The 57,671-nt window shown below is 31.7% G+C and carries 57 protein-coding genes, 7 tRNA genes and 2 riboswitches (1 of these 66 only partly in view); of the genes, 31 read left to right on the forward strand and 33 right to left on the reverse strand.

Annotated elements, in window-relative coordinates; translation table 11 throughout:
- The 6 genes from HX088_RS00360 to HX088_RS00385 form a co-directional block, all read right to left on the reverse strand.
- A partial coding sequence (locus HX088_RS00360; RefSeq protein WP_286482934.1) for a hypothetical protein occupies nt 1-989 on the reverse strand: 989 nt, incomplete at its 3' end.
- Between the two features lie 2 nt (nt 990-991).
- The gene (locus tag HX088_RS00365) at nt 992-2,230 is read right to left on the reverse strand and encodes a site-specific integrase (protein WP_286482936.1); all 1,239 of its coding nucleotides are present in this window, start codon (nt 2,228-2,230) and stop codon (nt 992-994) included.
- Nucleotides 2,231-3,084: 854 nt separating this feature from the next.
- Nucleotides 3,085-3,477: an acyl-CoA thioesterase gene (locus tag HX088_RS00370; protein ID WP_171623017.1), complete on the reverse strand. Its 393-nt coding sequence runs from the start codon at nt 3,475-3,477 to the stop codon at nt 3,085-3,087.
- Nucleotides 3,458-4,462 (reverse strand): Gfo/Idh/MocA family protein, encoded by a 1,005-nt coding sequence (locus HX088_RS00375; protein WP_171623018.1) that lies wholly within the window; start codon nt 4,460-4,462, stop codon nt 3,458-3,460. The genes HX088_RS00370 and HX088_RS00375 overlap by 20 nt, the downstream gene beginning before the upstream one ends.
- Nucleotides 4,463-4,467: 5 nt before the next feature.
- A complete protein-coding gene (locus HX088_RS00380; protein WP_225541406.1) occupies nt 4,468-6,129 on the reverse strand; it encodes a DUF6909 family protein in 1,662 nt (553 codons plus the stop codon).
- Between the two features lie 7 nt (nt 6,130-6,136).
- Entirely contained in the window at nt 6,137-6,715 is a 579-nt protein-coding gene (locus HX088_RS00385) for a DUF3109 family protein (protein WP_171623020.1), read from the reverse strand.
- Nucleotides 6,716-6,788: 73 nt separating this feature from the next.
- Between HX088_RS00385 and HX088_RS00390 the strand changes: the two genes are divergently transcribed.
- Both HX088_RS00390 and HX088_RS00395 read left to right on the forward strand, forming a co-directional pair.
- Nucleotides 6,789-8,525 (forward strand): 1-deoxy-D-xylulose-5-phosphate synthase, encoded by a 1,737-nt coding sequence (locus HX088_RS00390; protein WP_286482937.1) that lies wholly within the window; start codon nt 6,789-6,791, stop codon nt 8,523-8,525.
- Between the two features lie 50 nt (nt 8,526-8,575).
- On the forward strand, nt 8,576-9,070 hold the full coding sequence (locus HX088_RS00395) for a DUF4252 domain-containing protein (RefSeq protein ID WP_286482938.1): 495 nt from the start codon (nt 8,576-8,578) through the stop codon (nt 9,068-9,070).
- A 13-nt stretch (nt 9,071-9,083) separates the two neighbouring features.
- On the opposite strand, the gene HX088_RS00400 is transcribed toward HX088_RS00395, so the two are convergent.
- On the reverse strand, nt 9,084-9,455 hold the full coding sequence (locus HX088_RS00400) for a hypothetical protein (RefSeq protein ID WP_286482939.1): 372 nt from the start codon (nt 9,453-9,455) through the stop codon (nt 9,084-9,086).
- Nucleotides 9,456-9,532: 77 nt separating this feature from the next.
- Between HX088_RS00400 and rsmI the strand changes: the two genes are divergently transcribed.
- Nucleotides 9,533-10,207, forward strand: a complete 675-nt coding sequence (rsmI, locus tag HX088_RS00405) for a 16S rRNA (cytidine(1402)-2'-O)-methyltransferase (protein ID WP_286482940.1) — start codon at nt 9,533-9,535, stop codon at nt 10,205-10,207.
- Here rsmI and recJ read toward each other — a convergent pair.
- From recJ to HX088_RS13900, 3 genes are read right to left on the reverse strand one after another with little or no spacing between them, the layout of a single operon-like run.
- Nucleotides 10,204-11,904, reverse strand: a complete 1,701-nt coding sequence (gene recJ / locus HX088_RS00410; protein WP_171623025.1) for a single-stranded-DNA-specific exonuclease RecJ — start codon at nt 11,902-11,904, stop codon at nt 10,204-10,206. The genes rsmI and recJ overlap by 4 nt on opposite strands.
- A 47-nt stretch (nt 11,905-11,951) precedes the next feature.
- Nucleotides 11,952-12,701 (reverse strand): uroporphyrinogen-III synthase, encoded by a 750-nt coding sequence (locus HX088_RS00415; protein ID WP_171623026.1) that lies wholly within the window; start codon nt 12,699-12,701, stop codon nt 11,952-11,954.
- Nucleotides 12,702-12,708: 7 nt separating this feature from the next.
- The gene (locus HX088_RS13900; RefSeq protein ID WP_260541764.1) at nt 12,709-13,383 is read right to left on the reverse strand and encodes a DUF4271 domain-containing protein; all 675 of its coding nucleotides are present in this window, start codon (nt 13,381-13,383) and stop codon (nt 12,709-12,711) included.
- 66 nt (nt 13,384-13,449) lie between these two features.
- On the opposite strand from HX088_RS13900, the gene HX088_RS00420 reads away from it, so the two are divergent.
- Entirely contained in the window at nt 13,450-14,172 is a 723-nt protein-coding gene (locus HX088_RS00420) for a polyprenol monophosphomannose synthase (RefSeq protein ID WP_171623028.1), read from the forward strand.
- The gene (locus HX088_RS00425; protein WP_171623029.1) at nt 14,169-14,561 is read left to right on the forward strand and encodes a DUF4296 domain-containing protein; all 393 of its coding nucleotides are present in this window, start codon (nt 14,169-14,171) and stop codon (nt 14,559-14,561) included. The genes HX088_RS00420 and HX088_RS00425 overlap by 4 nt, the downstream gene beginning before the upstream one ends.
- Nucleotides 14,562-14,606: 45 nt before the next feature.
- On the opposite strand, the gene HX088_RS00430 is transcribed toward HX088_RS00425, so the two are convergent.
- Both HX088_RS00430 and HX088_RS00435 read right to left on the reverse strand, forming a co-directional pair.
- Nucleotides 14,607-15,128 carry an acyl-CoA thioesterase gene (locus HX088_RS00430; RefSeq protein ID WP_171623030.1) on the reverse strand — a complete coding sequence of 174 codons (522 nt, stop codon included), beginning with the start codon at nt 15,126-15,128 and terminating at the stop codon, nt 14,607-14,609.
- 117 nt (nt 15,129-15,245) lie between these two features.
- Nucleotides 15,246-16,400, reverse strand: a complete 1,155-nt coding sequence (locus HX088_RS00435) for an HU domain-containing protein (RefSeq protein ID WP_286482941.1) — start codon at nt 16,398-16,400, stop codon at nt 15,246-15,248.
- Between the two features lie 89 nt (nt 16,401-16,489).
- Here HX088_RS00435 and dprA point away from each other — a divergent pair, with 89 nt between their 5' ends.
- The 6 genes from dprA to HX088_RS00465 all read left to right on the forward strand — a co-directional run bounded on the left by dprA (nt 16,490) and on the right by HX088_RS00465 (nt 23,139).
- Nucleotides 16,490-17,587 (forward strand): DNA-processing protein DprA, encoded by a 1,098-nt coding sequence (dprA, locus tag HX088_RS00440; protein WP_286482942.1) that lies wholly within the window; start codon nt 16,490-16,492, stop codon nt 17,585-17,587.
- Nucleotides 17,588-17,645: 58 nt separating this feature from the next.
- Nucleotides 17,646-19,934, forward strand: a complete 2,289-nt coding sequence (porZ, locus tag HX088_RS00445) for a type IX secretion system anionic LPS delivery protein PorZ (protein WP_286482943.1) — start codon at nt 17,646-17,648, stop codon at nt 19,932-19,934.
- Nucleotides 19,934-20,653: a DNA repair protein RecO gene (recO, locus tag HX088_RS00450; RefSeq protein WP_286482944.1), complete on the forward strand. Its 720-nt coding sequence runs from the start codon at nt 19,934-19,936 to the stop codon at nt 20,651-20,653. Before porZ ends, recO begins: the two co-directional genes overlap by 1 nt.
- Nucleotides 20,654-20,961: 308 nt before the next feature.
- Nucleotides 20,962-21,264, forward strand: a complete 303-nt coding sequence (locus HX088_RS00455) for a hypothetical protein (protein WP_286482945.1) — start codon at nt 20,962-20,964, stop codon at nt 21,262-21,264.
- Between the two features lie 70 nt (nt 21,265-21,334).
- Nucleotides 21,335-22,486, forward strand: a complete 1,152-nt coding sequence (locus HX088_RS00460) for a cystathionine gamma-synthase (RefSeq protein WP_286482946.1) — start codon at nt 21,335-21,337, stop codon at nt 22,484-22,486.
- A gap of 59 nt (nt 22,487-22,545) precedes the next feature.
- Nucleotides 22,546-23,139: a hypothetical protein gene (locus HX088_RS00465; protein ID WP_188319334.1), complete on the forward strand. Its 594-nt coding sequence runs from the start codon at nt 22,546-22,548 to the stop codon at nt 23,137-23,139.
- A gap of 47 nt (nt 23,140-23,186) precedes the next feature.
- Here HX088_RS00465 and HX088_RS00470 read toward each other — a convergent pair whose 3' ends face one another.
- The 5 genes from HX088_RS00470 to HX088_RS00490 all read right to left on the reverse strand — a co-directional run bounded on the left by HX088_RS00470 (nt 23,187) and on the right by HX088_RS00490 (nt 29,298).
- Nucleotides 23,187-24,644 carry a T9SS type A sorting domain-containing protein gene (locus tag HX088_RS00470; RefSeq protein WP_286482947.1) on the reverse strand — a complete coding sequence of 486 codons (1,458 nt, stop codon included), beginning with the start codon at nt 24,642-24,644 and terminating at the stop codon, nt 23,187-23,189.
- Nucleotides 24,645-24,780: 136 nt separating this feature from the next.
- Complete coding sequence (locus tag HX088_RS00475; RefSeq protein WP_171623038.1) at nt 24,781-25,263, reverse strand: inorganic diphosphatase; 483 nt, start codon at nt 25,261-25,263, stop codon at nt 24,781-24,783.
- A 29-nt stretch (nt 25,264-25,292) separates the two neighbouring features.
- Entirely contained in the window at nt 25,293-27,833 is a 2,541-nt protein-coding gene (locus tag HX088_RS00480) for a DUF5686 family protein (protein WP_286482948.1), read from the reverse strand.
- Nucleotides 27,834-27,910: 77 nt separating this feature from the next.
- The gene (locus HX088_RS00485) at nt 27,911-28,933 is read right to left on the reverse strand and encodes a pyruvate dehydrogenase complex E1 component subunit beta (RefSeq protein WP_286482965.1); all 1,023 of its coding nucleotides are present in this window, start codon (nt 28,931-28,933) and stop codon (nt 27,911-27,913) included.
- A gap of 113 nt (nt 28,934-29,046) precedes the next feature.
- Complete coding sequence (locus HX088_RS00490; protein WP_286482949.1) at nt 29,047-29,298, reverse strand: TM2 domain-containing protein; 252 nt, start codon at nt 29,296-29,298, stop codon at nt 29,047-29,049.
- Between the two features lie 167 nt (nt 29,299-29,465).
- Nucleotides 29,466-29,644: riboswitch (cobalamin riboswitch) on the forward strand.
- 35 nt (nt 29,645-29,679) lie between these two features.
- Between HX088_RS00490 and HX088_RS00495 the strand changes: the two genes are divergently transcribed.
- On the forward strand, nt 29,680-31,488 hold the full coding sequence (locus HX088_RS00495) for a TonB-dependent receptor (protein ID WP_286482950.1): 1,809 nt from the start codon (nt 29,680-29,682) through the stop codon (nt 31,486-31,488).
- Nucleotides 31,489-31,492: 4 nt separating this feature from the next.
- Nucleotides 31,493-32,569, forward strand: coding sequence for a DUF5074 domain-containing protein (locus tag HX088_RS00500; protein WP_286482951.1), 1,077 nt, complete (start codon nt 31,493-31,495; stop codon nt 32,567-32,569).
- Nucleotides 32,570-32,601: 32 nt separating this feature from the next.
- Here the strand turns inward: HX088_RS00500 and HX088_RS00505 are convergent, their stop codons facing one another.
- Nucleotides 32,602-33,507, reverse strand: a complete 906-nt coding sequence (locus HX088_RS00505; RefSeq protein WP_286482952.1) for an EamA family transporter — start codon at nt 33,505-33,507, stop codon at nt 32,602-32,604.
- Nucleotides 33,508-33,585: 78 nt separating this feature from the next.
- Here HX088_RS00505 and HX088_RS00510 point away from each other — a divergent pair, with 78 nt between their 5' ends.
- Nucleotides 33,586-34,026: a nucleoside deaminase gene (locus HX088_RS00510; RefSeq protein WP_171623044.1), complete on the forward strand. Its 441-nt coding sequence runs from the start codon at nt 33,586-33,588 to the stop codon at nt 34,024-34,026.
- On the opposite strand, the gene HX088_RS00515 is transcribed toward HX088_RS00510, so the two are convergent.
- Nucleotides 34,023-34,769 (reverse strand): alpha/beta fold hydrolase, encoded by a 747-nt coding sequence (locus tag HX088_RS00515; protein WP_260541781.1) that lies wholly within the window; start codon nt 34,767-34,769, stop codon nt 34,023-34,025. The genes HX088_RS00510 and HX088_RS00515 overlap by 4 nt on opposite strands.
- Nucleotides 34,770-34,816: 47 nt before the next feature.
- Between HX088_RS00515 and HX088_RS00520 the strand changes: the two genes are divergently transcribed.
- The 3 genes from HX088_RS00520 (at nt 34,817) to HX088_RS00530 (ending at nt 37,429) form a co-directional block, all read left to right on the forward strand.
- Entirely contained in the window at nt 34,817-35,296 is a 480-nt protein-coding gene (locus HX088_RS00520; RefSeq protein WP_260541783.1) for a hypothetical protein, read from the forward strand.
- Between the two features lie 27 nt (nt 35,297-35,323).
- Entirely contained in the window at nt 35,324-35,905 is a 582-nt protein-coding gene (locus tag HX088_RS00525; RefSeq protein ID WP_284583092.1) for a hypothetical protein, read from the forward strand.
- A gap of 90 nt (nt 35,906-35,995) precedes the next feature.
- Nucleotides 35,996-37,429: a M28 family peptidase gene (locus HX088_RS00530; protein ID WP_225532418.1), complete on the forward strand. Its 1,434-nt coding sequence runs from the start codon at nt 35,996-35,998 to the stop codon at nt 37,427-37,429.
- Between the two features lie 40 nt (nt 37,430-37,469).
- Here the strand turns inward: HX088_RS00530 and tnaA are convergent, their stop codons facing one another.
- Both tnaA and HX088_RS00540 read right to left on the reverse strand, forming a co-directional pair.
- Nucleotides 37,470-38,846 carry a tryptophanase TnaA gene (tnaA, locus tag HX088_RS00535; RefSeq protein ID WP_286482953.1) on the reverse strand — a complete coding sequence of 459 codons (1,377 nt, stop codon included), beginning with the start codon at nt 38,844-38,846 and terminating at the stop codon, nt 37,470-37,472.
- Nucleotides 38,847-38,964: 118 nt separating this feature from the next.
- The gene (locus tag HX088_RS00540) at nt 38,965-39,378 is read right to left on the reverse strand and encodes an acyl-CoA thioesterase (protein WP_171623049.1); all 414 of its coding nucleotides are present in this window, start codon (nt 39,376-39,378) and stop codon (nt 38,965-38,967) included.
- An 83-nt stretch (nt 39,379-39,461) separates the two neighbouring features.
- A riboswitch (adenosylcobalamin (AdoCbl) riboswitch) is annotated at nt 39,462-39,608 on the reverse strand.
- Nucleotides 39,609-39,720: 112 nt separating this feature from the next.
- On the opposite strand from HX088_RS00540, the gene HX088_RS00545 reads away from it, so the two are divergent.
- The 5 genes from HX088_RS00545 to trxA all read left to right on the forward strand — a co-directional run bounded on the left by HX088_RS00545 (nt 39,721) and on the right by trxA (nt 42,493).
- Nucleotides 39,721-40,884 (forward strand): LOG family protein, encoded by a 1,164-nt coding sequence (locus HX088_RS00545; protein WP_286482954.1) that lies wholly within the window; start codon nt 39,721-39,723, stop codon nt 40,882-40,884.
- Between the two features lie 146 nt (nt 40,885-41,030).
- Nucleotides 41,031-41,103, forward strand: a tRNA-Met gene (locus HX088_RS00550).
- Between the two features lie 6 nt (nt 41,104-41,109).
- Nucleotides 41,110-41,182, forward strand: a tRNA-Met gene (locus HX088_RS00555).
- 83 nt (nt 41,183-41,265) lie between these two features.
- Nucleotides 41,266-41,901 carry a suppressor of fused domain protein gene (locus HX088_RS00560; protein WP_286482955.1) on the forward strand — a complete coding sequence of 212 codons (636 nt, stop codon included), beginning with the start codon at nt 41,266-41,268 and terminating at the stop codon, nt 41,899-41,901.
- 178 nt (nt 41,902-42,079) lie between these two features.
- Complete coding sequence (gene trxA / locus HX088_RS00565) at nt 42,080-42,493, forward strand: thioredoxin (RefSeq protein ID WP_171623888.1); 414 nt, start codon at nt 42,080-42,082, stop codon at nt 42,491-42,493.
- Between the two features lie 74 nt (nt 42,494-42,567).
- On the opposite strand, the gene HX088_RS00570 is transcribed toward trxA, so the two are convergent.
- Nucleotides 42,568-43,995 carry an amino acid permease gene (locus tag HX088_RS00570; RefSeq protein ID WP_498789314.1) on the reverse strand — a complete coding sequence of 476 codons (1,428 nt, stop codon included), beginning with the start codon at nt 43,993-43,995 and terminating at the stop codon, nt 42,568-42,570.
- A gap of 147 nt (nt 43,996-44,142) precedes the next feature.
- Between HX088_RS00570 and HX088_RS00575 the strand changes: the two genes are divergently transcribed.
- Together HX088_RS00575 and HX088_RS00580 are read left to right on the forward strand one after the other, a co-directional pair.
- Complete coding sequence (locus HX088_RS00575) at nt 44,143-44,676, forward strand: ketopantoate reductase family protein (RefSeq protein WP_286482956.1); 534 nt, start codon at nt 44,143-44,145, stop codon at nt 44,674-44,676.
- A 12-nt stretch (nt 44,677-44,688) separates the two neighbouring features.
- On the forward strand, nt 44,689-45,045 hold the full coding sequence (locus HX088_RS00580; RefSeq protein ID WP_286482957.1) for a ketopantoate reductase family protein: 357 nt from the start codon (nt 44,689-44,691) through the stop codon (nt 45,043-45,045).
- A 36-nt stretch (nt 45,046-45,081) separates the two neighbouring features.
- Here HX088_RS00580 and HX088_RS00585 read toward each other — a convergent pair.
- The 11 genes from HX088_RS00585 to HX088_RS00635 all read right to left on the reverse strand — a co-directional run bounded on the left by HX088_RS00585 (nt 45,082) and on the right by HX088_RS00635 (nt 51,237).
- Nucleotides 45,082-45,156 (reverse strand) — tRNA-Pro (locus tag HX088_RS00585).
- A gap of 24 nt (nt 45,157-45,180) precedes the next feature.
- Nucleotides 45,181-45,264 (reverse strand) — tRNA-Ser (locus tag HX088_RS00590).
- A gap of 22 nt (nt 45,265-45,286) precedes the next feature.
- Nucleotides 45,287-45,360, reverse strand: a tRNA-Arg gene (locus HX088_RS00595).
- 24 nt (nt 45,361-45,384) lie between these two features.
- Nucleotides 45,385-45,459, reverse strand: a tRNA-Pro gene (locus HX088_RS00600).
- Nucleotides 45,460-45,506: 47 nt separating this feature from the next.
- Nucleotides 45,507-45,581, reverse strand: a tRNA-Pro gene (locus tag HX088_RS00605).
- A 60-nt stretch (nt 45,582-45,641) separates the two neighbouring features.
- Nucleotides 45,642-46,826: a tryptophan synthase subunit beta gene (trpB, locus tag HX088_RS00610; protein ID WP_286482958.1), complete on the reverse strand. Its 1,185-nt coding sequence runs from the start codon at nt 46,824-46,826 to the stop codon at nt 45,642-45,644.
- Between the two features lie 10 nt (nt 46,827-46,836).
- A complete protein-coding gene (locus HX088_RS00615) occupies nt 46,837-47,508 on the reverse strand; it encodes a phosphoribosylanthranilate isomerase (protein ID WP_286482959.1) in 672 nt (223 codons plus the stop codon).
- Nucleotides 47,505-48,290: an indole-3-glycerol phosphate synthase TrpC gene (gene trpC, locus HX088_RS00620; RefSeq protein WP_171623884.1), complete on the reverse strand. Its 786-nt coding sequence runs from the start codon at nt 48,288-48,290 to the stop codon at nt 47,505-47,507. The genes HX088_RS00615 and trpC overlap by 4 nt, the downstream gene beginning before the upstream one ends.
- Complete coding sequence (gene trpD, locus HX088_RS00625; RefSeq protein ID WP_225541434.1) at nt 48,287-49,273, reverse strand: anthranilate phosphoribosyltransferase; 987 nt, start codon at nt 49,271-49,273, stop codon at nt 48,287-48,289. Before trpD ends, trpC begins: the two co-directional genes overlap by 4 nt.
- Before the next feature lie 2 nt (nt 49,274-49,275).
- The gene (locus HX088_RS00630; protein ID WP_225539152.1) at nt 49,276-49,839 is read right to left on the reverse strand and encodes an anthranilate synthase component II; all 564 of its coding nucleotides are present in this window, start codon (nt 49,837-49,839) and stop codon (nt 49,276-49,278) included.
- Between the two features lie 3 nt (nt 49,840-49,842).
- Nucleotides 49,843-51,237 (reverse strand): anthranilate synthase component I family protein, encoded by a 1,395-nt coding sequence (locus tag HX088_RS00635; RefSeq protein WP_286482960.1) that lies wholly within the window; start codon nt 51,235-51,237, stop codon nt 49,843-49,845.
- A gap of 253 nt (nt 51,238-51,490) precedes the next feature.
- Between HX088_RS00635 and HX088_RS00640 the strand changes: the two genes are divergently transcribed.
- The 7 genes from HX088_RS00640 to HX088_RS00670 form a co-directional block, all read left to right on the forward strand.
- Nucleotides 51,491-52,267 carry an enoyl-CoA hydratase/isomerase family protein gene (locus HX088_RS00640; protein WP_171623880.1) on the forward strand — a complete coding sequence of 259 codons (777 nt, stop codon included), beginning with the start codon at nt 51,491-51,493 and terminating at the stop codon, nt 52,265-52,267.
- A gap of 63 nt (nt 52,268-52,330) precedes the next feature.
- Nucleotides 52,331-53,107, forward strand: coding sequence for an SH3 domain-containing protein (locus HX088_RS00645; protein ID WP_188319322.1), 777 nt, complete (start codon nt 52,331-52,333; stop codon nt 53,105-53,107).
- Nucleotides 53,108-53,112: 5 nt separating this feature from the next.
- On the forward strand, nt 53,113-53,817 hold the full coding sequence (locus tag HX088_RS00650; protein ID WP_286482961.1) for an SDR family oxidoreductase: 705 nt from the start codon (nt 53,113-53,115) through the stop codon (nt 53,815-53,817).
- Nucleotides 53,818-53,942: 125 nt separating this feature from the next.
- Nucleotides 53,943-55,001 carry a glycosyltransferase family 9 protein gene (locus HX088_RS00655; protein ID WP_286482962.1) on the forward strand — a complete coding sequence of 353 codons (1,059 nt, stop codon included), beginning with the start codon at nt 53,943-53,945 and terminating at the stop codon, nt 54,999-55,001.
- A 105-nt stretch (nt 55,002-55,106) separates the two neighbouring features.
- On the forward strand, nt 55,107-55,820 hold the full coding sequence (locus HX088_RS00660; protein WP_188319320.1) for a glycosyltransferase family 2 protein: 714 nt from the start codon (nt 55,107-55,109) through the stop codon (nt 55,818-55,820).
- The gene (locus HX088_RS00665) at nt 55,820-56,455 is read left to right on the forward strand and encodes a lipid-A-disaccharide synthase N-terminal domain-containing protein (protein WP_188319319.1); all 636 of its coding nucleotides are present in this window, start codon (nt 55,820-55,822) and stop codon (nt 56,453-56,455) included. Before HX088_RS00660 ends, HX088_RS00665 begins: the two co-directional genes overlap by 1 nt.
- Nucleotides 56,439-57,671: the 5' portion of an ArnT family glycosyltransferase gene (locus tag HX088_RS00670; RefSeq protein ID WP_286482963.1), read on the forward strand. Its footprint extends 399 nt past the window's final position; 1,233 of the gene's 1,632 nt are visible here — the first part of the coding sequence; it begins with the start codon at nt 56,439-56,441; the stop codon falls past the right edge of the window. The genes HX088_RS00665 and HX088_RS00670 overlap by 17 nt, the downstream gene beginning before the upstream one ends.

Below are 57,671 nucleotides of genomic sequence, written 5' to 3' on the forward strand. Positions count from 1 at the left end.
TGAATTTTTGAATTTTCTTTAATGAACAATTCTTTAGTGACGTTATTTTTTAGATAATCTATAACTTCCTTTATATTGTTTATTAATAGGTTACTTGACTGAGAAATTTGATTCTGAATTTTTGAATTTTCTTTAATGAACAATTCTTTAGTGACGTTATTTTTTAGATAATCTATAACTTCCTTTATATTATTTATTAATAAGTTATTTGACTGAGAAATTTGATTCTGAATTTTTAATATTCCTTCACGGAATAAATCTTTAGTAATATTATTTTGATTTATATCGGAATATTTTTTTCTTCTTATTAATGATAATTTTTCTTTTTCTAGGAACTCAAAAGCAAATTTATCGTGATAATGTAATCCTAAATCTTTTTCAAAATGTAAATTTTTATAATTTGTTAATTCGAATATAAATCTTGATATGATTTCATTTGAAATATCTTCAAGTTCATTTGTGTTGACGATAAAGTCTTTTATTATTTTAATTAAACTTTTCTTGTATTGGAAATAGAAAAGTCTGCTTGTAGTTTTATCTTTCTTTGATCTAGTAAAATAATCATCGAACCTTTCAAAAGTGATTAGTTTTCTTAAATTTTTATTTAACTCGTTTTGAACGTTTGATAAAAATTCATCGATTTTCTTTGATGTATTAGAATTAATATTTTTTAATTCCTCTGATAATAACTTATTGTAAACTTCATTATATGACTTTTCTTTATCCTTTTTAGAGCTTAATCTATATTCATCTATATTAAATGAATACTTATGAAATTCATAATTTTTTTCTTTGATTAGCCAATATAAACTAATTGATATACCGAAATATAGTGTTGAAATTAAAAAAAAATTCCCTCTACTTATTTCAAAACCTTTGTCAAAAAATGTCACAAATACAAGTAAAGATAAACTGATGAAAAATAGTATAGCAATTTTTTTATTATAAAAAATTGACTTATTTAAAAGTATTGATAATGGTGCATTCATAATTATTTTATTTTATCCCAAGTGTTATTCATTTCGTTTTTCTTTAATTCTTCAGAAATATTTACATATTTTCTAAAGCTTTCTTCTTTTTTATGTCCTGTTATTTTCTTCAATACAGAAATATTCATTCCCATAATTACAGAGTTCGTAACAAAGGTTTTTCTTGCAGTATGACTAGTAATTAATTTATGTTTTGGGACAACATCATCAATCCTTTTTTGACCAGAATATCTTGTAATAGAAATAGGTGTGTTAATTTCTGCTATTTCGCAAGCTTGTTTAATGTATTCATTAAATTTCTGAGATGATATTACAGGTAACGGATAATAAATGGTGTTTTCGTAACGCTCTAAAATTTGTTTTGCAAATTGATTCAAAGGAATAATATGATCGATTGTTTTGGTTTTTAGAATGTTCATTTTGATATAATCTTCATATATATTCGCTTTATTAAGATTGTAAGCATCAGAAAATCTCAGACCTGTAAAACAAGAAAAACAATAAACATCTCTTACATGCGAATGTTTTGTTTTTTTGAATTCGAAATTCAATAAATGAAATAGTTCGTCTTTCGTTAAGTAGATTACTTCAATTTCATTTTCTGTTGTTTTGAATTTTTTGAAAGAGGTGTTTTTATGATAATCTCTTTCTTCTGCCCAACGCATAAAGGTTTTGAAAATATCAATATGCTTACTGAAAGTATTGTTTAGAATTTTCTTTATTTCAAAAGCATAATCCCTAATTCGTTCGAAAAAATGAATATCAATAGTGTCAAAAGTGATTTTTTCTCCAGAATACTCTTGGTAATCGTTTAAAAACTTTTTTGCAGAATTGTAGTTCTTAATAGTATTGGGAACTTTAGTTGATTTATTTGTATCAATAAATTCCTCAAAGCAATCGAAAAAATTATGACTAGCAATTAAATTCGATTTGCTTTTTAGTTTGTCATCGAAGAATTTCTTTGAAGGCTCAATTTCATTCAAGTATAGGTATCGAATAATCTCATTTGCTCTGTTTTCATGATTATCAATGATTTTATTGAATTCAATATGATTGTTATACTCCTCTTTCTTTAGGTTTTGTTTGATTCTTTGGGTTTTAGAATTCCAATTATTCTCAGATGATTTTACATCAGGAATTTGAAATCTAAATCGTTCAGAATTGAAAGTTATTGTCATTAAAACAGGACATCGACCTGATTTATCCTTTTTATCTTTCCTTAAATTGATTGAAACTTGCATAGTTGTTTAAATGAATTTAGAGTTACTAAATAGGTGGCTATTTTGGGGGCAAAATTTGCTTTTAAATAGATTTAAACAAATGTAAATTAATATTTGTAAATAATTGATATTGAATTTCAGTGAATTAAAATATGATTAGAATGAATTAGAAAAGTAAGGACTCCCACTCCGAGTACTGAAATTAAGACTTATTTAATTGCAAATCAATTATTTAAGTCTTTTTTTTATCCCCTAAATATTCCCTAAAGTTTCAAAACTCATATTTTAAACTGGTTTTAAACCTCTTTTAAAAACATTAAAAAAACCTCATCTTTCAAATCGAAATGATGAGGTTTTTTGTTTTTATGTAATTTGATTAACGTTATATTATTAAATAATCTTACCCGTTTGGCTCATTGTTTTTACAAAGTCGACACCGTTGGGGTAAAGGTTGAAGTAAAACCCGTAAGGCTCACTGTTTGTATAGTCTTACACCGTTGGGGTTTGGCTTTTTTATGCTCATAATCCCACTCATCAGAACCGTCGCTAAATTGTGTTACATAGTTTGCAAATCTTGTAAAATTGTTTTGTTCCGTTTCAAATTTAAATTAATGCCTAATCATATAAATTGTTGTTTAATAACAATACTACAGTAATAAATGTCCTTTGTTTATCATTTAATTTTCATTTAACAAACAGATAATATTTAATTAAGCTAATAAGAAAATAGAAGAGTTACTTTTGTATCAACATAATCCTCATGTGTTAATTTATATCATTTCTCAAAATCACTTCTCGTATCGGGAAGTTTTTTTGTTTTTAGTAGAAAAATAGAGACCAAAAAAAAGTCGAAATTTTAATTTCGACTTTTATATTTATCTTTTGTTTAAACGATCAATGACGTACTCGACTTGAGTTTTTCCATGAGGTTTTGGAGAACCGTTTTCGTCCAAATTAACCATTGTTATTCGGTCAACTGTAATAATGGTTTCGTGGGTCATTTTATTTCGAACCTCACATTTTAAAACCAAAGAAGTTCTTCCAAATTTTACGACTTCTATTCCAATCTCGACAATATCACCTTCTCGAGCAGATGACATAAAATTAATTTCGGACATGTGTTTAGTAACGACATGCGAATTTTCGAGTTGAACAATGCTATATAATGCAGCTTCTTCATCAATCCAAGCCAAAAGTTTTCCTCCAAAAAGCGTTTTGTTTGGATTGAGATCTTCTGGTTTTACCCATTTACGAGTGTGAAATTTCATAGTCTTCTGTTTTAATTTCTTGTTTATTTTGAGTTGCTAACTGATTTGCATCCGTAATAAACTGTACTAAATTTACGGCATATTTTCCATCTAACAACGAGTCATGATGACGCATCAATGCATCTGAAATTTCTGCAATTGCATTGGGATGAAAATTCTTTTGATCGGTTGAAATTGTATTGGAACAGCATACATTTTTGAGATCGGAATAAATCATTTGATTAAGGTATTGATCTCCAATTTTAATTGTTCCTTTTTCTGCAATAATTGTAATATTACTTTCGAAATTTTTATTAAAAACAGAAGTTGTATAAATCATGTGTCCAATTGCATCATCAGCTATAAAATCAACACAGCCAGAATCATCAAATTCCGTAATTTCTTGATGCGTAAAATTGAAACTTTTTGCATTGGTACATACCACTTCGTTGAACCAAAAATTCATGATATCTACAAAATGAGAAAATTGGGTAAATAATACTCCACCGTCCATTTCTTGATTTCCGTGCCATTCACGCAATTTGTAATAATTCTTGTTACGGTTCCAATAGCAATTAATATTCACCATGAAAACTTTCCCTAAAGAATTGTTATCAAGTAAATTTTTTATGTATTGTACAACTGGAGAAAAACGAAGTTGCATTGAGGTAAAAACACGAAGTTTTTTTTCCTCAGCAACTTTCAAGATTTCATTTGTATCTTCTACTGTTAAAGCGATAGGCTTTTCAATCAAGACATTTTTTCCTGCTTTTAGGCAACGAATAGCGTGTTCGCGATGCATACCATTTGGTGTTGCAATCACCACTACATCTGTTTCTTGATCTTCGTTCAGAAAACTTTCAAGGGTAGAATAACCTTTAATTGATAAATCTTCGGGTAAATTAAAATCGATAACCGAGATTAATTGTGCATTTTCAGCTTCTTCTATCGCTTGTTGATGTACACGTCCAATATGACCGTAGCCTAAAATGGAAAAATTTTTCATTGAAATTATTTAATAATTTTTTCTAATATCTTTTGCGTGATTAGATAAGTTGGTTTTACACCTGTTAATCCTAAGCCGCCTGAAGCCAATGTACTTCCTGTTTCTAACGGATTATCCGAAGCGTAATAAGCATACATCACTTTAACATCTTTATCGATATGATGTCTAATTTTAGATGCTACCTGAATTGCTTTTTGGTAATGAGCTCCCTCCATTTCTAATCCAATTGCTTGGAAAGACGAATTTTTAAAATATTCTAAAACGTCTTTGTTCTGCAATGATGTTCCTAAAACCGAAATCATAGGTCCTTCGTACACTCCTAAACCTTGGCCTTCGAAATCTGCAGCTGATAATTCGTTATCAAAAACATAGTTATCTGTTGTACCTTCGAAAACGTGTGCTGTTGCAATCATGATATCACCTTTTATTCCTTCAAGAATTCCAGCTTTACCCATAATAGCAACTGATTTTACATTCATTTTGAATTTTGCTTCATCAACTTTATACGGTTTTAATAACTCGTCCATCGCTTCGAATGCTTGTTCTCCAAATGCATAATCCATTACAATAATCACTTCATTGTTCTTGTCTTTTGCATAAGAAAATGCTGAGTTTGCTATGTTTACTTTCGATAAATCAATAATTTGAACATCGATATTTGTTCCTGATTGATCTTTGATGTAAACTAAGCCATTTTGTTGTGTGTATTCATTTAACGAATCGCGAAGCATTTTGTTATTTGCAGCACTTAAATCTTCGTAAATTTCTACACCATCGTTTTTGTATTTTCTTTTCAATCCATCATATGCGTACAACATATTCGATACACTGTGCATATTTGCAGAGATGATATGAATGTTTTTATCTTGAAGATTATTTTCGAATAATACACGTTTGATGGCATTTGCCCATTTTTCTCCAATCATATGGTGACCAATCGATTCACGCAAAGTTGAAGTGAATGTAATTTCGCGTTTTTTTGTACCGATACGATCTTGTTGACTTGTGTAACCCATCCAATAAACAATACGGAAAAAACGATCTTTATCATTAGAAGTTCCAAAATATTCGTGAATATCTTGCGTTTCTTCAAATGTTCTTCCTAAAATCGTCGATAAATGCATCAAGGCAACTTCACGCTCTTTACGAGAAATTTCAGCCTCATTAAAAACTACATTTTCGATGAATTCCCATGCTCTACTTTTAGAAAGTGTTTCGTTACTAAACGCTCTATTTCTAATTTTATCCGCTTCGTTATACAAAAATGTTAAGTGCGTCAACACATCATAAATATCAGAACGACCGCGTGAAATTTCAATATTCATTTGATCATCATCAATTCTGTAGCAAAAACGACGGCGTTTGGCAGGGATAATAGGTGTAAAAATTGATCGATCGTAACCTTCGTCCGATGTAAAAGACACATAAGGAGTTTCTACAATGCCTTCTGGTAAGCGATCCAAAACATACATCAACCCGCTTAATTCTACCTTGTTTGGATCTGTCATCGATCCGTAGATTTCAGGATTAATTTCGAATAATAAGTTTCTTAATATTTTTCCAGGTGCACCAGATGGACGGTACACTCCTCTATGAAATAAATGACGCATAGAGATGTATAATCTTTCAATAGCGTCAGTAGATCTTCTTGCTCTTGTTATAGACATAATTTTTTTACTTTTTTTGGTTGTTTAATTCTTCTTGAATGGCCATTAATTCATCATACCATTCTTGCCCAAATTTTCGGACCAATGAATCTTTAGCAAACGTTGCGACATTCACTTTCAATTCTTTTCCTAAGGTACAAGCATCTGCACAAATATCCCACACATGATAGTTGACAGAAGTGAAATTTGAATATTCCTTAATACGAACTGGATATAAATGACACGAAATGGGCTTTTTGTAATCCACTTTTCCGTCTTCGTAGGCTTTTTCTATTCCACATTTCGAAAAACCATTTTCTTCGAATACCAAATAGGCACATTCGCGATTATTAACCAAAGGCGTTACCCAATCGCCATCGGTATCCATTGTGTACTTACCTTCTTGCTCAATCACCGCAATTCCTTCGGGACGCAAATAAGGTTTTACATCTTCATAAATATCGTCTAATATTGTTAATTCGTCTTCATCTAAAGGTGCACCAGCGTCACCTTCTACACAACAAATCCCTTTACATTTGTTTAGATTACAAACAAAATCTTCATTTAGTAGTTCTTCAGATACAAGGGTCTTTCCTATTTGGAACATATGTTACATTAAATTTTGTAACATGCAAAGATACGGATTATTCCTCAGAAAAATGTAATTTTGTAAAAGAATAATGGATAATTTACTTTCAAAAATCAATCATCCTAAGGAACTTAGGGCTATTGAAACGTCTCAATTAAATCAGTTAGCTTATGAGATGCGAGAATTTATTTTGGATACTTTAAGCGTAAAACCGGGGCATTTAGGCGCGAGTTTAGGTGTGATCGAATTGACAATAGCTTTGCATTATCATTACAATACACCAAATGATTTGTTGATTTGGGATGTTGGACATCAATGTTATCCACATAAAATTTTGACTGGTCGAAAAGAAGTTTTTGATTCGCTTCGTCAAAAAGATGGCGTTTCTGGTTTTCCAACTCGTTTAGAAAGTGAATTTGATACGTTTGGAACTGGGCATTCTTCTACTTCAATTTCTGCAACTGTTGGTATGGCAACTGCGGATAAAATCAATCAAATCAATAGAAAACATATCGCCATTATTGGTGATGCTTCGATAACATCTGGAATGAGTTTGGAAGCGTTGAACCATCTTGGTTCAACCAATTTAGATGTTTTAGTGATTTTGAATGACAATGATATCGGAATTGATCCTTCGGTTGGTGGTTTGAAAAAACATTTTAAATCATTAGAAAATCAATCCGAAAATATTTTCACCAATTTTGGTTTAAATTTTATTGGAACAATCGATGGGCACAACTTTGAGGAATTATTTGATGCTTTTGAAAAAGCAGATTCAATCAAAGGTCCAAAAGTTTTACATATCAAAACAACCAAAGGAAAAGGGTACGAACAAGCCGAAATTGATCAAGTAAAATGGCATGCACCAGGTTTATTTAATAAGGAAACAGGTGAAATAAAATCAAAGAAAAGGGAAAAATCGTATCAAGATGTTTTTGGTGAAACGATGTATCAATTACTTGCAAATAATCCTCAAATTGTAGCGATAACACCTGCAATGTTAACAGGAAGTAATTTGGTAAAATGTCATCAAGATTTCCCTAATCGTGTTTTTGATGTTGGAATTGCGGAGCAACACGCAGTGACATTTGCAGCTGGTTTGGCAACGCAAAATACCGTTCCGTATTGCGTGATTTATTCCACATTTTTACAGCGTGCATACGATCAAGTGATACATGATGTTGCTTTGCAGAATTTACCTGTTGTTTTTTGTATCGATCGTGCAGGATTCGTTGGTACAGACGGTGCGACGCATCATGGTTATCTTGATATTGCGTATTTACGCGAAATTCCGAACATGATTGTTTCTTCTCCTCGAAACGAAAAAGATTTCAAAAATCTCTTGTATACAGCACAATTCACGAAACATCCTTTTGCAATTCGCTATCCAAAAAATAATATCCAAACCTATAATTCTAAAGTCGAAAAAATAGAAATCGGTCAATCTGAAATCATTTTTGAAGGGAATCAAATAGCAATTCTTTCAACTGGTTTAATTAGTTCTCGAATAGAAGAAATTATCATTCAACATCATCTTCAAGACAAAGTAGCTTTGATTGATTTCCCGTTTATTAAACCTTTAGACGAATCTCGCTTAAAAGCTATTTCATTGAAATATTCGACTATTTTAACCTTTGAAGATGGAATCAAAAAAGGTGGTTTTGGGAGTGGAGTTTTAGAGTTTCTGAATTCAATTCATTACAAAGGAAATATCACCATTAATGGCTATCCAGACGAATTTATCGAACATGCCTCAATTGTTGAATTAGAACAAATGGTTGGATTAGATGATTCATTTATTTTCGAAATGATTTTATCTTATTCATAATTTTCGGTACGAGAGTTGTAGTTGCAAACGCATCTAATAAATAGGACACAATGAAAAAAATAATTGGTTTATCTTTTATAGCAGTTTTGCTAACGTTGCAATCTTGTGGAACAACAAGTAATATGCAAGAATTCTACACAAAATATAACAATCAGTCTACCGTAATTCCTTTACCATCTTTTGCGCTAAAATTAGCTGGAAAAGCAGGCGGAACAGATTTATTTAATTATTTGAAATCAGCTAAAGTTTTTGTAGTTAGCGATGCAGGACAAGGAAAGCAAAAACGAATCATGAATGATTTGCAATCGTCAATGCGTGGTGAAAAATACGAAAACTTAGTAAAGTTTAAAGCAAAAGATAGTCGTTTGAATATTTCGTTACAAGAAGATGGTGATCGTGTAAAGAAAATGATTTTTGGGATTAATGGCTTGCGTAATGTATTGGTAATTGATTCGAAATTAGATATTCCACGAACAGATTTAGATAAAATTTTAGACAAGGTTTCGGCTGAAGATATTGCAGATTTAGCAGATATTTTGAAATAATATAGGAAGCCAGCTAATTTGCCGGCTTTATTTCATATACAAGTTTAATAGATTCATCTTTAAAATTATATTCTCTATAATAAATGATCACCTGATGATCTATAAATAATTTTGTATTCTCATAAAACTTCTTAATATTTAATTTACTATCATCTAAAATGTATAAATCTTTGCATCCATTTTCATTATAAAGAGAAGTCGTGAAATTCTTTTTAGACTTTCGAGCTTTTTCAGCTAAATAATCTTCTTCAACATAACCTAAACAGCTTTTTCCTATATCGGATAAGCGAATTATCTGAGTCTTTGCTTCAGGCAATTTCACCATCAAACAACTATTTGACATAAAAAGGAGAATCATAAATCCTAGAAATCGGTAATTTTTCATCATAATGAAATTAATGTTGTACATTAATTAAAAATAGATAAATTTTATCTCAAAACAATTCTTCTTAACTTTGTCGCATGAGTGGAAAATTATATTTGGTTCCAACACCAATCGGAAATTTAGGAGATATGACATTTCGAGCTGTTGATGTATTAAAAGAATCGGATGTGATTCTTGCTGAAGACACGCGAAATAGTGGTATTTTACTAAAACATTTCGAAATTTCTACTCCAATGCGTAGTTATCATATGCACAACGAACATCAAGCAACAGAAGATATTGTTCGTCAGTTAAAAGATGGTCAAATTATCTCTATTATTACAGATGCTGGAACTCCAGGTATTTCTGATCCAGGTTATTTGTTAGCGAAAGAGTGTGTTGCAAATGATATTGTTATCGAATGTTTGCCTGGCGCAACTGCTTTTGTTCCTGCTTTGGTTGTTTCGGGATTACCAAATAACGAATTTACTTTTGTTGGATTTTTACCTGTAAAAAAAGGACGAAAATCTAAATTAGACTCATTAGTAGATGAAAAGAAAACAATGATTTTCTACGAATCTCCCCATAAAATAGGACGAACTTTAAAAGATTTAGCTGAAAATTTTGGCGCTGAACGTAAAGCGAGTTTATCACGAGAAATTTCTAAAAAGTTTGAAGAAACATTACGTGGAACTTTAACAGAATTGGCTGAAATTGCCGAAAAAAGAAATTTAAAAGGTGAAATGGTTTTGGTTGTTGAAGGAAATCACTAATCGTTGAAACGAATGTCTTTGATGTTTAATTGCCAAGTTCCTTTTCCTTGCCAATAATTCATCCCGATAGTATAAACCATATCAAACGATTGACCTTTCTCTAATTTTGGACCAAATTTACCTAATTTGAAACCTATTGCAGGAAATGTAATACGCGTATCTCGTTGATGTACATACAAACGTGCATGTTCTTTACCAACTAATCTAAAATCTGTTGCCAATAGATCTTTTGACAGAAAAACAGGGTTCATATTTTCTGGACCAAAAGGAGCCATACGCATCACAGATTCTAAAAAAGTACGTGTCATATCGTTGAACGATATCTCTTTATCAATCAAAATAGAAGGTGTAAAGTGTTTGCCGTTCGACATTTCTTTTACCGTTTCATCAAATTTTATTTTAAACTTCTCGAAGTTTTCTTCTTTCATTGCTAAACCGGCCGCCGCCATATGTCCACCAAATTGAGTTAGCAAATCTTTGTTGGTTGCAATAGCAGAATGAATATCAAATTCTTGAATAGAACGTGCCGAACCTACTATTTCTCCTTCATTGTTTTTCGTAAATACAATCGTCGGTTTGTAGTACAAGTCAACTAAACGCGAAGCAACAATTCCTATGACTCCCTTATTCCAAGAAGAATCGTAAACAATTGTCGAATATTTTTCATCTGTATTGATTTGATTTAGTTGTAATAGCGCATCATGTGTCATGTCAAGGTCCAACGTTTTGCGTTCGTTATTCAAAGAATTTATGTCATTCAGGTATTTACGACAATCTTCTTCGTCTGTACTCAACATAAAACGAACAGCTTCAGAACCGTGTTTTATTCGTCCAGCGGCATTAATTTTTGGCGCAATTGAAAAAACAACATTCGAAATGTTGACATTATTTTTAATATTGGTCGGAATTAATTGTTGAAATGCTAAACGAGGTTCAGAGTTTAATCGTTGTAAACCTGCATAAGCTAAGATGCGATTTTCACCCGTAATGGGTACAATATCAGCCGCAATACTTACAGCAACTAAATCTAAAAGTGGTAAAAGATTCTCTTTCGGAAGGTTAAACTTTTCGGTATATGCTTGTGCTAATTTAAATCCAACTCCACAGCCGCTCAACTCTTTGTACGGGTAACGGCAACCTTTTTGTTTTGGATCCAAAACAGCATAGGCTTTTGGCACAGAACGATCTGGTAAATGGTGATCGCAAATAATATAATCTATTTTTTTTGATTGTGCATAGTTAATTTCTTCATGAGCTTTTATGCCACAATCTAACACAATAACCAGTGAAATGTTATGATCTACAGCAAATTGTATGCTTTGTTGAGAGATGCCATAACCTTCGTTGTTTCGATCTGGAATATAAAAAAAGACTTTCGAGTAGATAGAAGTCAGAAATTCGTAAAATAATGTTACAGCTGTCGTTCCATCTACATCGTAGTCTCCAAATATTAAGATATTTTCTTCGTCATCTATAGCGTTTTTGATACGCGAAACTGCATCAGACATTCCTTTCATCAAAAAAGGATCATGCAATTCCTTTAAAGAGGGGTTGAAATACGATTTAGCTTGGCTAAAATTCGTTATTCCACGTTGAGCTAATAAAATAGCAAGAACCTCTGAAATGTTAAGTGATTCTCTTAAATCCTTAATTACCTCAGTTGTGGCTTGTTCTTTTATTTCCCATGTTTTTTCCATCTCTTTAATGTACGTATTTTTTATTAGAGAGAAGGGTAAAAGCAATCTTATTTAGATTTATTTGCTTCTTTAACGTATTTGTCTAATGCCATTGTCATTGACGGTGTCTGTGGTGTTGGCACCTCAATATCTACACGTAATCCCATCTCTTTTGCTTGATCTGCTGTCGATTTCCCAAAAACTGCTATTCTCGTATCGTCTTGTACAAATTCTGGAAAATTTTCAAATAAAGATTTAATACCAGAAGGTGTAAAGAAAACAAGAATGTCATATTTTACATCAGACAAATCTGATAAATCACTTGATACAGTTCTGAACAAAGTTGCTTTTTGCCATGTTAAACCTAAGCTATCTAATAAAGTAGGAACGTTTGGTTTCAAAACATCAGATGCGGGTAATAAAAAGTTTTCTTCTTTGTGCTTTTTAAACAAAGGCACCATGTCAGCAAATACTTTTTCTCCAATATAAATTTTACGTTTTCTATAGACTATGTATTTTTGTAAATAGAAGGCAATCGCTTCAGATTCACAAAAATATTTCATAGAATCAGGAACGGTAAAACGCATTTCTTCTGCAAGGCGGAAGAAGTGATCAATTGCATTTCTACTCGTAAAAATAACTGCAGTAACTTTGCTAAAATCAATCTTTTGTTGTCTAACTTCTTTTGCGTCTATTCCGACAACTTGGATAAATGGTCTAAAATCAATTTTGATTTTATTACTTTTTTCAATCTCGTAGTATGGCGAGTTCTCCGCCTGAGGCGTTGGTTGTGATACTAATATTGATTTAACTTTCATAGTAATTTTAGATTACTTTACCAACAATTAACAGCTTTGCTAAAACCATAATAGGTAAAATTTCTAGGGTGCAAAGGTACAAAATATTATAATACCAAATTGATTTATTCTTATGAATTTGTTTGGCGTAAATGCTATAAATCTCAAATATTCTATTCAAAAACAACAAAATAAAACCGATGATGATTAAATAATCTTTGTTAATTTGGGTATAAAAAAATAAAAAGCAAATAACTAATAAAAGCAAAACATTTTTAGCGTTTACATAACTCGAACTTTTCATAAAATAGAGAATAGAACTAGATTCATAAAATACTTTATAAAAAACGACCTCTATCAATAGTCTGAAAAGCATGATGATACTAATAATTCCAAAGGTTATTCCTAGACGAGATAAATAATAAAAGTTGAAATTCGGGAGGTGGTTGTAATTAATGTCAAAATAAGAAACCAATAGTAGACTGATCAATAAAACTGTTACAGCATTTACAATAAAACTAAACAGAGTCGTATTATCGTCCGTAAAATTCATGTATTCGTTTTTATTTGTTAGCGTCTTAAAATTTTTCGCAAACAAATATTTTGTCGCACAAACCAATAATAAACACATTATCAAAGTAATAAGAATAGTGTCATTGCCAACTGTGTTTTTTCCTATTGAGATTAAATCGTTTGTTTTCATAATTTTTTCAAAAATACAAAACCCTAACAATCTTATAACTATCTTTATGCCCACAAAATTATATTTATGTCGGACAAATTAGTTATTATCCCGACCTATAACGAAAAAGAAAACATAGAAGCTATAATCCGCGCTGCTTTAGCGGCTGACGGAGCATTTGATGTATTAATTGTTGATGATAGTTCTCCTGATGGAACAAACGAAATTGTAAAACGTTTAATTCCTGAGTTTAATGGGCGTTTGCATTTAGAAATTCGAACAACAAAAGATGGTTTGGGGCGTGCTTATGTACATGGTTTTAAATGGGCTTTAGCCAATAATTACGAATTTATTTTCGAAATGGATGCCGATTTTTCTCATAATCCAAATGATTTGCCACGTTTGTATCAAGCTTTGGCTGATGGTGCTGATTTAGCAATTGGTTCTCGCTATTCTAATGGCGTTAATGTTGTTAATTGGCCTATGAACAGAGTTTTGTTATCTTATTTTGCTTCAAAATATGTTCGTGTTATTACGCGTTTACCTGTTCATGATGCAACAGCAGGATTCGTAGGTTATCGTGCAAATGTTTTAAAAACATTAGATTTAGATAAAATTAAATTTAAAGGTTATGGATTTCAGATTGAAATGAAATACAAAACATGGATCAAGAAATTTAAACTAAAAGAAGTCCCTATTATATTTACGGACAGAACGTTGGGAGAGTCAAAAATTAGTTCTGATATTATTGGGGAAGCTGTTTTTGGCGTAATTTCGTTGCGAATAAGACATATATTTGGACAATTATGAAGTATTTGTATGTAGCAATTATTTTATTTTTAGGAGTATTTAGTTGTGCTCCAAAAAATTATGAAAAACCAAAAGATCTTATCGGAAAGTCTGATATGATAGATATTTTGACAGATTTATACATTAGCCAACAAGGTTTGCAAATGTATCCAATTCAAAATGAAGATCAAAGCCTTGTTTTAGCGAAAGACGCAGTAGACATTTTGAATGCTTATGATGTTTCAATAAATACTTTCCAAGAAAGTTACAAGTATTATATGATGCAACCAGAAAAAATGAAAAAGATGTTGGATGAGGTTAAAAATAATCTTGAGGATAAATTATCCAAAGAAGAAAAAGAACGTCAAAACACTCAAAAAAATAATTTAGAAGAGTTCAAACCTCAATAAAAAAAAAGCCTCAAGTTTAGATGATTTGAGGCTTTTTTTATGTAATTATTCTGTTATAAATAGTGATTTCAATTCAAGCGCATCCGCAGGTTGCATACGCCCTGCTAAAATTAAACTTAATTGTTTACGACGCAAAGCTGCTTCGTAACGTTCAATTTCTTGTTCAGTTTCAGGAATTAATTCAGGTACTTTTACAGGTTTATTGTCGTTATCAACTGCGACAAAAGTGTAAATTCCACTATTTGTTTGGTTGTAAATACAGTTTTCGTAATCGTATACATAAACATCGACATACACTTCCATCGAAGAATTGAATGCTCGTGTAACTTTAGATTCTAATTTTATTGTACTTCCCATAGGTATAGGAATATTGAATGCAACATGGTTCACACTTGCAGTTACAACTAAGAAACTTCCACCATGCATTTTTGCAGAGATTGATGAAATTCGGTCCATAGAAGCTAACAATTCACCTCCGAACATATTTCCTAAATTGTTGGTTTCATTTGGTAAAACCAAATTTGTCATTACAGCTAATGATTCTTTTGCTGTTTTTGCTTTCGCCATAAACTTTTATTTGTTGTTTGCAAATTTCAATAAAATAAACGAGTTTCTTTATACCATCAATAAAATAAGCTATCCACAGGATAGCTTATTTTATTGATGGTATTTTAAAAAGGTAAATTAATTTTCAGTTCTAACCCATGTTCCGGGCGACTTTTTATTTACATCATTCATATATTTTTGTGCATCATCTATATTATTAAAGCTATTGTATGTAACATAGTAATAGCGACCTTTTACATAGTTGATTTCAGCATTTTTGTAACCTTGTTTTTTTAATTCGCCCAACAATCTATCTGCATCTTCTTGTCTTTTCAAAGAAGCAGCGATAACTTGGTATTTTTTATTTGAAGTTTTTACAGTTGATTTTGTTGTACTATCTTTTTTATCAACATTTTTTACATCTTCTTTTTCTGGTGATTCAATCTTCGTTATTTTTTTTGTTTCAGTTTTAACGATTTCTTTTGATGAAGGTTTTTCTTTTACAATTGCAGTTATTTCCTTATCCGTTTCATTCAGTTTAGTTTCTTTTACAACTGTAATTTCAACTTTTTTTGGTGTTTCAATTGTATCTGTTTTTGTTACTGTTTCAGCAATTTGATATTCGACTAAAGAAGGTTCAGTAATCGTTTGTGGCATATTATAAACGTCATATTGCACAGAAACTTTTTCAGTTTGTTTTGTTTCATTTTGGCCAATCATTGGCAAAACTAAACCGCTCCATTGTTTATTTACAAATTTTTGTACAGGTTGCGGCGTATTAAAATATAGAAAGCCACCAACTATAATAGGAATTATAGAGGCTGCTGCTAAAAATTTAGACATGTGTTTGTTTGATGTTTTAGCTTTAGATGAATCTAAAATGTAATTGGCTTGTAAATTTGAAAGCCCATAAGCAGCAACGAAATAATTTTGAGCATTTTCTGGTTTGAATTCAATTTTTCCTGCTTCATTAAATTTTAATGAGCCAATATTTTGTAAGGTTAGAATTTTCCCATTTTTCAAATGTTCTTGCCAAAAATAAACCTGTTCATTCAAAAATGTTTGCGCATTTTCAAAAGACATGGGTTCATCTTGTACAATTTTATTCACCAAAACTCCATCACTTTTTGTTAAAGTCGAATTGAAAGAAAGTTCTTTTCTTGGTGGAATAAAAGTATTCGTTTTCTCGTCGAATGCTACAGACGCTGCATTTGAAATAAACGCACCAAAGTTCGGAACGATTACACAATCGTGCTGAAATAATAATTGACTTATATGCTCTTCTAACCTCATACTACGAAATTAACATTTTTTTTAAATTCTGCAAAAAAATAAATACTTAAAATACTACTTAGTTGGTTTAATATTAATAATTTAACAAAATGAAAACCGATTTACCTTATATTTTAGCACTTTCTTTTCAGAAAAGAATTGGCGATATCACAGCCCGAAAAATTATTCAATTTTTTGGTTCGGCAGAAGCTGCTTGGAATTGTAAACCAAAAGATTTGATGCAAATTTCGGGAATTGGTCAGCAAATAAGCAAAGATTTTGGTCAAAAAAAATGGTTAGAATTGGCTTTTAACGAAATCGAATATTGTGAAAATAATCATATTCGTATTTTAACTTTTTACGACGATACCTATCCACAGCTGTTAAAAGAGTGTATTGATGCGCCTTTGGTACTTTTTTGTAAAGGAAATTTAGAGTTCAATCATTTTAATAATAAAAAGATTTCAATCGTTGGAACTCGAAAAATGACCAATTATGGACGAGGTTTTATTACTGAATTAATTGAAGGTTTAGCAGATTTTGATGTAACTATTGTTAGTGGATTGGCGTATGGTTGCGATATAGAAGCGCATACAAATGCACTTAAAAATAAGTTGGTAACTTGGTCAGTGATGGGAACTAATTTCGAACGAATTTATCCTGCAGCTCACAAGATGATTGCAGTAGAAATGTTACAAAAAGGAGGTTGGATTACTGAACAACCAAGTTTTAAAGCTGGCGCTCCTGAATCATTTCTTCAACGAAATCGTATCATTGCAGGATTGTCCGATATTACAATAGTAGTAGAATCAGCTTTTAAAGGAGGAAGTTTAGTAACCGCTAAATTCGCAAATGAATACAATCGAGAAGTGTTTGCTTTACCTGGAAAAACAACAGATGCATTAAGTGTTGGATGTAATTATTTGATTAAATCTCATCAAGCTTATTTAGTGGAAAACTCGAAAGATATTATTGATTATTTTAATTTCAATTCACAGAAAAAATCAAAACAAATAGATCTATTTATTGAAATTTCTGATGATGAAAAAGTGATTGTAAATTACTTGAAAAAAAACGGAAAGCAACACATCGATAAAATGTCTTTTGAATTGAATATGAAATCGTATGAGTTAATGCCTTTGTTGTTAGATTTGGAGTTGAAACAAATTATTTCTACACTTCCAGGGAAGTTTTATGATTTATTGTAATAATAAATACAATTTTTAACCAATTATTTTGTTATAAATTACAGTATTTTTGTGCATTATGAAGACAAAATTGTTCATTTTCATCACCATGATTTTCACAAGTTTAAACGCTCAAAATGATAAAGCGCGTTGGAACGATCTTTTTTCTTACAGCAATGTAAAATTGTTGGAAGAAGTAAATGGTGTAATTTATTGTGGTACCGAAAACGGGATATTCTTATTTAATCCTAAAAATCCAACAAATGATTGGATTAAGTTGAATAAAACCAATTTTTTGAATAATGTGGGAGTTTCTGCAATGGCTTATGATAAAGAGTCAGATTCGTTTTTAGTAGGTTATGAAAATGGAGGATTAGATTTATTGAGATCTGGTGAATCGACAATGGTTTTGGATATCAAATGGAATGGCTTTAACGGAGTTAAAAAAATCAATCATATTTTTATAAATGACGGAATTGCGTTTATTTCTGGTGCTTTTGGGATTGTTTCCTACGATCTGAAAGATGAAGAATTTAAAGAAACAACACGTACAAATACAGCTGTTGTAAATGATGCAACAATTTTAAATAACAAACTTTATATTGCTACATCAAAAGGGATTTTTTCAAGTGAATTAACTTCAAAGAAATTAAATAATCCAAATATTAATTTGTGGACTGTTCAAAATTTGAATCAAAATGTTTCAAATATAGAATTGTTTGGAAGTGATATTTATTATGCAGAAAATAATAGCTTAAAAACGATTTCTGGTTCTTCGATTCCACAACTATTCAATTTTATTGAAGATATAAAAGCTTCAAACGGAAAATTGATTATTACTCAAAATGATCAAGTTACTATTTTAGGTGGAGAACCTCAAAGCATTATCTATCAAGAAAAAGATGAAAATGGAGTCTTACAAAATTTGAATATGAATTTCAATTCTGGAATTTTTATCAATAATAAATTATATGGCGGAACTACAAAATTTGGATTAGTTGATTTTTCCATAAAAGACAAATATGAAGTTGAGAATCCTTTAGGGTATGCACCAGATGGACCATTTAACAATAAAGCTTGGTCGGTTACAACAAAAAATGGCAAAGTATGGATTGCACCAGGAGGAACAGAAGGATATACAGCTCCGATTCAAAATGAAGATGGATTTTCTATGTACAATGGAAAAAAATGGAATCATTTTTCAAGCGAATGTTTAGGAACAGCAAGAGACATTACTACTGTATCTGTTAATCCTACCAACGATAAAAACTTTGTTATAGGTTCTTTTAATAAAGTAGATAATAATACAAGATTGTTTGAATTCAACACAGATTTTTCAACAAATTTATCTAATTGTAGAGATGAGTATAAGTTGATTTTAAATACAGAAATACCAGGTTCTAGAATTTCAGGTGTAAAATTTGATGCGTTAGGCGATTTATATATTGGAGCATCTTTTCCTAGTAATTTTTCGCAGGATTGGAAAGTTACATTTTATGCTAAAAGAACAAATAACTCTTGGATAACGTACGGACCAGAAAGTGGGAATGAATCTGTTGCTTTATCTCCTAGTGTTACTGATTCATATGTTTATTATCCCGTTGCAAGAAATGGAGGAATAATTGTTTTTGATAAAAATTTGGGTAAAGTTCAATCAATCAATACTTCCAATAGCAAATTGCCAATAAACAATGTTTTAGCTATAGCAAATGATAAGACAAATAATCTTTGGATAGGAACAGGACAAGGATTGGTAGTGCTTTATAGTGCTGACGATTCTGTAAAAAATAATACAGTTAATGTAGAACCAATTGTTATTATTCAAGATGGAATTCCAGAAGCCTTATTAACAGATGTGGGTATTTATTCCATAAAAGTTGATAATGCAAACAGAAAATGGATTGCAACAAATGGAGCAGGCGTATATTATGTTTCGGAGAGTGGAGAAGAAACAAAACTACATTTCACCTCTAAAAATTCGCCTTTACCTTCTGATATAGTGTACGATGTTTCGATTGATGAAACCACAGGAAAGGTATTTTTTGCAACAGAAAAAGGAGTGGTTTCTTATAATGGTGATGTTTCGACGGAAACCAATAACTTTAATGATGCAATTGCATATCCAAATCCGTATCGTCCAGAATATACAGGGAATATTACAATTAAAAATCTTCCAAATAGAGCTTTAGTTAAAATTACAGATATTGTTGGAAATTTACTTTTTGAGAAAAAAGCAGATGGAGGAGTGATAGAATGGAATACAAACAATTCGAAAGGAAAACCAGTAGCTTCTGGAATTTACTTAGTTTTGATGACAAATGCAGATGGTACCGAAACTAAAACATTGAAACTTGCAGTTGTTAGATAATGAAAATTTTAGAGACCAAAGCAGTAGTCCTTTCAAGCATAAAATATGGTGACACGAGTTTAATAATTCGTTGTTATACCCAAGATTTTGGCTTAAAATCATTTATAGCAAAAGGCGTTTTCTCTAAAAAAAAGCGAAATACATCTTTGTATTTTCCACTTGCAGAAATAGATCTTAGTTTTCAACCCAAATCAAGTGAACAACAATTGGTTTTCTTAAAATCGGTTCAAACTTCCTATTATTACGAAACCTTGCATTTTCATCCAATCAAATCGGCGATTGTTTTTTTCTTGGCTGAAATTCTAAATTTAGTGTTGAAAGAAGAAACCGACAATCCAGATTTATACCTATATATCGAACATTCACTAAAAGAATTTGATCAAAAAAAAGAAGATTTTGCAGATTTTCATTTGATTTTTTTGATTCAATTGACACATTTTTTAGGGTTTTATCCCAATTTAGAATTAGACGGAAATCTATTCGATTTAGAAAATGGTTTTTTTACAAATTCCAATTCATCCATCAATATGTTGAAAGCAGATGAAACAGCTTTATTCAAAAAATTATTAGAACTCAATTTTACAGAAGAATCTAAAAATATACTGAATCAACCACAACGTTCTCTTTTACTCGAAATTCTAGTGAAGTACTATCAAATTCACACCAATAATTTTAAGAAACCAAAATCATTACAAGTTTTACATGAATTGTTTAGTTAATGGGAAGAAATATTAATAATTCTGTTAGTAAAAAAATACGAATACGAGAACAAAAAAGTAGTAAAAATGCAGAAAAGTATTCTACATTTATTTTCTTCGTCTATACTGCAATAATATATTTACTATATATAACTGATGAAATAATTTTACTAAATGTCAAAACTTGGTATTATTTTATTTTTTACTTATTTCATGTTATCATAATTTTTTTGATTTTTAATATTCCATTTTTTAAAAATAAGTTATTTGAATCAAATGAATTATTATTTAAAATTTTAGGATCATTAGTTTTAGCATTTTTTATTTCAATGATTAGTTATTTTGGATTTAAATATCTTATTAAACAATTAGCAGAAGAATCAACAATTACAGAAAATTGTGAAATTTTTGAAATTAAAAAAGGAAGATATAGAAGAGGTGGAGATTATTATAATTTAAAAATAAACTTCAAAGGAAATAATGAAACAATCAAATTAGATAACTATTTATTCCAAAAATTAGAAAATGCAGACTTGAAAAAAAATCATTCAATTGTAAAAGCTAAACCTTCTATTTTTAATATTTATGTAGTAGAAAATATTCATATTCAATCCAAAAATCTTCCGAATTAAATTCTAACAAATCTTTAAAACAAAGAATAAATAAAACTCCATATATTTGTTATAGTTAAAAGCATTCACAATGAAATTCAATACAAAAGCTATACATGGTGGTCAAGAACATGATCCATCTACAGGAGCCGTAATGACTCCAATTTATCAAACATCAACGTTTGCACAACGTTCGCCTGGAGATTACAAAGGATACGAATATTCTCGTGGAGCAAATCCTACACGTACTGCTTTAGAAAACGCTTTAGCATCTATCGAAGGTGGAGTTGCAGGTTTTGCTTTTGGTTCTGGTTTAGCAGCAATTGATGGCGTTTTAAAATTGTTCAAACCAGGTGATGAAATCATCGCGATGGACGATTTATACGGAGGTTCTTATCGTTTATTTACTCGTGTTTACGAAAAATTTGGATTGAAATTCCATTTTGTAGATATGACAAATGTAGATGCCGTAGTGGCGTTGATCAATGATAACACAAAAATGGTTTGGATAGAGACACCAACAAATCCATTGATGAAAGTAGTTGACATCAAAGCTGTAAATGATGCATCAAAAGCGAAAAAAGCTGATATATTGGTAGCAGTTGATAACACATTTGCTTCGCCTTATTTGCAACGTCCAATTGAGTTAGGAGCAGATATTGTGATGCATTCGGCAACAAAATATTTAGGAGGGCATTCAGATTTAGTTGCAGGAGCAATTATTGTTAATTCGGATCAATTAGCAACAGATGTCCACTTCAATTTATTTGCAACGGGTGGAATTTTAGGCCCACAAGACTCTTATTTAGTTCTTCGCGGAATCAAAACATTGGCTGTTCGTATGGATCGTCATTGTTCTAATGGAATGAAAGTGGCTCGATTTTTAGAAGCTCATCCAAAAGTTGCGCATACGTATTATCCAGGATTAGAAAATCATCCACAGCACGAAATTGCCAAAAAGCAAATGAAAGATTTCGGAGGAATGGTAACTTTTACATTAACTTCTGGTAAAAAAGAGGATGCGTTCAAAATTTTAGAAAATTTAAAAGTTTTCACGTTGGCTGAATCTTTAGGAGGAGTAGAGTCGTTAGCGAATCACCCAGCAACGATGACGCATGCATCTATTCCAGCAGAAAAACGTGCGGAAATTGGTATCACAGATGATTTAATTCGTTTGTCTGTTGGTATCGAAGATATAGATGATTTATTAGAAGATTTAGAACAAGTTTTGAACTTGATATAATCGAGTAATAATATAATAAAAAGTCTGAATTTAGTTTCAGACTTTTTTATTTTTATATAATGAAATTCATCATTTTCTTTTTACTTTCTACGTTGAGTTTTGCTCAACAATTGGATACGATTAATCTCAATCAAGTTGAGGTGATCAATTATTCCAATTACAAACAGTTTCGACCAAAGTTTAAAAAAGTGGAACGATTGACTGATAACACAAGTTTTGGTCTTAAAATATTTTCAAATTTATTGCTACCAAAAGAAAAGGAAATTGAGATTGTCGCAATTGAGATTTTGTTCGAATCAAAAGTCATAAAGAAGAATTATTGCAACGAATTTTATTATTTTAAACCAATAATTCTACAATCGATTCATCATAAACAAAGTTTGATTGGTGAAAAATGGTTTGAAGTTGATAAAGATTATCAAGGAAAATATATTTTTCCAGTTCATTTAAAACTCAATATTTCAGAAGCAAAAAACTATTTTATTGGTGTAGAAACTTCTTACGAAAATCCTTTTTGTCCCGAAGGAAATGGTTATTTTGATTTGATAAAAACGAAACAAGCAGTTGATTTGTATGTTGAAATTAATTCAGAAATGATAAAACAAGATGTTTTAAAAAATTATTCATTAAATTATATCATCTATTATAAGTAAAAAGGATATTATTTTGCAACAATATCCTTTTTAACATTTAAATCAAATTACTTCACAATAATTTTAGAAGAAGTTTGATTCGTTTTAAAAATATAAACTCCTTTTGGTAAATTGGTCTGAATAGAATTTTGTCCTATTTTTAATTCACCTTGATGAATTAATTTACCATTTACATCAAAAATTTGATAAGGTGATTTTTCTTTTGTATCAACAGTAAAGTTGCCGTTGGTTGGATTTGGATAAAGAGAAAATTTCTTAGAATTCACTTCGGAAGTTGCTAAATTACTACACAAGAAATCAGAATAATCTACCAATCCTAAAGTCGGATCATCTTTTTGGTGAACAATAACATTTTCTACTTGTTGTTCCGATGATTTTTGATTTTCTATCCAGCAATTTCCAACTGCAGACACATCGTTGACAGAATTATTGTATAAAGCATAATTAATTCCGCCATTTCCATTGTTCGAGAAAATATTATTACCAGGGCGTTCAGCAGTACCTAAGTTGATAAAAGCACCTTTCTCTATATTCGTAATTCCCCATAAACTTCCACGAATTTGATTGTCGAAAATATCAATGACATTTGTTGTAGGATTTGAAGCAAGATAAATTGAAATTCCGCTTCCACCATTCGTAGGATTTGTATCTGTATTATTATCTTCGAGAATATTTCCGATGATTTTTCCTTTCGAGTTTCCTCCAGAAATGGTAATTCCATATCGGTTGTTGCGAATTGTATTATTTTCGATAATTGCTTCGTTCGTTACACCTAATAAACTTGAAACGGAAATTCCTCCAACTCGAGTTTTTTCTCGATCTCCAATAATTGTATTTCCACGAATAATCGTAGGATTGTTGCCACTTGGTCCCATATTAATTTGAGGACGATTAGAATTGTCTTGATTGTTGCCTTCTAAATGATTATTTTCAAACGTTAAAGCAACAGATTGATTGGCTCCTGAACCGACAACGGGAGTTTTATTGAATTTGAACGTTGAGTTCTTAATGATAGGATTTCCACGAGAAAAATTAATTGCTCCTCCGGTAGAAATTCCACCATATTGATAAGAAACTTCAGAGTTGTTCATGATAAAAGATTCGTTTAGAGAACGAATTCCTCCACCATAAACCATTTTGAAATGATTGAAACTGGCAGTTGCACCTTCTTCTATTCGAATTCCTTTAAAATAAGTAGTTCCTGGATTGTCGGATGTAAACAACACTTCTTTTGGCGCATTAACATCTATTGTTCCGGCAATGGTTATAAGTTTCCCATCAGCAATAACTAAGGTATAGTCTGTATCAGATAAAAATGTGTCATTTACAGAAATCGTTAAATCATCTGTTAATTCATAACGATTTGTTGTTTGATCGAAAGTGATGACATCTGTTAAAGCATCAAGATCAGCAATACGGTATGTTTTTCCATCGTTTGGTGTAGCATATTGAGCAAAAATCATCTGCCCAAGCAGCGCTAAGGAAAGTGTAAAAGATTTCTTCATAATTTCACTAAGTATTAATTAGGAATGAAATTAGAAAGAAAAAGCGATTTTTGAAATTATTTATCAATAAAATAGTTCAAAATAAAATAGTCCTCAAAAAATGAGGACTATTGATATGAAAATAATAATTTATTTCTTAGTGAGCAGGAACGAAACGATCTTTTGCTTCTTGTAATAATTGTTCAGCTTGCGCTTTATCACCATATCCTTCTACGATACAAGTTTTATTTTCTAAATCTTTGTAAGTTTTGAAGAAATGCTCAACCGCTTTTAATGTATGAGGGTTCATATCATCTAAACTTTCTAATTGGTTCCAAGTTGGATCAGCAACTGGTACACAAATTAATTTTTCGTCACGACCTTTATCGTCAGACATGTTTAAAACACCAATTGTTTTAACTTCGATTACACAACCTGGTACAGTTGGCTCAGTTAAGAAAACTAATACATCAATTGGGTCACCATCCAATGCTAAAGTATTTTCAACAAATCCGTAGTCTGCTGGGTAAAACATTGGTGAATACAAAACGCGATCAAAACGAATTCTTCCTGTTTCGTGATCCATTTCGTATTTATTACGAGATCCTCTTGGGATTTCTATAATTGCATCAAAAGTCATTGTAATATTCTTTTTTTATTATTTATTCTCTAAAAATTCCAATCTAAACCGATTGTGACGCCAAATTTACGAACATCTGACAAATTATTATAATTTCCACGCCAATTAAAATCAACTCGAATAGGTCTAATGTTTCCAAAACCAATGTTTTCGATTCCAAACCCGTATTCATAGTAGATTTGTTGATTAGGTGCAAAGTATTCTATTGTCGAATGATTGATTGCTTTACTTTTTTCGGAAATATCTCCGTATGCTGCACGTAAGAAGCCAACTTCTCTTAATTTTAATTTTTTGATTAAGGGAACTTTGTTCAAAATCCAACCATTAAAGTGGTGCTCCCAGTTCATTGTCGCATATTGATCAGTTACAAATTCATAATAATCTAACTGAGAAAACGTTCCATACACTTGTCCATAACTTTCATTACCGGGTATTGCACTCATTAATGAGAGTGGAACACCTTGAAATGTTTTTCCTGCTTCTACTGTTACCAACGATTTACCAAATGATCCAATCAAAATAGGTTGTGTATATAAGAATTGTAATTTATCGTATTCAAAATCTGAATTGATGACACCTTTTAAACCTTTTGTGTAACGTAACATCAACGTTGGTGCAAGTGTAGTCATTTCGTAACGATCAATTCCATATTGCGAATATTTAGCACCTGGACGAGCAATAATCGAAACACTCACACTTGAGTTTGTCAAGGTTTCTTTTAGTTGACCATTCTTTTCGTAAGCTATCGAAAATTGTTGCGCATCCGCAGGCTTTATCAGTTGATAATTTCCATCAACACGAAATGTAACGTTTTTCCATGGCTCTATCGAAGTATAGATGTTTGTCAAATTATTATTACTCAAAAAAGTATTGTCTCCTTGATTAATAATAGATGAAGAAGCAAAACTACGCGTCATAATTCCATCAGATGAGGTTAAAGAAGCAGCCAATTGTTCTACATCTCGCTTTGTTCCAATTCCGACTTGAAAACGATTGTATTTGTTAAACATATAACGGAAATCGGCTCCGTATTTGAATTTATTATCACCAAAACCATAGGCCATAAATCCTTGTGCGCGCCACATATCATTTTGCGAAAAATAAGTACGTGCTCCAGCTCTTAGACGGAAACCTTCGATTTGGTTATATCCAAAAGACGAATATAAATTTCCGATATCAATAGCGTTTCCAACGTTGTAATAACCAGAACCAAGAACTTCAATAGCTTTTACAATATTATTAAATTTTGGAACTTTATTTAATTGTTCTAATGTTTCGTAAATTCCTTCTTGATCTTTTGTTAAAGTCTCAGGACGACTTTCTGCCCAAAATTGATTATCTTTTTCGTTTAAAGAAGCTTTTGCAGGATCTAATCTTTCGTAATAATATGCTTCGGGATGCGTTGTATTGAAATCGTAGTTGTAATAATTAACCGTTTTATGCGCAAAAATTCCTTTTGCACTTTCCTTTTTACTCAACAAAGACATGTCTAACATCGCATATTCTTTCTTTGGATAGAAAATAGAGTCGTTTGGAATGTCGTATTGCAGATTCATGAAAATATTGCGTACAAAATTTACATTGATTTCTTTCGTCGTTTCCATCACAACTTCTTTTACTGCGTAAGCATCTTTCGAAATAAATAATTCACCTTTGAACGTTAGTTCACCTTCTCGACGTGGATAATATTTGATTCGATAAGATTCTACACCGTCAACGTCTACAGTATCTTTCAGTTCATAATCGTACACAGCAAAACCATCAGTGGCAATGGGACTCACAAATTTGATATCTAAAATATTAACTCGATTATCGTAAATATCTACATCACGGAAAAGATTTTTTACTGTTGATGCTACAATTTCATTGTTCTCGAATCCAGATGTTTTATTGGCAATTAATTCGCGACGCTCTTTTGTAGAAGGTTGATTGATACCAGCTATTTTATAAATTGATTCATTCAGAAAAGCGGGTAAATATGTTTTTCCATTAATAGAAGATGTATCAATTTTTTCAAATACAAATTCCATTCCTTTGAAAATCTTACGCTTCATAAAAGTTGAGTCGATATTGCTGATATCAAATTGCAACTTCTCATATTCATCATATTGATAATGTGGCGTTAGCTTTAAACCGTTTTTCTTTTTACGTTTCCAAACCTCTCTTAAAATAGCGTAGGCAGGGTTTTCTTTCTTTTTAAGACGCTTTTTCTTTGCCGAAACAACAGCTTCTTGTAAATCAACTGATTGATTATTATCAATTTCTTGTCCTTCTTCTTCCGCTAAAAATAATTGCGCAATGAAATTATAATCGATTTTATTTTCGATGATATAATCCGAAATTTCATAACCACTTTTCGAAATGACTATTTTTTCTGCATTAGAAGTAGATTCGATATAAAATGTACCATCAGAATTTGATGTTGCACTAACCTTTAGTTCAGGTAATCGAATATCTGCATAAGGAATTGGCTTCAAGGTTTCAGCATCTATTACTTTACCTTGAATTTTTACTTGTGCCTGTAGAGAGGCTAGAACAACTATAAAAAAAGCTGTTATATAACTTTTCATTTATGAGATTTGGTTAAAAAAATAAAGCCTAGCAAAATACATGCTAGACTTTACAAATATAGTTGATAATCTTAATATTATTTATACATAACTGATTTTACAGCTTCAATAACATCTTTTGCATTTGGAATCCAAGATTCGTACAAGTTAGGAGCGTAAGGTGCTGAGGTATCTTTAGTTGTAATACGTTTGATCGGCGCATCTAAATAGTCGAATGCTTTTTGTTGAACCATATAGGTAATTTCTGAAGCAACTGAAGCGAAAGGCCATGCTTCTTCTAAAACAACCAAACGATTTGTTTTCTTCACCGATTTAAAAATCGTATCATAATCTAATGGACGAACTGTACGCAAGTCAATAACTTCTACACTAATTCCTTCTTTTGCTAATTCATCAGCAGCAAGATAAGCTTGCTTAATAATTTTACCGAAAGAAACCAAGGTTACGTCTGTTCCTTCTCGTTTGATTTCTGCTTTACCAATTTCGATTGTGTACTCTTCATCTGGCATTTCCATTTTATCTCCATACATCTGTTCAGATTCCATAAAAATAACTGGATCGTTGTCACGAATTGCAGATTTTAATAAACCTTTTGCATCATAAGGATTAGAAGGGACAACCACTTTAAGACCTGGTACATTGGCATACCAATTTTCAAAAGCTTGTGAATGCGTTGCACCTAATTGTCCTGCAGAAGCAGTAGGTCCTCTAAAAACAATTGGACAGTTAAATTGCCCTCCTGACATTTGATAAATTTTAGCGGCGTTATTGATAATTTGGTCAATACATACTAATGAAAAGTTGAACGTCATGTATTCTACGATTGGACGGCATCCTGTCATTGTAGAACCAATTGCAATTCCAGAAAAACCAGCTTCTGCGATTGGTGCATCTATTACACGTTCTGGACCAAATTCGTCTAACATTCCTTTCGAAGCTTTGTAGGCGCCGTTATACTCTGCTACTTCTTCTCCAATTAAAAATACAGATTCATCGCGACGCATTTCTTCACTCATTGCCTCTGCGATTACTTCTCTAAATGTTTTTATAGCCATTTTATGCGATTTCGTTCTTTTATTATATTTTTTCCTAAAGCAAATGTAATAAAAAACTTGTGAATTATTTAAAACGAATTTATTCAATAAAAAATCCCAATAAATCGAGTGACAATTTGGGATATAAAATATTTAAAAAAGAATTATTTTTTTTGAATTTAGAACCAACCTTTGTGTCCTTTTATATAGGTATTATCAAATTCTTCATCAGATTTTAATAGATACATAATTCCTTCAATAAATGGAATAATTCCTGCAAAACCAAATGTTACAAATGTTGCAATAATTTGGATGATTCCTTCTTTTGTATAGCCTAAATAGAATTTATGAATACCTAAGTATCCCACTAAAATTCCTAAAATTCCAGAGACAAGTTTTTTTTCAGATTTGTATGGTTGATTATTTTCCATTGTTTTAAGTTTTTAGTTATAATTTAATGTGTTACAAATTTAGTTTTCAATTCTCTTATAAAAATCACTAGATATAATGAATTTGCTTGGTATACAAATAAAATCATTCTTTTATTAATTTAAAGTTAACGATTTAACAACACGTATTCATATTTCAAGCACTTTTCTTTACATTTGCACAAAATGGTGCTCAACGAGTGAGTTAAAAGGGAATTTGGTTCAATTCCAAAACTGTCCCCGCAACTGTAAATTCTCCCTATCTTTTTACTACAAATCCACTGAGAAATCGGGAAGGATATAAAAAATGAGAACAAGTCAGGAAACCTGCCATTGATAACGAATGAATAGAAAATGTTTTCGGAGGAAAAACAGCTTTTTAATATGAAAAATTTTTTTCTTTGTTTTAATTTGATTGCAGGAATTGCTTTCGCACAGACAGATACCATCAGTTTGAAGCCTTTGATTATGAATGATGTTTTTCTCAAAAATCATTATAAATCGCAAAGTGTAATCAAACTCAATGATAGTATTTTAGAGCAAAATCCGAATCAACTTACCCAAGTTTTGCAAGCGCAAACACCGCTGTATTTTAAAGAAAATGGTAGAGGAATGGTTTCTTCTCCCTCTTTTCGTGGAACTTTGGCTTCGCACACCGCTGTTGTTTGGAATGGAATTAATGTTAATTCGCAAACAACTGGACAAACTGATTTTAATTTATTTACGAGCAATTCTTTTGACGGAATGATTGTAAAACCTGGTGGCGGAAGTATCGCATATGGAACAGGGGCAATAGGTGGAACAATTCACTTGCTGAATAAGACTGAATACAATAAAGGTCTTAATCAAAAAATAAGTTTGGGTTATGGAAGTTTTGATACATGGTCTGGAAAATATAAACTCAACTATAGTACAGAAAAATTAAGTTCTTCTTTAGCTTATGTAAGAAGTCAATCGGATAACGATTATTCGATTCCAAATTTTATGAAGAAGAACTTAAACGGAAAATATTATTTCAATACGATAAATGCCAATTTTGGGTATAAAATCGATTCGAAAAATGAATTAAAACTATATTCGATGTTTAATTTTGGTAGCCGAGAATTTCCATTGGTTGATATAGGTTCTACGCCTTCGGGTTACGACAATAACGATTATCGTGTGATGACGGAATGGAATTTTAATCCAACTGAAACGTGGCAATCGCAATTAAAGTTGGCTTATGTAAGAGAAGAAAGTAGTTTTTTCAACAACATTCACCATACATATTCTGACGATTTAGAGGTTGATAATTATGTATTGAAATATTATTTGAATCATCAATTGACATCTAATTTTGAAGTAGCGATTTCATCCGAAGCAAATTATAATCAAGGAAGTGGAAATAATTTGAGCAAAAGTGATCAAAATTCACTCAATTTTGCGTTGATTGCAAAACATAAATTATCGGATCATTTTGCGTATGAAGCGAGTGTTCGCCAAGATTTTTCTAACCAATATCAAAATCCTTTTATTTATTCTTTAGGCTTCAATTATCGTCCTATCAATTCCTATCAATTAAGAGGAAATATTTCGAAAAATTTCAGAAATCCAACCTACAATGATTTGTTTTGGAAAACGGGAGGAAATCCAGATTTGAAATCAGAATCGGCTTATCAATTCGAAATTGGGAATGATTTTATCAGTAAAAATTTAAACATTCAAACCAATATTTTTTACAATAAATTGAGTGATATGATTCAATGGATTCCGAGTCAATCAAACTCTTCGTATTGGATTCCTCGAAATGTTAACCGAGCCGAAACCTATGGTTTTGAATTGATAGGAGATTACAAATGGAATGCTTTTACATTTAATACAACTTACGGGTTCACAAGAACAAAAGATAAATCGAAAAACAAAGAACTAATGTATTCGCCTCGTCACAAATGGACGTCAAGCGCACAATATACGTACAAACAGTTATCTGCTTTTGTTCAAAACAGTTACACAAGTAAAGTCTTTTCTGATTCGGAAGAAGAAAAAATAATTGATGATTTTTGGGTAACTAATTTAGGGTTAAGTTATACGATTTCACCACTTTATAGCGTTTTTATTAGAGTGAATAATGTGTTTAATCAACATTACCAAACACAAGAAAACCGTTGGCAACCAGGCATAAATTATACTTTACAAATACAAATAAAATTTTAAAACTATGATAAAATTTAAATCTATTGCGTTTATCGCTTTAGCTGGAGTTTTTTTACAATCGTGTTCAAATGATGATGATGGATCAAGCAACGACCCTGAAAATGGGAACTATTCGAAGGGAGTTTTTGTTTTGAACGAAGGAAATATGAACTCGTCTAATTCGGATATTACTTATTTTGATCCAACTAAAGATGTAAGTACAACAAATCCAATTCAAGATATTTTCAAAACTGCAAATGCAGGGGCTCAATTAGGATCAGTTGGACAAAGTATTTTTTTTAAAGGAAATAAAGCATATATCGTTGTTAATGCATCGAATAAAGTAGAAATTGTTGATCATACAACGTTTAAAAAGGTAAGTACGATTCCTTCTTCTTCAACAATGAACAATCCTCGTTACGTGGTTGCTGATAATGATTTCTTGTATATTTCTAATTGGGGAGATCCAGCTGTTTCTACTGATGATTTTATTGCAAAATATAAGATGAGTGATTTATCTTTTGTTGAAAAATATTCGGTGGATGAAGGTCCAGAAAAGATGATTCTTGAAAATGGAAAATTGTACGTTGCTCAAAAAGGAGGTTGGGGAATTGGTAAAACAGTTTCAATTATTGACCTTAAAACATCAGATAGAAAAACAGTTAATGTTGGAGAAGTTCCGACTGATTTAACGATTCAGAACGGAAATTTATATGTGCTTTCGCAAGGTGTTTCTTGGGGGACACCATCAAAAGGGAAATTAGTTCGATACAATCTTGCAAGTGAAGACAAATTAGAAATGAATTTCCCTGAAGGAGAACATCCAGATTTCTTGGTCGCGAAAAATAATAAATTGTATTATATTTTGAATAATTCTGTTTATTCAATGGCTTTAAATGCAACAAATTTACCAACGAAAGCAGACTATATTACAGGTGCAGATAATGTGTATGGATTTAATGTAGAAGGCGATACGTTCTATATTTTAGATGCAAAAGATTTCAAATCAAGTGGTCGTTTGTTAATTCAGAATGCGCAAGGAGGTCTTAAGCATCCAGCGATTACAACAGGTGTTGGACCAAATTCTGTTTACATCAAATAGTTACTTCTTTATAGTAATAAAAAATCCGAAAGCTAAGCTTCGGATTTTTTTATGTTTTTTAATTTAAAAATTGTTTTCGAATTGAAAACGATAATTGCTAAAAGAATTAGACTATAACCAATCATTTGCATTGGAGCTACAACTTCATTATAATAAAAAATTGCCAAAGCGAAATTCATAATTGGATTCAAGTAAATTAAAATGCCGACCGTAGAGGAATCGATTCCTTTCAAAGCAAAATTATTCAAGAACATAGGAATAATTGTGAATAACACAACAATCATCAGAATGCATTGGTAAAAAATTGTTTCGGTCGGAATAGGTCCTGAAAAAATGAAAACCAACGGCAACATCAAAATTGCAACGATTAATAATTGGGTCATTAAAAGATTGAAACTATCGAAAACATTCAAACTTCGTTGAATAATAATATATAATGCAAAAGTACAAGCTACAATTAAGCTATAAACTAAGTCTAATAAATGACCTATAGAAAGGATTAAGCACGCTAAAAGACTAATTCCAACAGCAATCCATTTTATTTTGGTCAAATGTTCTTTCAGAATGATAAAAGCTAATACGGTGGTTATAATTGGACAAACCAAGTAAGAAAGCGAGGCTGCTTGTACGCTAATATGATTCATCACGATGATAAACATCAACCAATTAGTCATTAAAATTACAGAACCACCAACAATTAAGCTTCCTAATTTTTTTTGTTTCTTTTTGTCAAAAGATTTGAACAAATTCCAGTCAGCTTTCATTTTACTTCGTCTAAAACCAACGTTTATTAGCACTAAAAAGAAAACCGAAACGTATAATCTAAAAAATAGAATATCCAAAGGAGGATAATCCGCAATAGGTTTTAAACCAAAACTAAAAAAGCCCCAAATAAAGTAAGTTATAATGGCTGCGATGATATATTTTGATTGATTCATAATTGGAGTCTTCAATTTGTGCAAATGTATCGAATATCCAAGTTGGAAATGATTAATTTTGCGTTTAAATTTAATCAAATGGAAAATCTTTTTACCGACGAATATTTTATGCGAATAGCCTTTAACGAAGCTGTAACAGCTTTCGAAAGAGACGAAATTCCAGTTGGAGCTGTCATTGTTTGCAACAATAAAATTATAGCAAAAGCACATAATTTAACCGAAACGTTAACCGATGTTACGGCTCATGCCGAAATGCAAGCGATAACTTCTGCAGCGAATTATTTGGGTGGAAAATATTTACAAGATTGTACTTTATACGTTACTTTAGAACCTTGTGTGATGTGTGGTGGCGCTTTGTATTGGAGTCAAATCTCGAAAGTTGTGTATGGTGCTTCTGATGATAAAAGAGGTTTTAAAGCAAAGATTGGAGAGCTACATCCAAAAACTGAAATCGTAGCTGGAGTTATGGAAGATGAATGTAGCCAATTGATGAAAGAGTTTTTTATGCGAAAACGCTAAATTGATTTTAAGAGTGATAAAACTTCTTCATAATTTTCGATAAAAGCCATGTGTCCACCATCTAATTTAGAAAGATGAATAGTTGGTAAATCAGGTATTCGTGTTAGAAATAGTTCAGGATTAACTGTTTCATCATTTAAACCGACCATAATATAAATTTCACCTTTAAAATCGTATAAAATTGAAGAACGATCTGGTCGCTCTCGCATTCCTTTCAAAGCCGCACAAACACCTTCGATAGAGGTTGTTAAAGCTATTTCTTTTACAAATTTTAAATCCTCTCTAAATTTATCTCGATGATGAGCGGCAAATAAAGAGGGCATACTAAAATTAACCAATGTGTTAAAATTTCTTTTCGCTGTATTACATGCTTTCAATCGTTGATTTTTCTTAGCTTCATCATCCGCTAATGTAGAAGAATTAATCAAAACGATATTCTCTGTTCGTTCAGGAAAAAGTTCAGCCAAAGCACAAGTTACATAACCACCCATCGAATGCCCAACAAAAGTTGCTTGTTCAATTTTTAGCTCATCTAAAACAGCAATCACTTCTTCTGCCATTTCTTCCATAGTGTTCACTTCACCAATGTTTTCAGAATTTCCATGACCGGGTAAATCAATTGTAATGATTTGGAAATGTTCTATCAAATCATTTTTTAATCGATTCCATATTTTATGATTTTCTAAAAAACCATGTAAAAAGACAATTGCTTTTCCGTCTCCATTATTTTCGTAAAACAACATAAGTTTGGTTCAGAATTTGTAATTTGTTAAAATACAAATTTACAATAATGAAAAAATATACTCCTATTATCCTCCTATCATTAGCTATTGCTGCTATTGTTTTTTATTGCATGACTAAAAATGAACCTATTAAAGTGGGACAACCTGTCCAGAAAGAAGGGAAAAATAGTTCTTTTGTAAAAGAAATTGCATTAAGAATTCCAGAAATTTCAGATCATTCAGAATTAAAACTTATGAATGGAAAAGGCGATTTTGAGATAGAAAAACATGCAAATGAAAATCAAATATTTAGTTTTCGTAATGATTCTTCTCAATCAGTATTTATTCAAATTATTCCACAAAATAATCAAGCAAATATTCGAATCAACCAAATTATTTCACCTAATAACGAAAGTGATGGACCTTTTGGAAAAGAAATCAATTATGATTTGACAGAAAAAGGTTTGTACCAAATTAGAATTGGAGAAAGTTTAATGCAAGGAGATCCTTTTGAAGGAAATTATACCTTGAAATTGCAGTTAAAATAGTTACTTTTACAACAGAATTTTGCTGTTATGAAATGGAATTTTATTGCTTTTATTGCTTTATTGTGTTTTTATAGTTGTGATGACAAATCTACGCCGACAATTTATCCAAGCAAAATAGGGATTGATTCGGCATACAAGGATTTAGCTAAACAAGATAAACCAATTGTAGAGGATGTGATGAAAGAGGAAGAAAAAACTCTAAAAACCTCTAATAAAATAGTTGAAAAACCGAGCCGAAAAACTATTTCAAATACGGATAAAATTGTTCCGTTAAGTCGCAATAATACAACCGAAGATTTGGTTATTAGTTATGCAAAAGCAAATGCAGAACCTACTAAAGTAGCGGGACAAACGAATACATTTACGTTTAATTCGGATTCAGCCAAAAAAGTTTGGATTAAAGTATCAGCACAAGATTCAATGGCTAATATTCGTATTAATCATATCAAAGGACCTGCAGATTCTATAAAAGGAGGACCTTTCGGAAAAGAAACGATTTTCGAGTTACCTGCACGTGGTGTTTATCAATTTTCTATTTCAGAAAAGCCTACAAATGCAAAACCTTATGCTGGACAGTATAAAGTTGAATTGAAATTATTGTGGAAGTAATGATCTATCTTTCAAAATAAAATAAAAATTTTAGTTAATTTTTATCAATTATTTTCCAAAACATTTTTAAGTTTATGGAAATACTCACACATGAAATCGAAATTATTATTCTCACTTGGCTTAATTACTGCAACTATGAGTTTATCAGCTCAAACGAATGAACAAATTTTAACGTTGATAAATAACGAAGTAAAACAAAATTCGGAGGCTTATCAACAATTAAAAAAAGCAACCGAAACGATTGGGCATCGTGCAACAGGAACAGAAAATGGAAAGAAAGCAGAAGAATATGCTGCAAATTTATTGCGTTCTTATGGTTATGATATTGTTTTTCAGGAATTTACTTTTAATGGGTGGAATCGTAAGAGTTTAGATCTTAAAGTTAATCATCAATCAATCGAAGCGGTTGCGTTAGCACATTCGCCTGCAAAAGTCAAACTTTCTGGTGAATTGATTGATTTGGGAAATGGTTTACAAGACGATTACAAACAAATTGGTGATCAAGTAAAAGGTAAAATTGTTTTCGCTGCACTTGGTTTATTAGAAGGGACACCAAAAGAAGTTGAGAATCTGCATCGCTCCGAAAAAACTGCTTTAGCAGAAAAATATGGAGCAAAAGGAATTATTTTGTTTAATCGTGCTCCAGGAGAAATTTTATTAACAGGTACTGCTTCGGTTACGGGAGAAATTATCAAGATTCCTGCACTTAATATCAGTTTAGAAGCCGGATTGAAAATCAAAGAAAATTTAAAGAAAGGAAAGGAAGTTGCAAAAATAGAAATGAAAAATGATGTTGGACAAATGAAAGGTCGCAACATTATTGCCACGAAAATTGGAACTAAATATCCAGACGAAAAAATTGTTTTAGGAGGTCATTTAGATAGTTGGGATTTAGCTACGGGAGCTATAGATAATGGAGTGGGAAGTTTTTCTGTGATTGATGTAGCAAGAACGTTCAAAAAACTTCAATTGAAAAATGAGCGAACAATAGAGTTTGTTCTATTTATGGGAGAAGAAGTTGGATTGATTGGTTCTAAACATTATGTGAATCAAGCAATGAAAGATGGTTCAATTCATCAAATAAAAGTGATGTCAAATATGGATATGACAACTAATCCAAAATCCTATTATTCGACAATGGAAAGCAGTTTGCCAATTTTATCAGCATATGCGAAAGATGTCCAAAAAGTAATTCCAGATTTTAAATCGAGTACATATGTAAGTATCGGTTTACATTCGGATCATCAGCCTTTTATGTTACAAGGTGTGCCAATTATAGGTTTGTCAGATAGTCAATTTACAAAAGGTGCTTTAGATTGTTACCACGCCAATTGTGATACGTTTGATTATGTAGAAGAAGTTGGCTTAAAAAATAATGTCATTTTAGAAACCTATTTGTTATACCAATTAAGTAATCTTGATCAAATACCTTCTAATCATTGGTCTGAACTTGAAATAAAAGAAGCTTTAATCAAAGGAAATTTAAAAACTCCACTTCGTATTTCAGGCGATTGGAGATGGTAATATCAAAAAAATCCTTCAGAATTTCTGAAGGACTTTTTGTTTATTTCTTTTTTAATTTAACGGTAAAATGTCGTAAGATTTCTGATTCCCACGAAATTTCATAACCTGAATTAATCTCATTTCGGCGATCGAAAATATTCTTCAATGCTACTGCGATATAATCCATGTGACTTTGGAAATAAGTACGCCTTGGAATGGCTAAACGCAACAATTCTAACTTTGGATAACGATTTTCTCTTGTTTCAGGATCACGATCAGCCAAAATAGTTCCAATTTCTACACCTCGAATTCCAGCTTCCTTATACAATTCAATTCCTAAAGTTTGTGCAGGGAATTCTTCGCGCGGGACGTTTGGCAAGAATTTTACAGCATCTACAAAAATAGCATGTCCTCCAATTGGTTGTTGAATCGGAATTCCATATTCGATTAATTTATTTCCTAAATATTCGATCTGTTTGATACGAGATTGTAAGTACGAATATTCTGTTGATTCTTGTAAACCTTGTGCTAAGGCAGCTAAATCGCGTCCAGCTAATCCTCCATAACTTAAATATCCTTCGTATATAATTCCAAAATTTCCACAAATTTTATATAGCTCTTCGTTATTCAGTGCAATAAATCCACCGATATTTACCAAACCATCTTTTTTTGCAGACATCGTCATTCCATCCCCAAAAGAAAACATTTCCAAAACAATTTCTTTAATTGTTTTCTGCTTAAATTCATCTTCTCTTTCTTTGATGAAGTATGCATTTTCAGCAAAACGAGCACCGTCAAAAAAGACAGGAATTTCATACTGATTAGATAGTTCACGTACTTGACGAATGTTCTCCATAGATACAGGTTGACCACCAGAAGAATTACACGTTACCGTGATTAAAGTAAATGGAATTTTTTCTTTGCCATATTCTTTGTAGACATTTTCAAGCTTTTGTAAATCGATATTTCCTTTGAATGGATGAATCAATTCGCTATCAAATGCTTCGTCAATTGTACAATCAATGGCATGTGCTTTTCTAAATTCAATGTGTCCTTTTGTTGTGTCAAAATGTGAATTTCCAGGAACCACATGACCTTCTTTAACAAGTGCCGAAAATAATACATTTTCCGCTGCACGACCTTGATGAGTAGGTAAAAGAAATTTGAAACCTGTAATTGTATTGATTGTTTCTTTTAGTTTCAAGAATGATTGAGAACCTGCGTAACTTTCGTCTCCAGTCATCATCTCAGACCACTGTTTATCCGACATAGCTCCAGTTCCTGAATCGGTTAATAGATCGATAAATACTTTATGGCTTTCAAGATTAAATAGGTTGTAGTCTTTTTCTTCGATCCACTTTTCGCGCTCTTCTGGAGTAGATTGATAAATTTCTTCGACCATTTTTATACGAAATGGTTCGGCAAAAGGTAATTTCATTTTTTTGTGTTTAGTATAAAACTAAGAAACCTTAAGAATATTATCAATTATATAATTAAAAACGAAAAAAAATCCTTTATCTTTTAGACAAAGGATTTTAGCTTTTTATAGTTCGTTGTTAGTCAATAACAGGAACTGGTCTTTTGTTTTCGTTAATAGCAACTAACGTAAATGTTCCAGTAATCGCTTTTTCGCGGCCATCTCTGTACATACTTTCGATGAATATATCAATTTGTACATCCAAACTTGTACGACCAACACGAACAACTTTACCAACCATTTCGACAATAGTTCCGGCAGGAATAGAATGTTTAAAATCAATTTTATCACTACTTACTGTAACAATAGGTTTACGACAAAAACGAGTTGCTGTCATAAAAGCAATTTCATCCATCAGATACATGACTGATCCGCCAAACATGGTGTTGTGATGGTTTGTATCTCCTGGAAAAACAGCTTTGAAAATACGAGTTTCAGAATTGATGATACGTTGTTCGATCAACTCTTCTCTTGGGGTTTTTTCCACTTCCATTATCATAATATTACACGTTACTTTTTCTTAAAATTAATTTTGTGACAATGTTTTTGTGGTGTTTTAATAATTTCATAGAACATAATTTTTGAACCTTTTTCGCGAAAGTTTATTATAAATTAAAATTTCAAAATTGGCATTCTGGCTTATCAAATTTGTTGATTTACAGTTGCGCGACAGCTCGTGAGTTACACACGATTTCCCTATATTTTGAAATGAAACAAGGTGCAAAGATAGATGAGAAAAATGAAATTTTTATATTTATTGGATCGAATTCGTTGGTTTGGAATAATTCGTGTAAATTCATTTTCTCAATTTTTTTAATCATTTTAAAAGAAACCAATGAAAATTAAACCAATAAAAGACTTAGTTCATAATATTAATGAGTGGGAAGAATTAGTTGCTCAAACCAAAGATTTAACAAATAAAGTTATTCAGGATATTAATTTTATTCGTCACGATATCAATTGGGAAGAATATAATTTGTGTAATACTTCTTTCTTGGGATGTAAGTTTAGACAACATCGTGCAATTCATTTAATAGAGCGCGGAGCTTTTATATATCCAAAGTTTGAAGCTGTTCCTTATAATCCTTATCGAGGAAAATTATACACATGGCAAGAGTTGATGGAAGGTTACGATCCAAATAACGACCAAAGTATTGATCTAAAAATCTATAAACATTTCAAAAAACATAAATATAATCCTTCTGTTTCTGAAGCTTTAGCTCAACGTTTACATGACTTATCAATTGATGATGGTTTGCGAAGAATTTTAGAGTATGATGATGAGGGAATGACAAAACGAAAAGTCGTTGGGTTTATGGGCGGACATTCTACAGCGCGCAATTCAGAGTTCTATAATGAGACAGCGAAAGCCGCAAAATTAGCAACATCGAAAGGATATTTTGTAGTTTCTGGGGGAGGTCCAGGGATTATGGAAGCTGCAAATTTAGGAGCTTATATGGCAAATTATTCAGACGAAGATCTAATGAATGCAATTCATATTTTAGCAGATTTAGATTTTGTAGATGAAAATAAAACAGAGTATTTAGCCAAGAATTATATGACAAATGCTAAGAAAGTTTTGGATCTTTACCCAAATGGTGCTGAAAGTTTAGCTATTCCAACTTGGTTTTACGGACACGAGCCAAGTAATTTGTTTGCAACCAATATTGCAAAGTATTTTTCGAATAGTATTCGAGAAGATATGTTGTTAACCATTAGTTTGTTTGGATTGGTTTATGCGCCAGGAAGTGCAGGAACTACTCAAGAAATTTTTCAGGAAGCAGCGCAAAACCATTACGGAACATCAGGGTATTACAGTCCAATGATATTTTTGAGCAAAAAAAGGTATGTAGAAGATACTTCGATTTATTCTGTATTGCATCAATTATCAACAGGAAGACCTTATAAAGACTTATTATTTTTGACAGATTCGTCTGATTTAGCGATTGATTTTATTGAAAAGCATCCACCAATCAAAGTAGATAAAAAAAATAATTAAAATATTTTTAATTATTTTTAAGTAATTAAAGTGTTGTTAGATAAATATTTAAATCTTGTTTTCTTTAGATTTTTCTGAATAAAATAAAATAAATTGGAATAATATTTGGTATTTTAAATAATGAACGTATATTTGCAGTCCAATAACGCGAGATGGAGCAGTAGGTAGCTCGTCGGGCTCATAACCCGAAGGTCACAGGTTCGAGTCCTGTTCTCGCTACTAAATCGCGAGGTGGAGCAGTAGGTAGCTCGTCGGGCTCATAACCCGAAGGTCATCGGTTCGAGTCCGGTCCTCGCTACTACAAAGAGAGTTTCTAACAAGAAACTCTCTTTTTTTATGTCTTAACTTTCCGAATTAATTAGGATAAACTATTTTTGTATCATGAATTTAGAAGAATATAAAAAACAATATAAATCAGATCAGGCTGTTGGTGCGATTGCAATCGAAAATCGTTTAAAAGAAGTCTATGGAACTTTAGAACCAAGATTTTATTCGCCACAAGTAATGTCGTTTCAAGGTGGAGATGATCCAATTGATGGAGTGGCTGTATTTGATGTGAACGGTTATTATCATTTGGTGAGCTATGGAATGTCGCATTTATATTATTCGGAAGAAAGTGTAGGAGCAGAATTTAGTAAATGGGGATTTGAATTTTCGTTTCGTGTAAAACCTGTAAAAGATGACAACGGAGAAGATCCTTTCTGGGTAGTTCAGCTGATGAATAACTTGGGTCGATTTGTCAATGAAACTAAAGTTTGGTTTGATGAATATCAATATTTACCATTAGGAGGTCCTATTCGAACAGATACGGACACGGATATTGTTGGTTTAGCTTTTATAAAAGATGATGATTTAAATGAGATAAACACACCTCACGGTAAAGTGACTTTTTTACAAATGGTTGGTTTAAATTCTGATCAATTGAAAAAGTTAGAAGCGAATTCAACAAAAGAAGAAATAATGTCAGTGCTAACTGAAATAAAGTCAGTTAATCCAAAATTTGTTTGCGAATTGTAACAATTAATTTTCAAAAAGAGCTATTTACGTAAGCTTATTTCTTAAATTTTGTTAAATGTAATAAACAGATTATCAATATATTAAAATTGGTATTTGATTTGATTATACTAAAGCGTTAGTAGTACTAACAGTAGAATAAATTTTTCATAGGTTAGGTTAATAATTAGTAAAGCTAATTATGAGGCACTCTTTCGGGAGTGCTTTTTTTAGAATATTTATAGAAAAAAATATCACAATGTTTAGAAATTTATTCAATCGAAATAAAGAGAAATCAAATAACGAACAAGAATCAAAAACGATGACTTTCGAAGAAATTATTAATTCAGATAAACCCGTTCTTTTAGACTTTTTTGCGACTTGGTGTGGACCTTGTCAAATGATGGGACCTGTGTTGCAGCAAGTAAAAGAGGAATTGGGAGATGATGTCAAAATTCTAAAAGTAGATGTTGATAAATATCAAGATTTAGCGGCACGTTATCAAGTGCAAGGTGTTCCGACTTTTGCTATTTTCAAGAATAGCGAATTGCTTTGGAAAGAAAGTGGTGCGCGACCAAAAGAACAATTGGTTGAGGTGATTAAAAAGTATATTTAAAATAGGTTTGCTTTGCAGCCAAAGTTGATTAAAAAATCCGCTCATTGAGCGGATTTTTTTTGTGTTTATAAATTTTATTTCTTTTTATTTGATTTTACAATTCGATAAGAAATGTATAGAAAGATTAACCATATTGGAATTAATTCTACCGAAATTTTAAGTCCAGTAAACCACATGATGATTAAAATACCAAATAAGAAAATTAAACAAAGGTAATTGCTTATCGGGTACAGAAGCGAAGGGAATAATGTTTTTACGTTTTCTTTATCTTTCTGTTTTCGATATTTAAGGTGTGTTATCGAAATCATAATCCAGTTGATAACTAATGTTGAAACAACTAATGACATTAGAATATGAAAAGCATCTTCTGGAATTACTTTGTTGATGACAATACAAATTGCTGCAAAAATAGAAGATACTGCAATGGCCATCACTGGAACGTGATTTTTATTTAATTTCTTCAAAAATTTTGGCGCATTTCCCTGTTCAGCCAAACCGTATAACATTCTACTATTACTATAAACAGAGCTGTTATAAACTGATAAAGCAGCAGTTAGAACGATAACATTTAGCGCATTAGCGATTAATCTTGAAAAATCAATTGTATGACCAAAAAGATCGAGTTTTAAGTGATTTAAGTTTTGAAAAACCATTACAAATGGACTACTTTTATCTGTAATTGTTTCCCAAGGAGCCAAAGAAAATAAGATAATTAATGCCCCTACATAGAAAATTAAGATTCGATAAATCACTTGATTCGTTGCTTTTGGAATTGTTTTTTCTGGATTTTTAGCTTCTGCAGCTGTGATTCCAATTAATTCCAAGCCTCCAAAAGAGAACATAATTAGAGCCATAGCGGCTAATAATCCGCTGAAACCACCTTCGCTATTCCCAGAGAGCCATCCTTTTGGAAAGAAACCTCCGTTGTTCCAAAGATTTTGAACAGTCGCTTGTTCGCCTCCAGTTCCACTAATTAATAAGTATGCTCCGAAAATAATCATTGCGATAATGGCAACAACTTTAATGATTGAAAACCAAAATTCGGCTTCACCAAACATTTTTACTGAGCCTAAATTCAACGCATTGATAACGATAAAAAAGAATAAACTTGAAGCCCATAAAGGAATTTCGGGCCACCAGAATTGTACATAAATTCCGATTGCTGTCAATTCCGACATACTTACTAAAACGTAAAGAATCCAATAATTCCAACCAGAAGCAAATCCAGCAAATGAACCCCAATATTTATAAGCAAAATGGCTAAAACTTCCAGAAACAGGCTCGTTAACTACCATTTCTCCTAATTGTCGCATGATAAAAAAGGCTATAATTCCAGCGATTGCATATCCTAAAATAACAGATGGTCCAGCAAGAACTGCAGCTGGTCCAATCCCTAAAAACAAACCAGTTCCAATTGCGCCTCCTAAAGCGATTAATTGAATATGTCGGTTTGTAAGACCTCTTTGCAATTCTTTTTCTTCGGTATTTTTTATTTGACTCACGTGTGATGTATTAATTTGTTAAATATATGTAAAAAGTATTTTTAAAAAGAACATTTTAAAGAATTGTCTTGTTTAGATTAATATTCAAATAATCGTTGAATCAGGTTAGTTAAATATATTTTACATTTATCCTCAAATAACAAAAAGATGATATCAATTTATTTTTTAGGACTTGGTGCGTTAGGTTCAAAATATGCAGCAAGTTTTTATGATTATAATTCAGAGAATGTAAAAATAATCGTTAATCAAGATCGTAAAGAAAAATATGAAGCTGAAGGGGTGTTTGTGAATGAAAAAAGATATGATTTTGATTATATCACAGGGATAGAAAATGAAATTTATCCTGATTTTATTTTTGTTGCTGTAAAAAGTAATCAACTAAAAGAGGCGATTGTTGATTTAATACCTTTTGTTGGAGAAAACACATTGATTATTAGTTTGTTGAATGGAATTTCTTCTGAACGAATTTTAGCTGATACCTTTGGTTGGGATAAAGTGATTAATGCTGTAGCGTATATGGATGCTGTGAAAGTTGAAAATCGAGTAACATACGGAAGTATTGGTAAGATTATTTTTGGACATATTGAGAATAAGTTTCAAGAACGTTTACATTCGTTGAGTGAGTATATGAATGGTGCAAATATTCCAAATACGATAACGGATGAAATTCAAGATGCGTAATGGGCGAAGTATTTGGTTAATGTTGTTGCGAATCAATTGACGTTCTTATTAGAGTTCCCGTACGGTGCATTCAAAACAAATCAACATCTTGATAAATTAATGGATTTACTGTCGGAAGAAGTTATTGTAGTAGGAAAAGCACATGGTGTACAGATTGGGGATAAGGAAGTAGATCGAATGAAAGCGACTCTAAAAATAGTCGATGAGCAAGGGAAAACATCAATGTTGCAAGATCGTGAAGCAAAACGATATTCTGAAGTTGATGAATTTTCTGGTGAAATAATTGCCTTAGGAAAACAATATGGAATTTCAACACCTTATAATGAGTTGGTGTACAATATGGTAAAAGCAATTGAGGAAGCGTATTAAAATAAAAAAACCTTTGTAGTTCTACAAAGGTTTTTGTCGGGGTGGCAGGATTCGAACCTGCGACCTCCTGCTCCCAAAGCAGGCGCGATGACCGGGCTACGCTACACCCCGATTTGGTCATCAAATGAAATAAAGCGGAGAGACAGGGACTCGAACCCTGGCATCGGTTACCCGATGACAGATTAGCAATCTGCTCCATTACCGCTCTGGCACCTCTCCTAATTTATTTCAAATAAATTTGTGATCCAGTCAGGATTCGAACCTGAGACCTACTGCTTAGAAGGCAGTTGCTCTATCCAGCTGAGCTACTGGACCGATCCAAAAATTCGTTGAATTTTGTCGGGGTGGCAGGATTCGAACCTGCGACCTCCTGCTCCCAAAGCAGGCGCGATGACCGGGCTACGCTACACCCCGATTCGGTCTTCTTATCGTTAATGAAATCTTTTCGGATGAAAATTTTGTCGGGGTGGCAGGATTCGAACCTGCGACCTCCTGCTCCCAAAGCAGGCGCGATGACCGGGCTACGCTACACCCCGATAGATTTCATTATCGTGGGTGCAAATGTAAGGTGATTTTTGAAAATTAACCAAATATTTTTAAGAATATTTTTCGGAAACTTTCATATAGGTTTCTAAATCCTTGTCCCCTCGACCCGAAAGGTTCAGAACCACAATGTCTTGCGGTTTAAAATTAATTTTCTCTAAAGCCGCTAAAGCATGCGAAGATTCTAAAGCAGGGATGATTCCTTCCTCTTTTGTCAGCATAAAAGCTGCTTTTAAGGCTTCATCATCGGTTGCATTTAAGAATTCTGCGCGACCAGTTTTGAACAAATGCGCATGTAATGGTCCGACTCCAGGATAATCTAATCCAGCAGAAATAGAATAGGGCTCTACAATTTGACCGTCCTTATCTTGCATCAATAACGTACGGCTACCGTGTATAATACCTTCTGTACCTTTGATTGTTGTCGCAGCAGTTTCTCCAGATTCTACACCTAATCCAGCAGCTTCCACAGCAATTAATTTCACCTCTTCGTTATTTAAAAAATGAAAAAAAACTCCAGCAGCATTACTTCCTCCTCCTACACAAGCAATCACATAATCAGGGTTTTCTTTTCCATATTTTTCTTTCATTTGCGCTTTAATCTCTTCTGAAATAATTGCTTGAAATTTCGTAACCATAGCCGGATATGGGTGAGGTCCAACAACAGAACCAATGATATAAAATGTTTCTGGATGATTAATCCAATAACGAATCGCTTCGTTTGTCGCATCTTTCAAAGTTTTACTTCCAGAAGTTGCGGGAATTACTTGTGCACCCAACATTTTCATACGTGCAACATTAGGTGCTTGACGAGCAATGTCTACTTCACCCATAAAAACGATACATTCTAATCCCATCAACGCACAAACCGTTGCCGTTGCAACACCATGCTGTCCCGCTCCTGTTTCGGCAATAATTTTGGTTTTACCCATTCGTTTTGCTAAAAGCGCTTGACCAATCGCATTGTTGATTTTATGTGCTCCTGTGTGATTTAAATCCTCACGTTTCAGTAAGATGTTTGCCTTGTGTTTTTTCGAAAGATTTGGCGCGTAATACAATGGACTTGGACGTCCAACGTAATCTTTTAATAACAAATTAAACTCATCTTTAAATTCTTTTGTATCTGCATAATCTTCTAAAGCTTGTGATAATTCTTCACAATTATGATGCAATAATTCTGGAATAAAAGCTCCTCCAAATTCACCATAAAACCCTCTTTCGTCAACTTCGTATTTCATTTTATTTTTTTTAATTTTGTTCAATTCGTCCATCAATTGTATCGATGAATTGTTTTACTTCGTCAGCTTTTTTAATTCCTGGTGCTGACTCGAAACCACTGTTAATATCAAATCCAATACATCTTGGATGTTGAAAATTTTTCAAAAGTAATGCATCTTCAAGCTCTATTCCTCCACTTAATAAAAAGGGTGTTGATAACTGATAGTTTGTTAACAGTTGCCAATTGAATTTACGTCCTGTTCCACCGTAATCAGAAGATTTTGTGTCGAATACAAAGCTATCAACAACTTGTTGATAAGTGGTTAATTGTTGAAAATCATCTTTTGATTGAATTCCTACAGCTTTCCAAATTTTAAAATCTAAAAAGTTTTCATCTGTTATCAATCGTTGGTGTTTTTGATTAATTAATTTTTCACAAAAATAAGCTGTTTCATCGCCATGTAATTGCACAACATCTAATTGATATTGTTCAACTTTTTCGAGTATATTTTCAATCGAATCATTCACAAAAACGCCAACTTTTTCGGCATTCGGAAAAATGTCAAAAATCGCTTTATCTTTTACAAATCGTTTTGATTTGGGATAGAAAATAAAACCAACATAATCTGGTTCGATTGCAGCAATTTCTTTAAAATTCTCAAGATTATTATTTCCACAAACTTTTACTTGAAATCGTTTCATTTTGATGCTTTTACAAATTGTTCAAATGCTTGAGAAGGATTATCTGCCTTCATAAAATTTTCTCCAATCAAAAAAGCTTGAAAACCTGCTTGTCGCAATTCTTTTACCGTTTCAGGATCCGAAATTCCACTTTCCGCAACTTTAATTAAATTTTGTGGTAATTGTTTTAAAATCTGTTTCGATTTTTGGATATCTACTTCAAAGTTTTTTAGATTACGATTGTTGATTCCAATCAAATCAATAAACTCATTTATTTTTTCCATTTGATCTTCAGAATGTAATTCCAATAATACCTCCAATCCAATTTCCTTTGCTGTTTTCGCTAAATTGTAGACTTCATCTTTTGTTAAACATTCTGCAATCAACAACATCAAATCGGCGCCAATTGCTTTTGTTTCGTACACTTGAAACTCATCAACAATAAAATCCTTTCTTAAAATTGGTATATTCAAGATTTCTTTAGCTTGTTGTAAATCTTCAAAACTTCCACCAAAAAATTGTTCATCCGTCAAAACAGAAACTACTGAAGCGCCAAACTTTTCGTAACCAACGACGACATCTTTTACCAATACATCTTTGTTAATAAACCCTTTTGAAGGTGATTTACGTTTAAATTCGGCAATAATTCCTGATGTTGATTGATCCAAAATTGAAGCTTTTGCAGATAAAATAGGAGAATTAAAATGTTCTGAATTTTTAAAACTATTGATTGATTGAGTTTTCTTTTTTTCTAAAATTTCTTTGCGTTTTTGCGCGACAATTTCATCTAATATCGTTTTCATGGTCTTATTAGTTTTTGGAATACATTCAATGCTTTTTTACTGTCTAAACTTTCGTTCGCAATTGCTACACATTCGATTAAATCTTTGGTTGGATAAATTGTTTTAAGCGCTAAAGCAGCATTTGCTAAAACCACTTCTTTTTGTGCTTGAGTTGAATTACCTTCTAAAACACTTAAAAATATTTTCGAATTTTCTTCGATTGATTTTCCACCTTTTATATCATTTGGCTGAAGAGAATTTAGTCCAAAATCTTTACTTTCTAAAATAAATTCTCCTTCGTTGTTATACACTTTTGTTGGCGAAGTCAATGAAATTTCATCATAACCAGCTAAAGCTGTTGAAATGGAATAATGAACACCCGAATTTTGCATCACATAATGATAAAGTCGAGCTGTTCTGATGTCATATGTTCCTAAATTTTGAAAATCTGGTTGGATAGGGTTTACCAAAGGTCCCATCAAATTGAAGAATGTTTTTACAGCTAATCCTTTTCTGATTGGGGCTACTTTCGCTAAAGCTGGATGAAAAAGAGGTGCATGCAAAAATGTAATTCCAACTTCTTCAAATTCGTGTTTTAACTTATCTTGATTGGTCGAAAATTCGTATCCAAAACTATCCAACATATTCGAAGAACCACTCACAGAAGACGCTCCATAATTTCCTTGTTTGATAATTTTTTCGCCAGCTCCTGCTAAAACAAAACAACTCAATGTCGAAATATTGAACGTGTCTTTTCCGTCTCCACCTGTTCCTACAACATCAATGGCTTGTTTTGGTAAATCAATTTTTACACACAAATCCAGTAAAGCTCGTCGATAACCTTTCAGTTCGTCCAATGTTATATTTCGCATGTTGAAAATAGTTAAGAACGATGCTAATTCTACTTGCGAATATTTTTCTTCAGAAATATCAACCATAATTTGATAGGCTTCTTTTTCTGAAAGTGTATAATTTTCGAATAATAAATTTAATAACTTTCTCATGTTTAATTTTCTAACCAATTTTTAATCATTTGATCTCCTTCTGGCGTTAAAATAGATTCTGGATGAAACTGAACTCCTCGCACATCATACGTTTTGTGACGTAAGGCCATTATTTCTTCGTTTGGCCCGATTGCGGTAATTTCTAAATCGTCTGGAAAATTTTCATTCGAAACAACCCAAGAATGGTAGCGTCCAACTTCTAAACTCTCTTGTAAATTCTTGAATATGATATCATCTTTAATGACTTTTATGGTTGATTTAACACCATGAAATACTTCTTGCGTGTTTAATAATTTCCCTCCAAAAACTTCTCCAATTGCTTGTTGACCAAGGCAAACTCCGAAAATAGATTTGGTTGATGCATATTTTTTAATAATAGGTTTCAGTAAATTAGCTTCGTCAGGAATTCCTGGACCTGGAGAAAGTAATATTTTATCATACAAATTCACTTCTTCTAAAGATATTCCATCGTTGCGAACAACTGTGATATCGGTTGCATATTTTTTCAATGAATGCACTAAATTATAAGTGAACGAATCGTAATTATCGATGACTAAAATTTTCATAGTTTATAGATTTTGAGCGATTTCGATAGAGCGACGAAGTGCGCCTAATTTATGATTGACTTCTTGTAATTCATTTTCTTCAACCGATTTGGAAACAACTCCAGCACCAGCCTGAAAATATAAGGTATTTTGTATGCTAACAAACGTGCGTATGGCAATTGCCATGTTGATATCACCATTGAATCCTAAATAACCAATAGCTCCTCCATAAACACCACGATTTTGATTTTCATAGGTATCTAACAATTCCATTGCCTTGAATTTTGGTGCTCCAGAAAGTGTTCCAGCAGGAAAAGAATCTGCGAATATTTTCATGGTATTGACACTTGTATCCAATTGAGCAGTTACTTTTGAAACCATGTGAATCACATGAGAAAAATATTGAATTTCTTTGTATTCAGCCACTTCAACATTTGTAGAATTTCTACTCAAATCATTTCGAGCTAAATCAACTAACATTACGTGTTCTTCGTTTTCTTTCGGGTCTGCAATTAATTTTTCGGTTAATTCTTTATCCAAATTTGGGTTTCCAGTTCTACGAACTGTTCCTGCGATTGGATGAATCTCGGCGTGATTATTATTGATGATTATTTGTGCTTCTGGTGAAGAACCAAATATTTTAAAGTTGCCATAATCGAAATAAAATAAATATGGCGAAGGGTTTACAGAGCGTAAAATGCGGTAAACATTAAATTCATCGCCCGAAAATTTTTGTTTGTATTGTCTTGATGGAACAATCTGAAACACATCACCACGAAAACAAGACTGTTTGCATTTTGTAACCATTTTTTTGAATTCTTCATCCGTTAAATTTGATTCAATTTCACTTTCCACATTAAATGGATATTCAATGATTGACTTGTTGTTGATGACACTTTTAATTTCTGCAAATTTTGAAATAGTTTCCTCATTTTGAAATTCGATGAATTGAATTTCGTTGTGAAAATGATTAAAAACCACTATATTTTGATAAAATGAATAAGAAAATTCTGGAATTGTCGCTTCATTTCCTTGAGCAGAAAATTTTACCGTTTCGAAATGCGGAATAGCATCCCAAGCAATGTATCCAAACAAACCATTGACAGGTAAATCTTCTCCATTTTGGATATTGAATTGAGCGGTAAATTCCTTGAACTTTTCAGTTAAATTCTGACCTTTTAATTCATACTCTTTCGTCTTACCATTTTTGTAAGTTTCATTTACGATTCCTTTCGTTACCTTGAAAGTCGCGATCGGATTTAGGCAAATAAATGAATTTGCATCCGTCTTCGAATGGTAGTCTGAACTTTCTAATAATAACGCATTTGGATAAATGTCTCGCAACTTCAAATAGAGTTGAACAGGAGTCGTTAAATCAGCTAAAACAGTTTCTTTCTGTAAGTTAAAATTTAAATTCATTTGCTAAATATTAAGGTTTAGAGCACAAAAAAAGGCTTGTCGGTTACGACAAGCCTTTTCTACATATAATTGCATAGAGGTCTTACGAACCAACGTTTTGTTGTTCGATTAACCACCACCAGTTATTTGTAAATAATGTATTCATTGAGGCAAATTTAGAAAGGATTTTGAAACCAACAAATTATTTTTTGATAAATTTTTTAGTTCTTTCAACAATTGATATTTTTGAGAGAATAATAAAAACACAAATAAAATGGAAAATAATTATGACAATCTTATTGTTGAAGTAGAAAATAAAATCGCATTGGTAACTTTAAATCGTCCACAAGCATTAAATGCCTTGAACAAAGATTTATTAGAAGATCTTTCTAATTTTTTGACTAATGCAAACTCAAACGATGAAATTCGAGCGATTATTTTGACAGGTTCTGGAGAAAAATCTTTTGTAGCAGGTGCAGATATCAAAGAGTTTGCAAATTTCGATGGTCATCAAGGAGAACAATTGGCTGCGAAAGGGCAAGAAAATGTATTTGATAAAGTAGAAAACTTAACAAAACCTGTTATTGCGGCTGTTAACGGTTTCGCTTTAGGTGGAGGATTAGAATTGGCGATGGCTTCACATTTTCGTATCGCATCTACAAATGCAAAGTTAGGATTGCCAGAGGTTACTTTAGGTTTAATTCCTGGTTATGGTGGAACGCAACGTTTACCAAAATTAATTGGAAAAGGTCGTGCTATGCAGGCAATTATGACGGCAGATATGTTTACGGCAGATCGTGCGTATGAGATGGGATTGGTAAACGAAGTAGTGGAACAAGCAGAATTAATAAATCGTGCGAAAGAAATTGCAGGTAAAATTGTAAAGAATTCTTCTGTTGCTATTCGTCACGCGATCAAAGCAATAAATGCATCGGATAAAGACAATGGTTTTGAAATTGAAATTCAGAGTTTTGGAAATTTATTTGATGAAGATGATTTCAAAGAAGGAACAACAGCTTTTATAGAAAAAAGAAAGCCGAATTTTAACTAATTTTAGTTTAAAATAAATCAACAAAAAGCTTCAAGATTTCTTGAAGCTTTTTAATTTTACATCATGAAAAAAATAATTTTTGGATTCTTTCTGGTGATGAGTTCAATTGCTTTTTCGCAAGAAATTTATCAAGTTATTGCACAAGAAGGATTGACGATTAGAACTGCTCCAAATGGCAAACGTGTCGGAAAAATTCCATATGGTTATCCTGTTAAAATTTTAGAAAAAGGAGAAGCTTTTTCTATCAAAGATAGTGGAAAAGCGAAAAGTGGAAATTGGGTAAAAATTGATATCAGTTCTTCTAAATTAATTTTGGACGAAGGAGTGAATGAAGCCGTTTTACAAAATGATTTGTACACATTTAGTGGCTATTTGATTACACAACAAAATTTTATCAATCAGTTCGAAACAGAGATTGCTACACATCCTGCATTTAACGAATTTTATTTGGCAACTGCTTACAAATGTTTTGCGATAAAAGGTGATTTTTTTGGCGATGGTGTGGTTGATTATTTATATCGAATGATTGATACAAAGGGATATACGCGTCTGTATATAGTCAATAATTTGAAAAAAGGGAGTCAGATTTATGGATTAGGAGGAGAAAAAGATCCGTTCAAAATTAAAAATTATGATTTCGGAACGTTGATGATGATTCCAAAAGGAACGCCTCTTTATTCTAATTACAAAGATGGAATAAAGCGTAATTTAAATGGCGTTTCTAAAAATGAAATTGTAACTTTAGAGTATGATGCAATTTATGTACATCAAGAAAATGCAAAAGAAGGCGGTTATATTTACCGAAAAGATGGCAAATGGAATTGGTTAAATCAAAAATAATTATAATGCAAAATATAGAAAATAAAGTCGCGTATATTACAGGAGCAACAAAAGGAATTGGGTTAGGAATAGCAAAAGTTTTAGTTGAAAATGGACTTAAAGTTGCTATTTCAGGAAGAAACATAAATGATGTCGAAAAAGCACGCGAATACTTAGGAAAAGATAATGTTTTGGCTATTCAGTCAGATGTTAGACATTTCGAAGATGAGCAAAATGGTGTAGAACAAATTATTTCTGCTTTTGGTCGATTGGATATCGTCATCGCGAATGCTGGTTTAGGGAAATTTGCACCAGTAGATGAGCTTTCTTTAGAGGATTGGAACGCAATGATAGACACTAATTTAACAGGTGTTTTTCATACAATAAAAGCTTCTGTTGAGGCTTTGAAAGTGTCAAAAGGTTATTATATTTCGATCGCATCTTTAGCAGGAACTAATTTTTTTGCCAATGGTGCTGGATATAATGCTTCAAAATTTGGAGTAGTAGGGTTTACACAAGCAGCGATGTTAGATTTAAGAAATTATGATATCAAGTGTACAACGATCATGCCTGGTTCTGTAACATCTCACTTCAATGATCATGTCCCAAATTCTGAAGATGGATGGAAAATTCAGCCCGAAGATTTAGGACAAATGATAGTTGATTTGTTAAAAATGAATTCAAATGTTTTACCAAGTAAAATAGAAGTTCGTCCAACGAAAACAAAATAATGCAAAGGCCTCTAAAATGAGGTCTTTTTTTTTAAAAAAAAATAGTTGTAATTACCGATAGTTTACATAGTTTCGTGAAATATTTTAGATTGCAATATAAGTAATCTTCAAACGAACATTCTTTAATGAGTTTTAAGAAATCAATCAATCATTTTCGACGTACAATAATGCGTGGATTAACTGGAGGTATTGGCGATGGAAATTTGCCAAAAATAGAAAAAGATGAACTTCTTGAATTAAGAAGAGTATTGATAAACAGACCTAACCAACGTTTAGGAAATTTATTGTTAATAACACCTTTAGTACAAGAAATTATAAAAGATTTTCCAGAGGTGAAAATCGATTTATTTGTAAAAGGAAAGGTTGCTCCAATTATTTTCGAAAATTATCCACAAGTTGATCAAATAATAGAATTACCCAAAAAACCTTTTAAAGAATTAATTAACTACGCGAAAGTGTGGATGAAAATCAAACAAAAAAAGTACGATTTAGTCATTAATGTTGATAAAAATTCTTCTTCGGGTCGACTTTCTACTTCTTTTGCGAATTCTAAATATAAAATTTTTGGGAGTGAATTTGAACTTGATACAACTCAAGAAAATCAACTTCATCAAGCACAATATCCAGTTTATCAATTGAGAAAATTTAAAGAATTATTTAAAAATAAGCATGATCATTCTCCCATTCCATCTTTGGATATTCAGTTAACAGAAAAAGAGGTGCAAATAGGAAAAGAAACGCTTGATCATTTGACTAAAAATAGAGCAAAAAAAACATTAGCATTTTTCACCTATGCAACAGGTACGAAATGTTATGTAGCCGATTGGTGGACTGAATTTTATGAGGTTTTCTATCCAAAATATTCAGAAGAATATAATTTAATTGAGATTTTACCTGTCGAAAATATTTCAATGTTAACACATAAACTTCCTACTTTTTATAGCAAAGATGTAAGAGAAATTGCTGCAGTAATGAAAAATTGTGAATTTGTAATTGCTGCTGATTCTGGAATGATGCATCTAAGTTGTGCTGCTCCAACAAAGACAATCGGATTATTTAAAAGTGAAAGTTTTTTGAAACGCTATAAACCTTACGGAGAAGGAAATGCAGTAGTTTTAGTAAGTGAGGGCGATAAAGATAAGAATCCTATAATTCAAGAAATGGATAAACTACTTTCTGTTTAAGAATCAATATATTTAAATAATTGACAATAAACAAGTTGGTCTAAGCATTAATGTCTTATTTTTTATTTAATATTTCATAGCTTTGAACTTTGAAATATTAAATAAATGTCAACAGAATTCACAATTATTATTCCAATCTATAACGAAGAAGATAATTTGTTACGTTTGGAAAATGAGATGAATAAGTATGTAAAAACCGCTGTAAAATCAACTGAAATTTTACTGATTAATGATGGTTCTAAAGATAAAAGTTTACCATTAATCAAAGAAATCTGCCAAAGAAACGAGAAGTTTCACTACATATCTTTTGATAAAAATTATGGATTGTCAGCTGCAATAAAAGCTGGTTTTGATTCTGTACATTCGAAATGGGTAGGTTATATTGATGCAGATTTACAAACAGCTCCTGAAGATTTCAATAAGCTTTTAGGTTTAGCAGATCAATATGATTTGGTTACGGGTGTTCGTGCAGATCGTAAAGATTCTTTTGTGAAAAATATGTCATCTAAAATTGCAAATTCAATCCGAAGAGCTTTTACAAATGACGGAATGGATGATACCGGTTGTCCATTAAAAGTTATCAATGCTGATAAAGCGAAAAAGATTCCAATGTTCAAAGGGTTGCATCGTTTTTTACCAGCTATGATTCTACTTCAAAACGGAACTGTAACTCAAGTTCCCGTAAAACACTTTCCTCGAATTGCAGGCGAATCGAAATTCAATTTATGGAACCGTCTATTAGGTCCTTTGATGGATTGTTTTGCATTTGTTTGGATGAAGAAAAAATACATCAATTATAAGATTCAAGAAGGAGCATAATGTCAAATTGGATTATAATTAGCATTGGATTTATTGCGCAAACGCTTTTTTCAAGTCGGCTAATTTTGCAATGGATTGTTTCCGAAAAAAATAAAAAAGTACTTACACCAAAATTGTTTTGGGAAATTAGTCTTTTTGCCTCTGTACTTTTATTTTTATATGGTTATTTGCGTCATGATTTTTCGATTATGTTAGGTCAAACGCTAACATATTACATTTATATCAGAAACATACAGTTGCAAAATCATTGGCACGAATTCCCGAAAATTGTCCGTATTTTCTTGTATATTTTTCCTGTGTTAATTGTTTTGTATGGATTTAATAACGGTATTTTTGATGTAGATTTACTATTTAAAAACGAAAAAATTCCGACATGGTTGTTATCATTAGGGATTGTTTCTCAGGTTCTTTTCACCTTTCGGTTTATCTATCAATGGCTCTATTCTGAAAGAAAAAATGAATCACAATTACCAATGGGATTTTGGTTAATTAGTTTATCTGGGTCCTTATTGATTTTAATTTATGCAATTATCCGAAAAGATCCCGTTTTATTTGTTGGGCATTTTATGGGATTCATTGTTTATGCTCGAAATATATTAATCAAACGAAAAGAAAAAAATGGTTCAGTGGATTAAACAAAATTCAGTTTTATTTTTAATCATTGTGACAATCTTGATGTTGTTTGTCAACTTAGATGTTCTACAAACCAACATTATGGAAGCGAGAAATATAATTTCTGCGAGAGAAATGGTGAATAATGGAAATTGGATTTTTACTACACTTAATGGTTTACCTCGATACGAAAAACCACCTTTACCAACATGGATTACAGCTGTATTTGGAAATGTTTTTGGTTTCGAAAATTTCTTTTGGTTACGCGTTCCAGTTGTTTTAATTACCATTTTATTAGTTATTTGGTTTTATAAAACGTTAACAAAATTCGATTTAACAAAACAGCAAGTTGTAAATTCTTCATTGGTTTTGATTACGTCGTTTTACGTTTTTTTCTCAGGAAGAGATAACAATTGGGATATGTACACGCATAGTTTTATGATGGGTACAATTTTCTTTTTAGTGAAGGAGTTTCAAGTAACTAAATTTAATTTATTCAATTTTATAGTTGCATTTTTCTTCTTAGGATGTTCGATCATGAGCAAAGGTCCAGTTTCGTTGTATGCCTTATTTTTGCCATTTTTAATTGCTTATTTTTTAGTTTTTAGACAGAAATTAGGTAGAAATTTAAGCATCGCTTTATTGACGATTATATTGGGTTGTGTTGTAGGATTTGCTTGGATGTTGTATGTAAAATACTTTGATGCTGAGCACTTTTTAGCAGCTTCTACAAAAGAAGTAAACAATTGGCACAGTTACAATACTCGCCCAATTTATTATTACTGGAGCTTTTTTACACAATCTGGTTTGTGGACAATTCCAGCTTTGGTAAGTTTAATTTATCCTTATCTGAGACATAAAGTAACCAATAAAAGAGCCTATCAATTTGCATGGTTATGGACGGTTTTTTCTGTGGTTTTATTATCGTTAATTCCAGAAAAAAAATCAAGATATTTATTACCAGTTTTGATTCCATTAGCGATGAATATTGGTTTTTATATCGAATATTTAAGATTAGAATTTAAAAACTTTAGCAATAAAGTTGAAAAATATTTTACAAATTTCGCTTTTGGTTTATATGGTTTAATTGGAATTGTAATCGCTGTAGGAGTTTTTATTTATACAAAAGATCGGTTATCAGAATTTTTGGTTTGGTCGATTCCGTTTGCGGTTGTTGGATTAGTTTTAGGTCTATCAATACTCAAAGGATTAAAAATAAAGTCTTTCGAACAAGTATTT

It is taken from the genome of Empedobacter sp. 225-1 (assembly GCF_030328185.1).
Lineage (GTDB): Bacteria > Bacteroidota > Bacteroidia > Flavobacteriales > Weeksellaceae > Empedobacter > Empedobacter stercoris.

Excerpts from the sequence above, each read along its gene's own strand:
- HX088_RS00520 (WP_260541783.1), top strand. The coding sequence starts at position 34,817 with ATGAAAAAATATACTCCTATTATCCTCCTATCATTAGCTATTGCTGCT.
- HX088_RS00435 (WP_286482941.1), bottom strand. The coding sequence starts at position 16,400 with ATGAGGTTAGAAGAGCATATAAGTCAATTATTATTTCAGCACGATTGT.
- HX088_RS00390 (WP_286482937.1), top strand. The coding sequence starts at position 6,789 with ATGGATAATTTACTTTCAAAAATCAATCATCCTAAGGAACTTAGGGCT.
- HX088_RS00645 (WP_188319322.1), top strand. The coding sequence starts at position 52,331 with ATGAAAAAAATAATTTTTGGATTCTTTCTGGTGATGAGTTCAATTGCT.
- HX088_RS13900 (WP_260541764.1), bottom strand. The coding sequence starts at position 13,383 with ATGAAAACAAACGATTTAATCTCAATAGGAAAAAACACAGTTGGCAAT.
- HX088_RS00465 (WP_188319334.1), top strand. The coding sequence starts at position 22,546 with ATGAAATTCATCATTTTCTTTTTACTTTCTACGTTGAGTTTTGCTCAA.
- HX088_RS00400 (WP_286482939.1), bottom strand. The coding sequence starts at position 9,455 with ATGAAAAATTACCGATTTCTAGGATTTATGATTCTCCTTTTTATGTCA.
- HX088_RS00455 (WP_286482945.1), top strand. The coding sequence starts at position 20,962 with ATGATTAGTTATTTTGGATTTAAATATCTTATTAAACAATTAGCAGAA.
- HX088_RS00615 (WP_286482959.1), bottom strand. The coding sequence starts at position 47,508 with ATGAAACGATTTCAAGTAAAAGTTTGTGGAAATAATAATCTTGAGAAT.
- HX088_RS00425 (WP_171623029.1), top strand. The coding sequence starts at position 14,169 with ATGAAGTATTTGTATGTAGCAATTATTTTATTTTTAGGAGTATTTAGT.
- HX088_RS00665 (WP_188319319.1), top strand. The coding sequence starts at position 55,820 with ATGTCAAATTGGATTATAATTAGCATTGGATTTATTGCGCAAACGCTT.
- HX088_RS00505 (WP_286482952.1), bottom strand. The coding sequence starts at position 33,507 with ATGAATCAATCAAAATATATCATCGCAGCCATTATAACTTACTTTATT.
- HX088_RS00365 (WP_286482936.1), bottom strand. The coding sequence starts at position 2,230 with ATGCAAGTTTCAATCAATTTAAGGAAAGATAAAAAGGATAAATCAGGT.
- HX088_RS00575 (WP_286482956.1), top strand. The coding sequence starts at position 44,143 with ATGATATCAATTTATTTTTTAGGACTTGGTGCGTTAGGTTCAAAATAT.
- HX088_RS00635 (WP_286482960.1), bottom strand. The coding sequence starts at position 51,237 with ATGAATTTAAATTTTAACTTACAGAAAGAAACTGTTTTAGCTGATTTA.
- HX088_RS00475 (WP_171623038.1), bottom strand. The coding sequence starts at position 25,263 with ATGACTTTTGATGCAATTATAGAAATCCCAAGAGGATCTCGTAATAAA.
- HX088_RS00500 (WP_286482951.1), top strand. The coding sequence starts at position 31,493 with ATGATAAAATTTAAATCTATTGCGTTTATCGCTTTAGCTGGAGTTTTT.
- HX088_RS00525 (WP_284583092.1), top strand. The coding sequence starts at position 35,324 with ATGAAATGGAATTTTATTGCTTTTATTGCTTTATTGTGTTTTTATAGT.
- recJ (WP_171623025.1), bottom strand. The coding sequence starts at position 11,904 with ATGGAAAAAACATGGGAAATAAAAGAACAAGCCACAACTGAGGTAATT.
- trpC (WP_171623884.1), bottom strand. The coding sequence starts at position 48,290 with ATGAAAACGATATTAGATGAAATTGTCGCGCAAAAACGCAAAGAAATT.
- HX088_RS00630 (WP_225539152.1), bottom strand. The coding sequence starts at position 49,839 with ATGAAAATTTTAGTCATCGATAATTACGATTCGTTCACTTATAATTTA.
- HX088_RS00470 (WP_286482947.1), bottom strand. The coding sequence starts at position 24,644 with ATGAAGAAATCTTTTACACTTTCCTTAGCGCTGCTTGGGCAGATGATT.
- trxA (WP_171623888.1), top strand. The coding sequence starts at position 42,080 with ATGAGGCACTCTTTCGGGAGTGCTTTTTTTAGAATATTTATAGAAAAA.
- HX088_RS00650 (WP_286482961.1), top strand. The coding sequence starts at position 53,113 with ATGCAAAATATAGAAAATAAAGTCGCGTATATTACAGGAGCAACAAAA.
- dprA (WP_286482942.1), top strand. The coding sequence starts at position 16,490 with ATGAAAACCGATTTACCTTATATTTTAGCACTTTCTTTTCAGAAAAGA.
- HX088_RS00480 (WP_286482948.1), bottom strand. The coding sequence starts at position 27,833 with ATGAAAAGTTATATAACAGCTTTTTTTATAGTTGTTCTAGCCTCTCTA.
- trpD (WP_225541434.1), bottom strand. The coding sequence starts at position 49,273 with ATGAGAAAGTTATTAAATTTATTATTCGAAAATTATACACTTTCAGAA.
- HX088_RS00415 (WP_171623026.1), bottom strand. The coding sequence starts at position 12,701 with ATGAAAGTTAAATCAATATTAGTATCACAACCAACGCCTCAGGCGGAG.
- HX088_RS00370 (WP_171623017.1), bottom strand. The coding sequence starts at position 3,477 with ATGAAATTTCACACTCGTAAATGGGTAAAACCAGAAGATCTCAATCCA.
- tnaA (WP_286482953.1), bottom strand. The coding sequence starts at position 38,846 with ATGAAATTACCTTTTGCCGAACCATTTCGTATAAAAATGGTCGAAGAA.
- HX088_RS00510 (WP_171623044.1), top strand. The coding sequence starts at position 33,586 with ATGGAAAATCTTTTTACCGACGAATATTTTATGCGAATAGCCTTTAAC.
- HX088_RS00430 (WP_171623030.1), bottom strand. The coding sequence starts at position 15,128 with ATGGCGAAAGCAAAAACAGCAAAAGAATCATTAGCTGTAATGACAAAT.
- HX088_RS00660 (WP_188319320.1), top strand. The coding sequence starts at position 55,107 with ATGTCAACAGAATTCACAATTATTATTCCAATCTATAACGAAGAAGAT.
- HX088_RS00420 (WP_171623028.1), top strand. The coding sequence starts at position 13,450 with ATGTCGGACAAATTAGTTATTATCCCGACCTATAACGAAAAAGAAAAC.
- HX088_RS00375 (WP_171623018.1), bottom strand. The coding sequence starts at position 4,462 with ATGAAAAATTTTTCCATTTTAGGCTACGGTCATATTGGACGTGTACAT.
- HX088_RS00545 (WP_286482954.1), top strand. The coding sequence starts at position 39,721 with ATGAAAATTAAACCAATAAAAGACTTAGTTCATAATATTAATGAGTGG.
- trpB (WP_286482958.1), bottom strand. The coding sequence starts at position 46,826 with ATGAAATACGAAGTTGACGAAAGAGGGTTTTATGGTGAATTTGGAGGA.
- HX088_RS00395 (WP_286482938.1), top strand. The coding sequence starts at position 8,576 with ATGAAAAAAATAATTGGTTTATCTTTTATAGCAGTTTTGCTAACGTTG.
- HX088_RS00515 (WP_260541781.1), bottom strand. The coding sequence starts at position 34,769 with ATGTTGTTTTACGAAAATAATGGAGACGGAAAAGCAATTGTCTTTTTA.
- HX088_RS00540 (WP_171623049.1), bottom strand. The coding sequence starts at position 39,378 with ATGGAAGTGGAAAAAACCCCAAGAGAAGAGTTGATCGAACAACGTATC.
- recO (WP_286482944.1), top strand. The coding sequence starts at position 19,934 with ATGAAAATTTTAGAGACCAAAGCAGTAGTCCTTTCAAGCATAAAATAT.
- HX088_RS00385 (WP_171623020.1), bottom strand. The coding sequence starts at position 6,715 with ATGTTCCAAATAGGAAAGACCCTTGTATCTGAAGAACTACTAAATGAA.
- HX088_RS00655 (WP_286482962.1), top strand. The coding sequence starts at position 53,943 with ATGAGTTTTAAGAAATCAATCAATCATTTTCGACGTACAATAATGCGT.
- HX088_RS00495 (WP_286482950.1), top strand. The coding sequence starts at position 29,680 with ATGAAAAATTTTTTTCTTTGTTTTAATTTGATTGCAGGAATTGCTTTC.
- HX088_RS00490 (WP_286482949.1), bottom strand. The coding sequence starts at position 29,298 with ATGGAAAATAATCAACCATACAAATCTGAAAAAAAACTTGTCTCTGGA.
- HX088_RS00530 (WP_225532418.1), top strand. The coding sequence starts at position 35,996 with ATGAAATCGAAATTATTATTCTCACTTGGCTTAATTACTGCAACTATG.
- HX088_RS00560 (WP_286482955.1), top strand. The coding sequence starts at position 41,266 with ATGAATTTAGAAGAATATAAAAAACAATATAAATCAGATCAGGCTGTT.
- porZ (WP_286482943.1), top strand. The coding sequence starts at position 17,646 with ATGAAGACAAAATTGTTCATTTTCATCACCATGATTTTCACAAGTTTA.
- HX088_RS00640 (WP_171623880.1), top strand. The coding sequence starts at position 51,491 with ATGGAAAATAATTATGACAATCTTATTGTTGAAGTAGAAAATAAAATC.
- HX088_RS00460 (WP_286482946.1), top strand. The coding sequence starts at position 21,335 with ATGAAATTCAATACAAAAGCTATACATGGTGGTCAAGAACATGATCCA.
- HX088_RS00380 (WP_225541406.1), bottom strand. The coding sequence starts at position 6,129 with ATGTCTATAACAAGAGCAAGAAGATCTACTGACGCTATTGAAAGATTA.
- rsmI (WP_286482940.1), top strand. The coding sequence starts at position 9,533 with ATGAGTGGAAAATTATATTTGGTTCCAACACCAATCGGAAATTTAGGA.